We start from the raw sequence: 57,671 nt of genomic DNA, 5'->3' as shown, positions 1-57,671 counted from the left end.
CCACGCGAACCAGTTGCACCAGACGGACAACGGCGCAATCAGCTTGGAATACCTCACCCATGCCGCCGCGCCATAGACCGAGGCGCCGCCCGACTTGTTTGGGAACAGGCCGGCTATTTCTGCGTATGTGAAGGACTGTATGAGTCCCATGAGCATCGAGACGAACCAGACGAGAAAGGCAACCTTTCCCGCTACACCCGCGATGCCGCCGATGGAAAACAAGACAAGAGCCGGGACGCCGCTGGCGACCCAAAACGCTCCCCTCCAGTCGATGGCTCGGACGAGGTTCCCGGACGACGCGTTAAACGCGCTGCCCGTAGTATGCACTCCAGTATCTATGGCCATGATCGCTCCAGCTGAGCCTGCTCATTGATAAATATTCGTGCAGTGATCGATCCCCGGGCTAGGCGCACAAGCGGCGCCGCCGCGTGAAGCAAAAAAGCACGATCCCCCGTCGGGCCCGGCATTGGAGTGACGCAAGCAGATGGTTTTGCGACGCAAACCAATTTAAACCAGTAATTACCGCTATTAGCCCAACGTGACCATGTTACGGAGTGACGAATTACCCGCAAGTCAAAAAAGTCACCAAAAAGAAACCGCGTTGTTCATTTCGCAGGCACAAAAACCAGATTCCGTCGATATTAAACGCGGTTAGCCGCCATATCGCAGGTGCGAACCTACATTGGTATTTATTGGTCTAATCCGGTTGCATTTTGGTTGAGGGCAAGGCATTCTATTTGCCTATTGGGAATGGGCAATTTCCTCAGAAATCGGAATTGCAGGCGCGCGTGACTGAGATTGAAACGTGGACGGATCAGAGCCTGCGGTCGTTCGCGGCGATGGCACGCGTACAGATCGATGAGGCTGCACGCTTGTGGCTTCGCGCGGCGGAGATCGCGGAGGCTGCCCCGCTTTCGGCGCCCGTGCTCGCAGCAAGCCGTTCGAACGCCGGCGTCGCGCGTCTCATTCTCGACAATGCGAACGACGCCCGCCGCGCCTTTCGTAAAGCGGAGGAGGCTTGGCGGCTCGTTATCTCTAGCATCGCGACGCTCGACATTCCGATGACGGGCGCGACCTCGTTTCACTTCCGGCTCGCAACGAAGGTCCCGCACGCGCTGATCGAAGCGCGCCGCCGGAGATATCGTCAGCTCGCGGAAGCCGCGCTCGGCATCACGCGCTTCAATCGCCTCCTTGTTGACGACGGCGATCCCGCGTCCGAAATCGTGGCGCTTCACGCGCGCGACCTGATGGCAATACTCAAGGATATCCTGGGTCCGTGCTCACCCGAAGTTCGCCTGCTTGCGGCGCCCGCCGAGCAGGCAACTGACGCATCTGTCTTTTCCAGCTACGCGCCGAAAGCTGCGGATTTCGCGCATCGCCAGCGCACGCTTTCGGCGACGCTCTCCGAGGATTGTGCGGCTTTGGAAGCCGCCGTGACGCTTACCGCACTGCTCGGGCCCCAGACATTTTCCGCAGTCCGTCGTCTGCGGGAAACCAAAAAAGCCCGCTCTGAAATTGGAATGCCACATTAGCTTGAGCTGGAACCATGTCTGACACTTACGACTTCGAAGCGCCGCCCTGGATCGACGATGTCACGCGGCATCCGCTCGTCACACCGCGGGTGAAGGAGATCGCCACACGTCTGTTCGCCCGCTTCGCGTCGGGGGAATATCCGTTCGGAACGCGAATTCCAGCCGAACGGGATCTGGCCGATGCGTTCGGTGACAGCCGGGCGACGATACGCCAGGCGCTCGAGTTCTTGGCCACATATGGGATCGTTGCCCGCCGTCCGGGAAGCGGCACGTTCGTTTCATATCAACGAAAGCGCTCGTCTCACGACAGCAGAGATGAGCGCACGTCATCGTTTCTCGGCGTCGATCAACTCGCCGAGACCGCGTCGCCGTTCGCGATGAATATAGCGAGTTCAATCCTGGCGCCTGAGATGACGCGTCTCGCGACCATTTACATGTCGGCACGCGATGTCGCCGATCTTCAAAATCAGCTCGCTCGCCTCGAAGCGATCGTCACCGAATCCGACACGTTCGCGATGTTGGAAGAGGAGTTTATGATGGCCATCGCCCGCGGCACGCACAACTCGCTGATCACCACGATGTACGCAATTCTGCACGAGGTGCGCCGCCATCCGCAGTGGGCCGCGGCGCGCCAGCAGGCGCTGACACCGGCGAAGATCAAGAGCATCCAGCTGATGTTCAGATCGCTCTATGAAGCGATCGAGAGACGAAACGTCGAAACCGCCGTCGAGATCATCAAGATCTACGTCGCCAACGCCCACGAAGACATGATTTACGAATCGTGAGCCGTCATCCGGTCGAGCGTCTCGGCCGAAGCCGCAATGTGCTCGCGCTGGTCCCACATTAGGTTCATTGACCGCATGTGCTTGACGAGTACCGACCTGTGCTTCGACCACCAGTCTGCGACTGAGCCGTACTCCTGAATCCGCGCCTTGCCGTTGATGATCGCGACGACAGGCCAATCCCCGACGAGCGCATTATCGATCCCGAACAGATCCTTGCCCCACCATATGGCTTCGCCGAATGCGTGCTGACCGATGCCGCCGACTTTCATCGCCGAGAGAACGGAGAACGGCTCGAAGGTGCGCGCCCGCTGCACGGCTGATTTCCACAATTCCAGCGTGGAAGCGTATTCCCACGACACCGCGCTCCACGTTCCCGGAAAGCGGCGGCAGAATTCCTCGTAGAATTTGCCGGGCTCTTCGAAGTTCACATGGCCGTCGTTGAGGCGAGGATCGTCGAAGTCCGGAAACTGAAAGACGAACCCCTCCATGAATTCGACGCTCGTGCGCCGGATGAGCTCCGGATAGTTGTCGCACGTGCAGGACAGAAGACGGCCGCGAAATCCCCGCTTGAATGCTTCGATCGTAAGCGCATGGACAAACGGCTCATACGCCGTATCCCAACAGAGGATGTCTGGCTTCTTTGCCATCATCTCTTCGACGATTGGCCCGAAATCAGTGGTTTCCGGCTCGAACAAATGTTCGGCGACAAGCTCGATGCCGGCCGCTTCGAAGGCCGCTTTATAGGTCGCGATCGACGGCAGGCCGTGAAGGTCGCGCTGCGCGCACAACGCCGCGGTCTTGAGCCCGGGCTGCGTCCGCTTCAGCCAATCGACGCCCGTCACATTGTAGATTGGATGGACCTCGCTCGGCGCAACGATCGTTGGCACGTCCGGCGAAAGGTCGCTCGGCAAGAGTGTCGTGACGAGCATGCGATGCTTATTGATAAGCCGTCTGATGTCTCCCATGAGGTCGTTGCCGCCGATCATGAGGATGATCTTCACGCCGTCCTCAAGGATCAGCTTTCGCGCGCCCTGGAGTGCCCGGTCCGGCTCGTACTTGGTGTCGAACGGTATGAGTTCGAGCATGTATTTTCGGTTGCCGACCTTCAGGCCGCCGGCGGCGTTGATGCGCTCGACCCAAATAAGGCTGCCATTGATACCCGGAACCGCCCAGGCTTTGAGCGGCCCCTCGAGAGGAGCAAGGAACCCGATCTTCAAAACCGTTTGAGACCCGATCCCGAAGTCCCTCATTGCAACCGTCAGAGCCGATGCAACGGCGCTCCTGGGTCTAACGGCCATGGCCTGGCTTTACCGGGCTTGAAAACTGTCGAAACACTGGGTCAACTTCTTGGCGGGTTGCCGGAGCCGTGCGCTGTCGCGTCGGCTTTCACGGAATTTCACGAACGAACGGTTAGGCTAAGGCCGGAGCTAGAGCTTGTCGATAGGGCCGGATGCCCAACCCCCCGACCGCATCGTCATTGCCGTGAACAAGACGGCGGCCAAGAGAGCTGGGAGGGGCGCTCCGCTAGCGTGTCGCCCCGGTGGTGGCGATCGCCGAAGTCTCGACCGGCGGTGGCGACGGTTGATGCTCCGCTGCGACTTCCAGCTGACCGCCACGAACTTTCGTCAGGAAAGCATCGAGGCTTGGGCCCCAGATGTCCCAGCCCTGGCGATCGTCGGCAATGGAATGGCCATCGTTGCCGTAAGCGGGAAGGATATGCTCTTCCGCATTGCCGCCCGCGCCGTTCCAGGCCTGTGCCAGTTCCTGTGCGAGGGCCGGACCGAAATAGCTATCGTTCTCGGAATAAAACCAGATGCTCGGCTCGCGCGCCGTGCCGCCGTACGTGTGCGCCGCCGCGACCAGGTCCGGCTTGCCGCAAATGGCGTTGGACCGTCCGTAAGCATGACCGCCGCGGCCCCCCGCGAAATTCACGACGGCCTGCACCTGCGGAAGATTGCGCGCAGCGAGAGCCAACGAAGCCCATCCGCCGGTCGAGATCCCGGCAACAATCGTCGCCTTCTGGGCGATGAATGGCTGTTGGGTCATGTAATTGACGGTCGCGGCGATATCGTCGGCCGCGATGTTGCCGGACGCGTAATGGTTCGGTTGTTGGCAGGTGCCGATGGATTCCGAGAGAGCGCCGCCGGTGGCGCCGTGACCGCGACGCTGCGGAAGCACGACGACGTAACCGCGTTCGACGAACCAACGGGAGAGCCAGTAGTAAACCGGCATGGCGACGGCGAGGCGTGTCGCTTCGTCGGTGCCGTGATTGATGACGACGAGCGGATGTTTCTTATTGGGTTCCGACGCATCGTCGTCGGGGCGGAACACCGTCGCGCGCAGCGAGCGGCCTTCTTCGCCGCTTGGCAAGATCCAAAGCTGCTCGCGCATGCGCGAACCCTCGGGCCCGAAAGCTCCGAATTGCTGCTCGGCCGCTTTCGCTGATCCGCAGAGCGCGAGGGCGAGCATCATTACGGCCATCAAAATGTTTTGCGTATTCACAAGCTGGGCCGATCTGTCCGGCAAGCGGGACAGAAAAGTTCCCCTTACGAAAGTCATCAAAAGTTCCCCGCGCCACCGCGTCTTTGCAGTGGCATTGGAAAGCCGTATAGCGCTCGCGTCAAGAGCACCGGCGACACACCCCGGACTCATGCACCGAAGCCCGTATTTATTGATCATTTTTGATCCGGGCGTTGCTGACGCGGCGACGGACGGTCGCACAATCTCCGCATTTCACGCGCGCTGGAAAGCGATTGCGAGCGAGGCCGGTCTCATAAAAAGAAAGCGCCGGACATGGGCCCGGCGCTCGTGATCGCTATGCGCTAGACGCTGAGTTTACCACCAGCACACGCCGATGCAGTAGCCGTACCGCGGATAGGCATGGCGCCGGTAAGCCGGCTGATACGAGTTGTAATAATAGTGGCGGCGATACTGCTGGTGATGGCGATAATAATAGCGGTGGCGCCAGTACCGGTCGCGCCAATGCCGATGCCGCCAGCCCTGATGGTGCCCGTATCCATTACCCCAATGGCGATGATGCCAGCGGTGGTGCCTGTAACCGCAGTGGCGATACCCGTTACGCCACCAGCAGCGGTAACGCGCCTGCTGAACTGTCGCGGATTGCTCCGCCTTCAACGTGGAAATGTTGGTCGTAAGTACCGCGGCGCGCGCCTGCGGAGCATTGGCCACAAAAGCAATTGCCATCGCGCAGCTCAGCGCGATGAGCGAAAGCAATTTTCTCATATACTGATCCCCCTCCCAATCGTCAGAAAATAGCCACGCGGACCTTTGTGCCCGCTCCGTGGACAGATCGTTCTCGATACTGCACTTGGCATGTGTCCGTACAACCCCAATCCGCCCAGACTCATGCCAGTTAAAGCCGCTTGTCGCGACGGTGTGGCATGTTCGCGTCACCACGGAAGTTCAGTGTAGCGCTGGGAGGGCCGGGCCGGCACGTCCGGGGTGAAACAGATTAAGCGCTGCTGCAGTCAGCGAGCGGGCAGGTGCGCGTGTTTGGATCCGCAGGCGAGTTTCTTGAAATGACGGCTGTCGGACAGGCGGCTTCGCACCAGGATGCCGATTGCAGCGAGCGCTCCAACGAGGTCCAGCTGCTGGACGGCTGCTGTCGCCGACATCCAGATATAGCGATACCGAGCGCGCCGGTTCTCGCCGAGGTACCTTCGTTGAGCGAGTTTCGGTATGATCGAAATCGCCCGTTGCGGGAGCGACGCCTCGACGCCCGCGAGCTTGCGTTCAACCGCGCCGTAGGCAAAGGCGAGGTCGTCTACCACGCTTGGCTTCGGGCAGAGCGACTGCATGCCGGAATAAGTCGTGGGCATCGCATTGACCCACATCGGCTCGGCGCGACCGGCCCGTCGTTCGCGAGAGCAATACAAAGCCAAATCTCGCGAAAACGATTGTCTCAGATTTTTTCCGTTGGAGACCTGCCCCTCGTGGCGCCGGTACTGCACGAAAACGTCCGGAACGTTGGCGATCTGATACTTATCGATAAGACGCAGCCACAGATCGTAATCTTCGGCGTCTTGAAACGCGGCGCGATATCCGCCGCACGCGATGAGCGCGCTACGCCGTATGAGGACGCTCGGATGGCAAAGGACGCATCTGTTGCCCAGAAGATCACGGCGGACATCGATCGGCGACGTCGGGTACGTCGTTCGGGAGCCCGAACGGCGCCCATCTTCGTCGATATATTCCGCTTGGGTGCCGACGGCCGCAACATCGAGGTTCTGCCGTAGAAAGCTCAGCTGAGCGCTTAAGCGGCCCGGAAGCGAGATGTCATCCCCGTCCATGCGCGCGATGAAATCGCTTCGCGATGCTTCGATGCCCCTGTTGAGGGCCGCGACCAATCCCCCCGTATCCTGCATCAAGATCGTCGTCGGAACATCGCGAGGAATTCTCGTGAGAATATCCGCGGTGCCGTCCGTCGACCCATTATCGATAATGATTAGGCGGTTGATGTGTCGCCGGTCCGATAGGACGCTCGAGACAGCCGTCTCGACAAAGCCTGCGCAGTTCTTCACCGGCATTATGACGTCGATATTGGCGGCCATTGAGTTTCACTTTTGCGTTTGTCGCGCAACTAAGGGCGAATACTCGTTGCGAGCAATATGAGAATTGAACGGCGTGGACGATATCAACAGCTAGACGATAACACACAATCTTGCGCACAGGCGCGAGGGATTAAGTACTGTGCGCTCCAAGAGCGGTCACGAAATTGGCCCTGCGGTGCAGCGCTAGCGAGTCCGTTGCCTCAGTTCTCCGAGCAGCTGGATAACATCTGAACGATCAGGTTCGAGTTGATTTAAAAGTTCGGTGTGGGCGAGCGCCGACGCATCGTCGCCGGCTTCGATCTCGTATGTCGCAAGCCCCCATAAGATATCGCGATCGTAGGGGTGACGCGTGAGCGCGCTTTTCAATGCCTCCACTGCTTCTCGCGGCTTGCCGGTATCGTGAAGTGCGACCCCATAAACGTAGCTGAAGCGCGGATCTTCGGGAGCAAGCTCAGCGGCCTTCGCAAGGGCGGCGATCGCTTCGGGCAGGCGCTTTTGTCGAATGAGACTGAGGCCGAGGGCGTGCCACAGCCCGCCGGAACGGGGATTTCCGTCGAGCGATTTGCGTAACACCGCTTCAGCGCCACTTTCGTCGTCCTGCCCTCTCTTCAGCTCGGCCAACGAGATGACTGCCGGGACGAAGGTCGGATCGATTTCGATCGCCCGTGCGAACGCGGCGCGGGCCTCGCCTAGCTTGCCGCGATCGCGATAAAGTGTGCCGAGATTGGCTTGCGACTCTGGACGTTCTGCATTGAACAATTGGGCATCGATATATTCGGCGAGCGCCTTCTCGAATGACGCGCGATCATCGGCCGACAAATTCTGTTCCGCTTCGCCGGCAATGGCCCGAGCGGCATCCATGCGAACCAAGCGGGTCTCGTCCCTCAGCAAAGGCGCGAAAAGCGACCGGCGCATCTCGGGGGGAGCGCCGGCAATCACCGACACGGCCGCTGCTCGAATTTGGGGATCATCGATTTTCAAGGAGCTCGCCGCGAAGTCCAGCACCTGAGATGAGGGAAATCGTTGAAGCCTGGCAATCGCACTTGCGCGTGCGATAGGTGCCTCCGTGCCGGCTTTTGCAATTCCGATCAAGCCGAGTTGAGCGCCAGGAGCTCCCCAGTCGCCGCGATCGAAGGCTTCAGCGAAATCTTGGAATCCCGGCTTCGGCGAAGGATACCATGTCTTGACGGCATCCATGGCCCATTTGGCGCTTTTGTCCGTGTGGCATTGGTTGCACGCATTGGGCGTTCCGAGCAGCACCGTTCGATCAGGGCGAGGAATGCGGATGGAATGATCAGGGCGGCCATCGATGCCCATGTACGTCGTGGCCGGCATATGGCAGGCAGCACACTCAGCACCCTTTGAATTCGTCGCGTGGTGATGATGCGCACTGACGTCAAATCGTTCAGCGGCATGGCACTGCCCGCAGAGCGAATTTCCGGTTTGGCGTAGCTTGCCCGTGTGAGGATTATGACAGTCGGAGCAGGTGACGCCCGCCGAATGCATGCGACTCTCAAGAAACGATCCATAACTGTAGACTTCATCGCGCTGCTGGCCATCGACATGATAGAGACCGTCTTCCAGCAGCGACGGCCGGAAGGCGTCAAACAAGCGGCCAACACTTCCCGGATCATCCGAGAACTGTTGACGTCGCGAGTGACAGCCGGCGCAAACACGAATCTCATTAGCCGACGAACGAGGCACCGAGCGGTGAGCCTGCCCGGTCGCATCCATTGGCCACGTTACGCCTTTGCGTTCATCGAAGGTTCGCGCGAAGCCCTTGTCGCGCTGATCGGATTGCTCCCATCCGTTCGACGCCGTCGCCCATGCCACATGGTCTGAGCCAGGACCGTGGCAGGCTTCGCATCCCACGCTGATCTCGGACCAGGTCGTGCGAAAACTCCGGGTCGTCTGATCGTAGTTCTTCTTGATATTTGTCGAGTGACACCACGCACACTGATAATTCCAGTTTTGATCGATGCCGGTCCAATGCTGCGGATCTCCGGCCTTCAACTTGCGATCTGGATAGAGCTGAAACCAGCGCTGGCCGCCGTCTTCCTTCGAGCGCGCATCCCACGCAATGCCGAGCGCCTGAATCCGCCCTCCTGGAAGCTCGATGAGATACTGCTGTAGTGGCCAGACGCCAAACGTGTAGCTGATCTCGAAGTCGCCGAGCGCCCCGTCAGGCCCATCGGTCCGGACCCAAAACTTGCCGTCACTTTTGTAAAATTTGCTCGTGACGTTGCCATCGCTGAAGCTAATGCCGTCGAAGCGGCCAAGCACAGTCCGCTCCGTCGCCTCCTGCATAGCTACCGCATGATGCGAGCTAAGCCAGTCTTTGTGCTCTGCTGAATGACATTGCGCACATCGGTCTGATCCAACGAAATCGGGATGCGCAACCGGACCGGTTGTTTTCTGCTGCGCTTCTTGGGCATGTGACAGTGGTGTTTCCAGCCAGAAATTCACAGTCAGCGATAATGCGAGGCAAGCCAGGATTACCCATGAAGCTCTTGCAGAGCTGTGCCGCCGTATAGAAGACGCCGAGCGGTTCATATTGCGTCCGAGCATAAGGGTACTGCCACGCTTGGCTGCATCATTGCTGTCGGCTGATACGATAGTCAGCACACTGTATAGAACGTATTTACGATCTACATCCTCGTCGATTGCGGATGGTCGTGAACTTGGGCAGCTTCGGCTTTCGGTGTGCGGGCAGGTGCGCTGCGTCCTCAGTTGAAGGAGCGCCAAACATGCAAATCTCTCGGAAGATCGGAATTGGCCTTATCGCGCTGCTGTGTGCGCTGTCTGTGATCAGTTCTCGGGCATCGGCGCAGGAGAGCAAGCCTAATATCATGTTCATCATGGGCGACGACATCGGCTGGATGCAGCCGAGCATCTACCATGAAGGACTGATGGTCGGGGAAACGCCCAATATTGATCGCATCGGCCACGAGGGTGCAAAGTTTATGGATTACGTGGCCATGCAGAGTTGCACGTCGGGCCGCAATGCCTTCTTCACAGGCATGTACCCGTTGCGAACAGGCATGATCCCGCCGCAGCTGCCCGGCAGCCCATCTTATTTGCGGCCCGGAACTCCTGCACTCGCCAAGTTTCTGTATGATCTCGGCTATACAACGGGAGAGTTCGGGAAGAACCATCTCGGTGATCACACCGCGTCGCTACCGACCGCGCATGGCTTCCAGGAATATTGGGGCTATCTCTATCACCTTGATGCCATGCAAGGCGTGAGTTTCCCCGACATCAACAAGACAGCCACGATCCAGGCAGTCGCGCCGCCGTGCAAGAACACGCCGGTTCCGGGTCTCCCAGAGGTTCCGGGTGCGGTAGATCAGAAAACCACGCTTTGCTTGATGCCGCCGCGCCCTGTCATTTGGTGCCACTCATCCGATGGCACGGAAGCTAACCAGACGTGCAAGGACGAGGGTCCGCTTACGCTGGAACGTTCAAAGACGGTGGACGAAGAGATCTCCGCCAAGGTCGTCGATTTCCTCGATCGCAACGACCCGAAGAAGACCAACAAGCCATTCTTCGTTTGGTACAACCCGGCACGCATGCACGTCACGACGGTGCTGTCGGACAAGTACATGGCCATGGTTGGAGAGCCCGGTGGCAAGGATTGGGGCGTCAACGAAGCCGGCATGAAGCAGATGGACGACAACATCGGTGTCGTTTTGAAGAAGCTGGAGGACATGGGCCAGCTGGACAACACCATCGTCGTCTTCACGACCGACAACGGTGCTGAGGCGATCAGCTTCCCGGACGGCGGCGTCACCCCGTTCAAGGGGCAGAAAGGTGAGGCGTGGGAAGGCGGCTACCGCGCGCCGATGGTCGTCCGCTGGCCGGGCCATATCAAGCCCGGGACGATCAAGAACCAGCTTTTCGCGGCTCTCGATTGGGTGCCGACATTCGTTGACATCGCCGGCGGTCCAAAGGGCGATGAGCTAAAGACGAAGATCGAAGCGGGTGCATATCCGGGCATCGTCAAGACGACGCTCGATGGTTTCGATCAGCGCGCCTATCTCGAAGGTTCCTCGGATAAGTCGGCACGTGACTACTTCTTCTACTTCTCCGGCGCGACGCCGTCGGCGGTGCGCTACAAGAATTGGAAGATGTATTACACGATGTCTCAGCCAGGCCCGGCGGGTTGGATCATGCCGTTAATCCCATTCCACTTTACCTTGGTCCAGAACATCAAACGCGATCCGTTCGAGCAGGCAGTCGGCGTCGACCAGAAAACGGCCATGAGCCTGGGCGGTGCGCTGGCTGGACCCGTTACCGCCTTCCAATATGACTGGAACATGCTGCCCATCGGTCAGCAGCTTTGGGCGGAACATCTACAGAGCTACATCAAGTACCCGCCATTGCAGGCTCCAGAATCCTACAATCTCAGTCAGATCATGGATCAAATGAAGAAAGCCCAATCGATAAGTCACGCGGGCGAGTAGGTGTGAGGTGAAGTGTGATGGACGAAGCGGGCGCTTCTTGATGCTGCGCCCGCGCAGCCGCTAGCGGACCAGACGTCCTTGCGTCTTACGCAATGAGGCGTGCGGCAATAGCCGCAGCTTCCCGGCTGCAAACGTCACGAATGACCGCACGCGAGCGTTGCTTGAGGACGTCGGGCTATAAACGAGCTGCACTGGGATTTCGGTGTCCTCGAAACGGTCCAGGATCGGCAGCAAACGCTTCTCGTGCAATGCGTCCTCTGCCTGATAGGAGAGAACGCGCGTAATGCCGATACCCGCGGTCGCCGCTGCAACGGCTGCGTCGGCAGTATTGACGGACAAGCGGGAACGCACACGCACGGCTTTGCGGCCATTGCGGCGGCTCCTGAAAATCCAGCGCGTACCGCCAGGAAGATTGGCGAACGTTACGCAATCGTGCTGGGTGAGAGCCGGGGGTGCCGAGGGCATGCCGCAACGCTCCAAATAGGCCGGGGCCGCGCAGGTCACGAGGCGCAACGAACCCACGCGGGTCGCAAGAAGGGCGGAGTCCGGCAACTCGCCGATGCGAAGCGCAATATCAATTCCCTCATCGAGAAGGTTGACCACGCGATCGACCAGCAACAGGCGTGCATTGATGCGCGGATACTCAGCCAAGAACTGCGCGAGCAGCGGCACCACATACATGCGTCCGAAGAGTACGGGCGCCGTCAAGGCGAGATCGCCCGATAGCTCATCCGCCTGGCCGGCGATGCGTCTCTCCGCCATTGCGACCGTGTCGAGAATAGCGCGGCAGGTATCCAGGTATTCGCTGCCGGCTGGCGTCAGCACCATCTGCCGCGTCGACCGGTGAAGCAAAGTGCACCCGAGGTGCGCTTCGAGCTGAGAGATCATTCGGCTGAGGTTTGTGAGCGGTTCGCCGAGCGATCGCGCCGCAGCCGACAGACTGCCGGCTTCCGTCACCGCGACGAACGCGGCCATGGCACGTAGTCGATCCATGATAGTCTTCCGAAAAATGGAAACATCCTTACTGAACTTACCCACTAGCAGAAATAGCCCGGATGCGGGAATCTGTGCTGGCTGGCTCAGTAATTTCCGGCGGGAGGATTTTGCGCGATGACGACGAAGCTTTATGACCTCGAGCTTTCGGGCAACTGCTACAAAGTGCGCCTGCTCGCCAGCCTGCTCGGCGTTCCGCTGCAGATTGTGCCGGTTGATTTCCTTGCCGGCGAGCACAAGAAACCACCATTGCTCTCGCTTAATCCGTTCGGCGAGATTCCGATCTTCCAGGATGGAGACGTGGTGTTGCGCGACAGCCAGGCCATTCTCGTCTACCTCGCACGCAAGTGGGGCGGAGAGAGCTGGCTGCCGATCGATCCCGCTGGACTTGCACGCGTTTGTCAGTGGCTGATGACCGCCGAGAACGAAATCGCGCGCGGCCCGAACGACGCGCGCCTTCACGATAAATTCGGCTACGATCTGGACGTCGGCCTCGCTCGCAAGAAGGCGTATCGAGTCCTGGCCCTGTTGGAAGCGCACTTGTCGAACGAGCAGTGGTTGGCACTCAGTCGGCCAACTGTCGCCGATATCGCCTGCATGCCTTACGTCGCCTTGGGCCACGAGGGAGGCTTGCCGCTCGGCGACTTCCCCGCGATCCGCGGTTGGATCGACCGCATAAAGGCACTGCCTGGTTTTATAGGAATGCCTGCCATCTAATTTCTGCGCGAATTTGAATGGGTGTGAGGATGAACAGCCACGCGTCCGATATTGCGTTTACTCCGGCAGTGAAGGCCGAGCAGCTGAAGCGAGGCTCGCGCGAACAATACGAGGCGGTGGAGAGAGGCCGCGGCTGGCCAAGCAAAGTCACGCCTGATCTCGCTGCGTTTCTCGCAACCGCGCGCTCATTCTACCTCGGGACCGCAAGCGCAGCCGGCCAGCCCTACATCCAGCATCGCGGCGGACCGCCAGGATTTTTGAAAGTCATCGATGACCGAACGCTGGGGTTCGCGGACTTCTCCGGCAACCGCCAATATATTACAGCCGGGAACCTTGCGGAGAATCCACGCGCTTTCATCTTCGTCATGGACTACGCACGCCGTCGGAGGGTGAAGATCTGGGGAAGTGCGCGGATCATTGAAAATGATGATGCCTTGCTGGCCCAACTGCGCCCAGCTGAGGGGAATGCGATTGCTGAAAGGGTAATTCTGTTCACGATTGAGGCTTGGGACCGCAACTGCCCGCAGCACATCCCTCAGCTCATACCGATAGAGGAGGCAGCGGCTGTGGTGCAGCAGCTCCGTCAGCGCGTCGAAGAGCTCGAGAGCGAACTCGCGCGTACCGCTGGCAAGCGGAGCGATTAGGCCTTCGTTAGTCTCCAATGCGGGCCGGTAGCGATGGTTGTCCGTCACCGTCAATAAAATTGGCAACCGACGTCATGTAGTTGACGTCAGTCGTCAATGTCGCCGAGCCAATAGTGGCCTGAAGTAAACAGGACCCGCGTCAAATGAAGCGCGAGCCTGCTTTCTGCTATTGCTCTTTTGCGTTCGACTTGACTTCGCCACCATCAGAAACCAGTTTCGGGGCAATGAACGGTTCGACACAGGACATCCATCGGCTCTCACGCGGCGTGCGCCATGCCCGTCCGCGTGTCGGCGTGCGGTCCCGCGTGGGTCAGTTCGTGAAAGCGCTTTTGGCCGCGTTGATCTTGTTTGCTGGCGTTCCGATTTCGGCGTCGCACGCGACAACTCACTGCGACGGTCAGAAATCCCACATCGCAGAGAACGCGGTAAAGTCCGTTGATGTCCGGGCACAGAATAGCTCCGACACCAACACCTCACCACTTGGTGGGATAGAGGATCACCCTTGTAGTTGCCCGTGTCTCCTCCAAGCATTGCCGACGCGGTCTTGCCATAAGCCGGCTTATTTTGCCGGCACGCGCGTCAGCTATGCGGCTTACTTCGATACGCTTGGGGCGTCCTGCGAGCCGGATCCCCTTCAAAAGCCGCCCCGGTTTGGCATCAGCGCGTAAGCGCTTCGGCCTGCGTGATCGCGCGGGCAGATCCTCCATCCTCTGAAAAAATTGAAGCTTGGGCGTGCGCTCTGAAATCAGCGCGGCGTTCGGCATGGATTGTCACGTATGAAGCGACTTGGTCTCGTCGCCGGCGGTATTCTCGTCGGCATGTTCGTCGTCGGTGTGTTCTTTTCTCATAAGGGCGGTTCTCAGCTCGGTTTGAAGAATGTCATCGGATTGGAAACACAAGCTCAATCCGCGCATGCGGCGAAAGAGGATGACCACGGGCATGACCACTCGTCAGCGCACGAGCATGGTGGTGAGCCAGTGGGCGGCCCAGAGAACGACCATGGGAGCGGACACGAGAGCGGCCATGAGAAAGGAAGTGAAAAGCTCGCAATCGCCGCCGAACAAATCGCGCAATCCAAGATTTCTGTTCAACCGGCCGAATCCGGCGTTCTTCGCGCGCGCCTGCGCGTTCCGGGAACCATCATTCCCGACCGCAACCGTGTGGGCCGCGTGCCGTCCAAGGTCGTCGGCACGGTTGCCGAACTCAGAAAAGGCCTTGGTGATTTCGTGCAAGCAGGCGAGGTCATTGCGATCCTCGACAGCCGCGAGGTCGCCGATGCGAAAAGCGAATACATCGCGGCGATCGTAAATTTCAGACTGCAGGAGACACTCTACCAACGCGAAAAAACGCTTTGGGAGAAGCAGGTTTCGTCTGAACAGCGCGTTCTTCGCGCCGATGCGACCTTTCGAGAAACACAGGTCCGCCGCGACGTCGCGAAGCAAAAACTTTCCGCGCTGGGCGTCGGCGACGAGTCGATCGCGAAGCTGGCCGACGCCGGCCAGGAGACAGCCGGTCTCGAGCGCTACGAGATCAAAGCCCCCATTAGCGGCCGCATCGTCGAGCAGCTCGTCGATATCGGCACGCCGATGGGTGCGGAAGGCCAGGCTCACGAACTCTATGCCCTCGCTGACCTCTCGAAGGTCTGGGTGGAATTGACGGTATCGCCTCAGGATCTGCCTTCGATCAGAGAGGGTCAGCAGCTCGCCATCGAGGGTACGGGCAAGTCGGATGGCACCATCGTCTTCACGAGTCCCGTGCTCAATCAGGATACGCGTTCGGCACGCGTCATCGCGTCGGTCGACAATCGCGACGGCGCTTGGCGTCCCGGCTCGTTCGTAACCGCCGATATCGCCGTCTCCGAAACGAAAGCCGAGCTGGTGATCCCAAAAGCGGCACTACAGACGATCGAAGGCCGCACGCGCGTGTTCGTTCGAACGCCCGAAGGGTTCGAAGCCCGCGAAATTACGATCGGCGACGACGACGGAAAGGCGGTTGAGGTGCTGTCCGGTTTGAAAGCCGGCGAACTCATCGCTGTGGCGAACACTTTCTTGCTCAAGGCCGAGCTCGGGAAGTCCGAAGCAGCGCACGACCATTGAATAGGATCATGAAATGATCGCTCGACTGCTCTCCTTTTCGGTTCATCAGCGTTGGCTGGTCGTGATGCTGACGCTCGCGGCTGCGACTTACGGCATCTATTCGCTTGATAAGCTGCCTATCGACGCCGTTCCCGATATCACAAACAACCAGGTTCAAATCAATACGATCGCGCCGTCGCTCTCACCGGTCGATATCGAGAAGCAGATAGCCTTCTCCATCGAGACCGCGCTCGCTGGCATTTCCGGACTGGAATACACGCGGTCGCTGTCGCGAAACGGGTTCTCGCAGGTCACTGCCGTATTTTCGGAGAGAACGGATATCTATTTCGCGCGGCAGCAGGTTGGGGAACGCCTGAGAGAAGCGGAAAAGAATTTTCCTGACGGCATAACACCCAAGCTCGGACCCATCTCGACGGGACTTGGCGAGATCTACATGTGGACCGTGCGATACGCCCCGGCGGGGTCCGCGCGTGTCGACGATGGCAGGCCGGGTCCGCAAAGCGACGGCAGCTATCTGACCCCCGAGGGCCAGCGGCTTACGACCGACGTTGAGCGTGCCGCTTATTTGAGGACAGTGCAGGATTGGATCATTCGCCCGCAGATGATCACGGTGCCGGGCATTGCAGGCATCGATGTCATTGGGGGCTATGAGAAGCAGTACGTCGTAGAGCCCGATCCCGCACGCCTTACCGCCCTGAACCTTTCATTCGCTGATATCGCGCAGGCGCTCGAACAAAACAATGTCAATCGAGGCGCTGGCTATGTCGAGAGAAACGGTGAAGGTTTCGCGGTTCTCAGCACGGGACGCCTGACGACGCCCGAGCAGATAGCCAACGTGGTCATCGCGACCCGTGGTGGCGTCGCAATTCGCATAAAGGACGTGGCAACCGCCGGAATCGGTCGCGAGATCAGGACCGGCAGCGCCAGCGAAAACGGCCAGGAAGTGGTCGTGGGAACCGCGCTCATGCTGATCGGCGGGAACAGCCGCACGGTCGCAGCCGCCGTAGACGCCAGGATGCAAGACATTCGTCAAAGCCTTCCTCCTGGCGTCGAGGTACAAACCGTTCTCAACCGGACGCTGTTGGTCGACGCCACGGTCGCGACGGTGAGTAAGAATCTCGCCGAAGGCGCGCTCCTCGTCATCGTCGTCCTTTTCTTGATGCTCGGCAATTTCCGCGCCGCCCTGATCACCGCCTTGGTCATCCCGCTGGCGATGCTCCTGACAATAACGGGGATGGTGCAAACTAAGATCAGCGCCAATCTGATGAGCCTCGGAGCGCTCGATTTCGGTCTGATCGTCGATGGGGCGGTCATTATTGCCGAGAATACGCTGCGCAGAATAGCCGAGCATCAGCGCGATCTCGGCCGCAAACTCGCGCTCGAAGAGCGCCTGCAAGCGGTCATTCGCTCCGCCGAGGAAATGATCAAGCCATCCGTTTACGGGCAGGCGATCATAATCCTCGTCTATGTGCCGTTACTCACGTTCACCGGCATCGAAGGCAAGATGTTCGAGCCGATGGCTCTGACGGTCATCATCGCGCTCGTCGCAGCGTTTGCACTTTCGATGACCTTCGTTCCGGCAGCAATCGCCATTGCGCTATCGAAACGCGTCGAGGAAAAGGAAAACATTTTCGTTCGTATCCTCAAACGTATTTACGAGCCATTGCTGCGCAGAGCTATGGCGAAACCTCTCTTCTTTGTCGTAGGTGCATTGGGACTTCTGGTATTTGCCGGTTCGCTGTTTGCGAAGCTGGGACAGGAATTCATCCCGACCCTCGACGAACGGAACTTGGCGATGCACGCGATCCGCATCCCGAGTACATCGCTTTCGCAGTCTCAACAGATGCAACTCGAGCTGGAGAAGGTCGTCAGCAAGGTCGACGAGGTCGCATTCGTTTATTCGAAGACGGGCACGGCGGAAGTCGCGTCCGATCCCATGCCGCCGAACGTTTCCGACACCTTCATCATCCTGAAACCGGCGAAGGAGTGGCCGGATCCGGCGCTCGGCAAAGATGCGCTCGTTGCAAAGATCCTTGCGGCGATCGAAAAGCAGCCCGGAAACAATCTCGTATTCTCGCAACCCATCCAGATGCGGTTTAACGAGCTTTTGGCCGGCGCGCGAGGCGACCTGGCCGTAAAGGTCTTCGGCGAAGAGTTCGAGCCGATGCTCCGAACCGCCAATCAGGTGGCGTCCATCTTGCGAAACACCGAGGGCGCGACGGATATCAGCGTAGAGCAGGTGTCGGGCCTGCCGTTCCTCGCAATCGAGATCAATCAGGAAGAAATCGCGCGGCTCGGCCTGAGTGTCATGGCTGTGCAAGACGTGATTGGCGCTGCAATCGGCGGTCGCGAAGCCGGTGTCGTCTTCGAAGGTGACCGCCGGTATCCGATAATCGTCCGCTTGCCCGACGGCATGCGCGAGGATTTGGAGAAGCTGAAGCATTTGCCGGTGTCGCTGCCGCCCGACAGCTCTGGCAAGACATCCTCCGTACTTCTCGAACAGGTGGCGAGCTTCGCCTTCACGGAAGGTCCCAACCAGATCAGCCGCGAGAACGGAAAAAGGCGCGTCGTCGTGACGGCCAACATTCGCGGTCGCGACATCGCTTCAGTCGTAGCGGACGCACAAGGGAAGGTTGCGAACGAAATCAAACTTCCGCCGGGGCACTATATTTCCTGGGGAGGTCAGTTCGAGAACCTGGCCGCCGCACAGAAGCGAATGATGCTCGTCGTGCCGGCGTGCTTCTTCTTGATCTTCTTGCTGTTGTATTCGGCGCTCGGATCTGCGCGAGATGCGCTGTTGGTGTTTTCCGCCGTGCCGCTTGCCCTGACTGGCGGCATCATAGCCTTGTGGTTGCGCGACATGCCGTTCTCGGTGTCGGCGGCTGTTGGCTTTATCGCACTTTCCGGTGTCGCGGTCCTCAACGGGCTCGTGATGATGACGAGCATAAATCAGCTCGTCGAGCAGGGGGTTGAACGCCGCAAGGCGATTTTCGACGGCGCGGTGACACGGCTCCGGCCTGTTGTCATGACGGCGCTCGTTGCTTCCCTCGGTTTTGTGCCCATGGCGCTTTCCACGGGCACCGGTGCGGAAGTTCAAAAGCCGCTCGCAACCGTGGTTATCGGCGGCCTCGCGAGCGCGACCATCCTTACGTTGCTCATTCTACCGGCGCTTTGCGCCAGGTTTGGAAATACATCGACAGCGAAGGATGAACGCGACAACCGGGCGCAAACGTTCGCGGCTTCTTCGGGAGCGGCATCCACATGAGATGCAAAAGGCATAATTCATCACGGGCAAGGGCGGGGGGAGTGCTGACCCGATACATTTCGGCCTTCCTGCTGGCTCTGATTTTGCCGGCCGTGGTCATCGCGGCGCCGCTTCGTTATTGCGCGGGACAGAACGGCCATCGAGCCATCGAAATTGCGCACGCGAAAGTACTCACCCATGCCGGACCGGATGCGAAACACAGTATCGCGCCGGAAGACGTTCGGCACACGCCTCATGTCAGCGGTTCGGACTGTGAAGATAAGCTGCTGCTTCCGCTGGTCGCCAAATCGAAACCGCGCTGCGTACCCCGGCCAAGCGTAGAGCCAGTTCTCGGACGAGATTTCCATATCGATCTCAGAGCCAGCACGCAGTGGCTGGCACACCTCACATCGCGCCTCGTGGTTGTCCATCTGAGGAAGCCCGATCCACGCCTGGATACCCTCAGGACTGTGGTGTTGCTGAATTAGACGTCAGCACGAGGAGCAGCAAAAGGCTCGTCTCGCACGAAGCTTCGCGATTCTGCGCCTGAAACCCGCCGCTCACCGAATTTCGCTCGGCGATTGAATTGTGCGCCTCACGCGCTTCACGCCGATTGAGTGAACCATCTCAAATCGAGGACATCGTCAGATGTATACGACGAAGCCAATCCCGCCCGCCGCACTCCTGATAGGAGCCGTCGCAGCAGTCTTTATCTCAATCGGCAGTGCCTTTTCGTTCGCCGCGGAGAGTGCAGTAACGAGCGACACGACACGTTCGTATGGCGAGCTTGTTGTCGCCGACGCGCACCCGTATCGGCATTGTCACAATATATTTACGCGAACGTACTGCCACAAGGCGGATCGCCTTCCACAGAATTGGCCGCCGAACACCGACACACCTCACCGTTCCGGATCCGACGCCGATACTCGGAAAGACTGTACGACCGGCGCAAAAGGCTGCGGCTCGAACTCTCAATACGGGAAGGGATAAGCGGAGGCTGGACGCTGAGGTGCCTGCGGCGCCTCAGCGTCGGGTCGCCAAACACATCCTATCGCAGGCCGATGACTGATGATGAACAAGGCACAAATTTCAGCGGCTCGCTTTAACGCACGACGATCCGCATTCGAACCTAAGGAACGAACATTGTTCGAGGCAAACATCGATGAAAAGTGGAACTCGCGCCTCGATGACGCGAGAAAGGTGGTCGCAGCGCAAATTGTGGAATCGGTCAAGACCAAGTGGGGAACGGCCGTTGCGCTCGAGGCAGCAACGGGGATTTGCCAGACGGAAATTTCTCGCATTCGTCATGGAAAATTCGATCGATTCTCGCTTGAGCGATTGGTTCGTCTGCTTCGGATCGTCGATCCCGATGTGGAGGTGGAACTGAAGCTGAAGGTCGTACCCAGAGGGGATGGCTGATACTGTGGATAGCGCCTCAGACTCCCTGTTCTTCCCCGCAAGCGATGAACATCAATCGGCGAAGAACTGCAGAAAGGCCGCGAGCGTGGCCTGAGACGCCTCTTCCGGAACGAAGTGTCCGCAATCGAGCGCTTCGCCCTGGAGGAGGCCGCGAGTCTTCTCCCGCCAGCATGCGAGCACGTCGAATTGGCGCCCCACTGTTCCGCGGCTTCCCCACAACACGAGCATGGGTGCCACGATCCGATGCGACGCGACGTCGTCTGAGTGGTCGTGCTCCAGATCGATGGTCGCCGCTGCGCGATAGTCCTCGCACGCAGCATGGACAGCGCCCGGCGCCGTGAATGCCTCTATGTAGGCAGACATGGCCTCATCGGTAATCGCCCCGTCGCTTTTGCACCAGCTGCTCAAGGTTCTGCGCAGGTAGAATTCAGCTTCCGCGCCGATGAGGCGTTCGGGCAGATCAAAGGGTTGAATCAGAAAAAACCAATGGTAGTAGGCTTCGGCGAAGTCGCGGTTCGAGTTCGCGTACATGGTTGCCGTCGGAGCAATGTCGAGGACAGCAAGGCGGAGGACCCGCTCGGGATGATCGAGCGCGAGGCGGTGAGCGACGCGACCGCCGCGGTCGTGCCCGGCGAGATAAAAGCGCTCGAAGCCGAGTGCAGACATCGCGCGCACCTGGTCTATGGCCATCGCGCGTTTCGAATAATTGAGATGGTTCGGTCCCTCTACAGGCCTGCTCGAGGCGCCATAGCCTCTGAGATCAGTGGCAACGACGGTGAAGTGCTCTGCCAGAGGTTCAGCGATCTTGTGCCAGCAAACGTGCGTCTGCGGATATCCATGCAGCAATAGAAGCGGCGGTCCTGTGCCCTTGGAGCGCGCGAATATTTTCACGTCGTCACCGACATCGATCAGTTCTGATTTGAACCCGTCAAACATGGCTGCTCGATAATGTTCCGGCCGACACGGCAACATTAGTCCATGAGCCACGCATGACCCAGCCCTATTTGCCGCTCGTCCGACCGGCAACCCACCGCGAGGGCCGCGGCTCGTCGCTTGTAACAGCCACGACTTGCGATGCGCCTTCGGCGTCTTCGATCAATATTTCTGCCGGGCCTCCTGTCCGAAAGACGACAACGGCGCCGATCCTTCGGGCAACACGATCTCGCCCCGCGCACGACGCTCTTTCAAATAGGTGAAGCTCTGCATCGTCTGGGCAAAAAGGTGTTCACCTGCCTTCAGAGAAGCGCGCATTGGCTTGTCCCCGGTCGCGTAACGCTGCAACGGAGCGACAACCGTGTCATAGTCGGCCGCGAAAAATAACGGAAACGAATAGCGCTCTTCCGAAACTTTTCTAACGCGATGCGAGGTTGCGGTGAACTCGCCATTCGTCCAGATCTCCATCATATCGCCGACGTTGACGACGTAGGCGCCGGGAAGGGGAGGAGCGTCGATCCATTCGCCGGCGCCGTTCATGACTTCAAGTCCGGGGCTTGTCGATCTCAACAGCGTGAAGCACTCGTAATCGGTATGAGCTCCGATTCCGGGGCGATCTTCCGCGCTCGTGTCGAAAGGATAATGGATCAACCGCAACTGGCTTGGCGGCTTGGTGACGTATTGATCGAAGAACGTCGGCTCTTCGCCGATTGCCATCGAGAAGCCCCGCAATAGGACGCGGCCCAAAGCGAAGACCGCCCTGTAGTAGTCGTCGACCGCGGTGGCGAATCCCGGCAGCTCCGGCCATTGGTTGGGTCCTAGAAGCGGATTTCCCGAAACAAAATCCGGATCGTCGGCCGGCAAATCCATCGAGAGATCGTAAGCCTCTTTCTTGTCTTTCGTTCCAGAGGCGAAGACCTCTTCGCCCTCCGGAACGTAGCCGCGATGACAACGCGAGTTGCCGATGTAGACCTTCATTTTCTCGTCGTGCGGCAACGCAAAGAAGCGCTTGGTCGCATCGAGAACACCGTCAAAAAGCGACTCGTCGATGCCGCCGCCCGTGATGTAGACGAAGCCGACTTCGCGAGCCGCCTTGCCAAGCTCTTCGGCAACCGCCTTCTGCTCGGCAATCGTACCGATGCGGAGCTTGGTGATATCGACGATGGGGATACTCGAGAAGTTTTCCGATGTGCTCATGTCGTGCCTCGTAAATCCGTGGGATGAGAAACCTGATCGTCGTGTTCCTGCTCTGATGAATTTTGTTATTGAGCATCGACTTCGAGGTCGACGATCTTCCAGTTTCGCACTGTCGCTTTGCCGGCCTCGGTGATGTCCGCAATCGCAATACTTTCGCTGTCGATCGAAAACGAGGGTGCGAGATCCGCCTTGACGCGGAAAGGCAGGCTGGATCGATCGATCAACCACGCGCCGTCACGCACGCGGCCCAGTGAAATTTCGCAATCGAGCAGTGTCCGCGCTTCTTCAGGCGAGCAGCCCATCACGAGATCGACAAGCGAACCTCCGCGGGGAAGCGCAAACGCGCGGTTTCGCGCGTACATGAAAACATCGCCGACCTGGACAAGAAATCCTTCGAGGCCCTTCTGGTCTTGCATTCGTGCTGCGAAGTGCGGACGAGTGCGCGGCGATGTTTGATGCCAGTGCTCGATGTAGGGAATGTCTCGACCGCGCTCGACGAGGACGCCGTCGGAGAAACTCAGGTAGCCGGCATCCGCGGTGTCGCTCGCGCACTGATAATCCATCATGCGGCGCCATTCGAAGGCGTCGCCGTCGCTCCCAAACCGGCCTGCGAAGCCCTCCTGACGCGCCAGCCATTTGAAATGATCGGGCTGCAAGTCATCCAGACAAGCGACGTCGTTAAACGATGGCGCATCGTGCGGTTGTCGCAGATCGGCGAATAGGCTCGGACCTTGCAGCCATGCGACGAACGTTGTCGTATCTTTGCGACCATCCGGCCACGCGATCAGCGAGCGCTCCCACAAACCGATCGTATCTTTGACTTCAACCATCAGCGCCTCACGAAAGAGAAGGCAGCATGACATCGGTACGGGATCGTCAGAAGCCGCTGCATATCGATGCGAGCCATAGAAAAAATCTATGGCTCGATGTGCCCCGCGCTATATCCCGGACCCTCGGGCTTCAAATTCGAGTCTGTCATGTCGAGAAGTGCGCGCGCCGGCGCACTGAGCTTTGCGTCGCGCGTGATCAGGAAAACATGATATGTCGGCAAAATAGCTGGATCGAGCATCGGCCAAAGTTCACCAGCTTCGACAGCCTCAGCCGCAACCGCCGTCGGTAGAAAGCCGATCCCGATGCCGATTTGAATAAGACGCTTCACCTCGTACAGCGTCTCCGCAGACGCGCCTGCGCGTTCACCGAGCCCATACCGTCTGCGAAAGCCGGTAAGCTCCGCGGGCTCATCCTTTCCCGTTAAAACAAAAGTTTCATCGGCCGCAATTTCGGGTTCCGATATCCCTTTGCCGAATGCCGGATGTCCCCGGCCACAGTAAAGCTGCTGCCATTCGCGCATGAGCGGGCGATAACAAAGCTCGGGACTAGCGACAGCGTCGCAAGCAATCCCGATATCCGCGCTGCCGTCCTTGACCGACAGCACCACATCGCGCCACGGCGCAATATCGAGACGAATCTCAACGTCAGGATTGATTTGATGGAAGGCGACCATCGCCTGGTCGAATTCGGGCGCGACGAGATCTGAAATTACACGCACGGTTACGAGCCCCTGCAAGTTTGCCGAAGTCCTCGCCACTTCGCCGGGGAGGCCCGATATCAAAACCTCGATTTCCTCGGCGGACTTGAGGAAGGAGCGCGCCGCGGGCGTCAACGCGACACCTCTTGCCGTTCTGACAAAAAGCTTGGCCCCGACGTGATCTTCGAGGCGTTTGAGGCCAGCACTTATGGTCGGTTGCTGCTTGTTGAGTGCGCGTGCTGCCGTGCTGATACCGCCGGACCGCACGATGCCGAGGAACAATTTGACCAGGTTCCAATCGAGATTGCGGGCGAAGAGCTGACCGTTCTTTGATACGCGTAGTCCGTCGGCCATGTAGGACAGCTTATCCTGTGCGTTAGCGTCTTCCACGCAAAGTGACGAGAGCAAACGCTCGAATGAATGCTCCAGCTTTTGGCAATTGATGGGTCGCGTCAAGCTCATTGCTTGTGCAAAGAACGCCTGAATTTCATGCACAAAGCCGATGTCATCCGCGCCATCGGAAGCACGCGCAAATCAATTTGGAAGTGGCTCGAGATCGCGGGGCGAACAGCGAAACAGAGAGCGACGTCTACGGCAAAAATCACCATCGTTGAACAGTGTCGGCGGCGCTAGTCGATCGCCGGGAAATGGCTTCCGAGCGGCTCGTCGCAGTTGACCATGTGAAAGGAAGAGGGTCAGCTTGCAGTAATGCTGGATATGTTGACCGGCGGAGAAATCGGCTGGAACTGGTGCTAGCGTCCGGTCATTGGAGATCCGTCGAAGGCTTCGTCATTAGCGCCACCGCAAATCGACATAAGAGAATTCAAGCCGAACACTCGAATGTCCAATAATGGGCCACGCCGGCCGAAAGACGGCCCGAAGTTTGTGGCAGACTAACTAACATTCGAAGCGCGCCAACGTGCCCGCTAGCGTTAACGCCGAATACCGTCTAGGCGTGCGAAGTTGCGACATTCTTGGCAACGTGCGCCTGCCACTCGGATAGAGCCCGGCAGGCTTCCTCCATTCGAAAAGTCTTCCTGATCATGACCTTCCCGTCGGTTCATCCCGCGCTCGGCCGCGCAATTGTCACGCGCGGCTACTCGGCGCCGACCGCCGTACAACTCGCCGTTCTCGAGGCCAACACGGTGGGGCGCGATTTGCTGGTCTCGGCACAGACCGGCTCCGGGAAAACGGTCGCCTTCGGACTTGCTGTCGCCCCGACGTTGCTCGGAGAAGCGGAACGTTTGCCCCAAGCTGCCGAGCCCTTGGCCCTGATCATCGCCCCTACGCGTGAGCTTGCCATGCAGGTGCAGCGCGAACTCGACTGGCTCTATGCGGACACCGGGGCGCGTATCGTGGCCTGCGTCGGCGGCATGGACGCGCGCGCTGAAGCCCGCCAACTCGGCTTCGGCGTCCATATCGTGGTCGGCACGCCCGGACGCCTGCGCGACCATTTAGAACGGCGGCGGCTTGACCTGACGAAACTCGCAGCCGTTGTGCTCGACGAGGCCGATGAGATGCTCGATCTCGGATTCCGTGAGGACCTGGAATTCATTCTCGATGCGACTCCGGAAAGCCGCCAGACGCTCCTGTTCTCGGCCACCATGCCGCGAGAGATTGAAGCGCTGGCACGGCGCTACCAGCGCGACGCCGTTCGCATCGAGACGGCAAAGCGCAACGAGCAACACTCCGATATCGAATATCGCGCCATTCGCGTTGTGCCGGGCGACGTCGAAAATGCCGTCGTCAACGTGCTGCGGTTTCATGAAGCCGGCGCCGCTCTGGTGTTCTGTTCGACGCGCGAAGCTGTAAAGCGGACGCACGCCCGCCTCGTAGAGCGCGGCTTTTCTGCCGTGGCCCTTTCGGGAGAGTTGACGCAGAACGAACGCACGCATGCGCTGCAAGCACTGCGCGATGGCCGCGCCCGCGTCCTCGTCGCGACGGACGTGGCGGCGCGTGGGCTCGACTTGCCGGCTCTCGCGCTCGTCATTCACGCCGATCTGCCCAACGATGCCGAGACGCTTCTTCACCGCTCGGGTCGCACGGGCCGGGCCGGCAACAAGGGCCTGTGCACGTTGATCGTTCCCTTCAACCGCCGGCGAAAGGCCGAAGCTCTGCTGGCGGGCGCCAAGCTCAAGGTCACGTGGGGTCCGGCGCCGACTGTTGAGGAGATCCGCGCGCGCGATCAGGAGCGCTTCCTGGCCAGTTCTATCTTCACCGATCCCGCGACGGACGAGGATCAGAAGCTTGCGCAATCCCTTCAGGCCAACCGCACGGCAGAAGAGATTGCTCTCGCCCTGGTTCGCATCCACCGTGCTCAGCTTCCCGCGCCGGAAGATCTTGCTGAGGATGCTGGGCCGCCGCGCCGCGATGACCGCGCGCGAGCACCCCGGGAGCGGGGCGAGCATCGGCAAGAACGCAGTCATGCGCCGCATAATCGAGACGAGCGCTCGAGCACGCGCCTAGGAGACAGCCGCTCCACGCGCCCCGTTCGCGATCAGGGCCGTGAGATGGTGTGGTTCCGGGTCGATATCGGCCGCGAGCGCAAAGCCGAACCTCGCTGGCTGCTGCCGCTTCTCTGCCGCGCCGGCAATGTGACGAAGGCCGAGATCGGTTCCATCAAGATCTTCGACCGTGACACGCGCTTTCAGGTCGCCGCCGAATTTGCAGACAAGTTCGCGGATGCCGCGAGTTCAATGAAGCCCAACGAGGGGCGGATCTCGCGCATTGGCGCCTCCATGGATGACGGCGCTGGTTTGCGGGACAATCCGGCCCCTGCTGCCGGACCGCGGAAAGACGACGGGGCCAACGCCGCAAACTCGTCCGGTCCTCAAACGGATCACCGCGCGAAGGCTCCATGGCGAGATCGAAACAAGGAGAAGGCCGGAGCGCATCCGCATCGAAAACGTGACGCATCGAAAGCTCATCCCAAGGGCCCTGAAGCTCACCCCGGTTCGTCAAAATCAAAGGGCGCAAAAAAGCCGGGTTCGAAGCCCTTTCATAAAAAGAAGCACCGCCCGGCCTCGTAGACTTGGGAAACGATATCCCGACGTGAACAAGTCTACTCATGGTTTGAACACGCGAAGGAAGGGCCGCGAAACGTCAGAGAGGTCGAGGAACATCGATTTGGCCGCGCGGACATTCCAAGGATTCTCGATCCCAATTGGCTAGCCGGGCGGCTGCCTCGTATGTTGTTTCGAGGAAGCCTAGAAGCAATTGATCGGGATCGGACGCACTTTTCACCACACTGTACGGCAGGATGAACTCACCCGCCTTCGCATCAAAGAAGGCTTGATCGGGCGCGACCCGGTAAGATGAAAAGCCGTTCGGTGCTGGATAGGCATAGGAATAGAATGCGGGGTAGTCGACCGGACCGCCCCCTGGCCAAAATCCGGCAGAGCTGACTTCGTGCGAATAGGCTTCCCGCGTTACGGCATCAGGCAGCCCAGGAACGCCACCCGGATGGAGCGGCGCGCGGCGTCCCGAAAATCGCGTTACTGCCAGATCGAAACTGCCCCAAAATAAATGGACCGGGCTGACCTTGCCCAGGAAGCCCGTACGAAAACACTTCAGCACGCGATCAACCTGGACGAGCGCGCGCCAAAATCGGTGCACCGCATCCGCGTCGTAGGACCTTTGTGCAGTGTCTATCTCGAATGGAACCGCGTCAGGGACTTCGTTTGGTCTGCCGTTGATTTTGGTCGTGACTCCGAGCCCATCCGTCAATTCGCCGAAGCGCGTGTAGAAATCAGCCACGCTCATCGGCTGCAGTACGAAAGCTCCTCTCGAGCCGTCGGTGGCTGTGCCGATCAGGCTATGATCTATGAAGTCGAAGTCGAACTGCACACCCCGATTGCCCACAGGGATCAAGGATGTCGTCAGGCCGCAGGACGTGACATAGAACGTCGCGTGCCAGGAATGGTTGACCCATGGAGTGCGCGCGAGGCGATACTTGCCCACAATCTGGGTCCATAAATGCAAAGTGGCGCAGGAATCTTTCCATGGTGCATAAGGAATGTCGGGCCACGCATCTGTCATGTCTCGTCACCTTTGGCGACCGTTGACGCCGATCCCAGAGTATCCGCTTAGCATCGATAAGCGGAGTTTCGAGAGAAGACCCGTTTGCAGATGTCCCGCGATAACGATGTCAATTGGGATCGCGTGACATGGGGCGCCGGGCCGCTTGGCTCAAGATCGCGTTGATCCGATAGCTGCTGTCCGAGGCTCGGGGCCAGAAACTGACCTAACGCAACTAGATCACATGTCATCCTGACGCTCGGCCGGCGTGAGCGCCCGCACTCTTCCTTCTTGCGACGTCTCGTTGCTTCGTCCTCTTGATCTGAAAGGCAAGCACGTGCACCCATCCCTCTAACCAGGTGGAACGGAAAGCGACGGGCGAATTCAATTCAGCTATCGAAGTTTATCTGACGAGAAAGAAATACATTCCCAGCAGGAGTACCGCCATGAACGCTAGGAACGTTCTCGCGATCCGGAGCGCAGATTGATAGAAGCGCACATGCTCGTCAAACTCTTGGGTGTCGGGAACATGCCCCGAGGCTCCACGTTGCTCACCCTCGCGTTGCAAAATGCCCAGAGCAGAATCAGCCATGAAATCATCTCCCAAAAAAATTGGTCTGAATTTTTCGTGCCATTCGCGCAGGTGAATGCTTGGAGTTCACAGGGCGGAGTAAGCAAGTCCAGACTTTGGAAATATGATTTTCGGCAGTGCAGTGAGGGATGTCTTCGCCCCGTCGCTCATACCGAGATTGCCAGTTTCCGGGCCGGCGTTCAATGCGCTCCGTAGAGGCTCAAACGAAAACTTTTTGCCCGCATATCCTTCTGACACCGGCTACGGCCGCTCGAATACAGGGCGGACATCAAGGCGCGAAAGCGCCCGTCGTTGATGCTCTGGGTCGAAAACATTGGAGCCTACGCGATGAACTTCCTCGCGGGCCTGCAATCCTTTTTCGACCCAGTAGAATCGAAGCCCTCTTCCAAAGTCGCGCTATTCTTCATTTGCGCCGAGTAGCGGTGTCACGCGGGGAAGCAAAGCCAGGCGCCTAAGCAGGTTTTGGGTGTCGTCACTTTGCACGCCGTCTGCGTGGAGTGACACGTCGTCGTTCCTGAGCCGTCTTCGCACTTCGTGTGGACGGGACCCTTGCCCACGCGGCCCTGCCCATAGATGATGTTTGCAAGGCCGTGCGTCGAGAAGAGCTCGGCGATATCATGGGTCACAGCTTCGCCGACCGCTCCGACCTTGACGCAATCAGCCTGAGCCGTTGCCGACAGCGCGCAGAAGGCCGCCGCAGCGGCCAAACCTAGTTTTAAAGAACGCATTTGCCCCTCCAAAAAGGATTTATCCCGCCTGGAAGCTAGTTGAGCGTGTGGCCCTCCACAACAGAACTGGCCTGCCGCAAGCCGGGCTAACCCGCAAGAAACCGGAAAGCGTGCCGCATTTGCCACCATGCGCTGGTTGGCAGACATATCGCCTCCGCGACTAAAACGGCCTTTCGCGTTTATCACGATGTCCGCTTTCTGAAGCGCTCGTTCAGGCTTTCCTTTTGCTAGAAACGACATCCGCAGCACGCCAACTACGTTGAGGATGATTCACGCCGGGTGTGCTTGCCGTCAGGTGTCGCGGGCTCCTAGGCAGTCGGAGCGACGGTAGGTGGTGACGTACCGACATCCTCCTTGTGCGGATTGGCGGGTGCTAGCGTTCGGACCAGCACATAGAAGACCGGCGTGAAGATGCTTCAACGTCGATCTGAAGTCAGCGGACCGGTGCTGAAAGCTTCGGCGTCGAAGTTGCTCCGCGCAAAGTCCTGAGGCCACATCCGGCTTCTATTGAGGGAAGGGTCTGCATCGGAAGTCCCGCTAAGCCCCCATGACGCGGACAACGCGCGAGAGATCTAAGCCTCAAGCCCGGCTTGCGTTGAGATCAGCGTCAGCCAAGGGTGTAGGTCGAGACGATCCCAAAAACGAACAGTGAGATGAAGACAAGTACGGCAAGCGCGCTGAAGATCGCACCCGTCCTGTTTGGTCGCGGTGAATAGTAGTCCCCGGAATGCGAATAGTAATTCATGGGCACCTCACGCTCAGCAATGACTTGTTCGAATCTAAGCGGCCGACAAGTCGTTCTTTTCAAATCCCGAATGGACAATCCGCATACCGGCTGGATCGAAACTCCGCCAGCACCGGCATGCGCTCGCCTGCGGACACCCGATGCGCGCACCAACGCCCGCTGATGAGAACACATCACCAATCATCAACCAACACCGCACCGGACGTGTACAGATGATTCGACCGCGCTGCTACCTCGGCATCAGCGAAGGCTAGGCCGTTTGGCCAACTCGCATGTTGTATACTTCTAAAGTATTGATTTATGCGTTGGCGAGACCGGCACGTCATAAGCCGGTTCCAGTAAAGTCTGGGGGGATCAATGTTGCGTACGCGTACGGCGCTTTCGCGCCGGGCTGTGGGTATGCTTGTCGTTTTTTCTTCGACTTCATCCGTATTTGCCGTGAGCACGGCCGCGCTGGCAGAAGAAGAGAAGCCCGCGCAATTGCCGGCGGTGACAGTCGACGTTGGCAATCACGGCGAAGAGTCGAAAGCCAAAAAGGGATCCGGCAAAACGTCGGTGACGAAGGCAGCCTCCATCAAAGCGCGGCCGAAAGAAGCCGTACCCACTGGATCACACAAAATTTCGGACGGCGCTTCGCCGCCGTCCTCCAATAATCTCGGAACGGCGAATGACTCGGTCGGCGGGAGCCCCGCTCGCGGTTTGGAGCAAGTGCCAGCACTCGGCAAAACCGGAACGCCACTCGGGAACCTACCGGCGAGTGTTCAAATCATTCCCAAAAAGTTGTTGAACGAGCAGGGCGCAACCACGCTGCAGCAGGCCGTCACCAACGCTAGTGGTATCAATGCTGGGGGGCAGGACTCGCTTGGGTACTTCGATCACTTTCTCATTCGCGGCCTCAATGCTCAGGTCTATAGCGATGGTTTCTCGGACGGCGATCAACTCGGCGGACTTTCCCATTCGCTGAACGGAGTGCAGGGCATAGAGATTCAGGAGGGCCCAGGTTCCGCGCTCTTCGGAAGCGGCCCGCCGGGCGGCACGATCAATATCCTTCATTACAAACCATCGTCAGAGTTTCATTATGGCGACAGCTTGCAGGTCGGGTCTTTTGGCACCATCACCGACAACTTCTTTGTCACCGGCCCTTCGACTCTTCCGGGTCTAGACTATCGGGTCGACGCGACGGTTTCCCATTCGGACGGGTTCCGCGATCTCGAAAGTCAAGACTACGAGATCAGGCCGGACTTCATCTGGCATTTTGGTGATCATACGTTTGAGTTCGCACTCGATGCCCGTCATCTCGATCAGACGCCCGATTCCTACGGGCTAATCTATTTCAAGGGGCAGCCAATCACGGGGGTTCCCATCGATGCAAAATACTCGACGCCGTTTGCCGATGCCACGCAGGATTTCCTTCGCCCGACGTTCGCGGACTCCTGGAACGTCAACGATTTCCTGACGGTGAATAACCGATTTTCCTATCTTTATCGCACTCTCGACGCCGTTCGGAACGGCGACAGCACACGCACCTTTGTTTGCACGAACCCCGCTACGCAGAAAGACCCTGTAACCGGGAAAGCGTGCATACCTGATCAAGTGGTCGGGCGGCAGCTTCGCCAGCAAAGCGACACCGACAATGACCTCGACTATCAATTTGAGCCGGTCTGGAAGTTTTCGACAGGCGCTGTCAGTCATACGTTGCTGACTGGATTCGAGGTCCAGCATGAAACCCTTTCTACGAGCCGGTCGACAGCCGATCTACCGAACATCGCCGATGCATTCGCGCCGGTACCTCCGGAAACATCTCTGAACGGTCTTACGTTCAAGTGCGATGCATCGCATTCGTGCGATGATGATCACCTCGCCGCGACCTATCTCAGCCTCTATGCCACCGATCAGATCGATGTCACCGATCGGTGGAAAATCCGCGCCGGTGTTCGCAAAGATTGGTGGGACACGACGCTTGATCCGCAGATCACCGTGCCGGGCCGCTTCACGAGCGAAGGGACGCCCCTCGTCGCGGGTGTGACACAAGAAAGGGACGACGCTCCGGTGAGTTGGAATGTCGGCACGCTGTACAAACTGTTCCCGGGTGTGTCGCCGTATTTCGGTGTTTCGGAAAGCCATCTCACGAACTTCAATTCCGAGAATACGCAGAACGGCATCGGCGCTCCGGAATCGGCGTTTCAGTACGAGGCGGGAATCAAGTTCTCAATGTTCGATGGCATGGTCGTCCTGAATACCGCCGCCTTCACCGTTTCTCGAGACAACGTCGCAACGGCCACAACGATTAATGGTGTCGAAGGTGTCGTGTTCGACAGTCAGCGGACCAAAGGCGTAGAAGCGTCCGTTGACGCCAAGATCACAGACCAATGGCACGTTCTTGCTAATATGACGGCTCAGGATGCGGTGATCACCGCGAATCCTCAGGCCATAACGTCAGTCGGTAATCATCCTCAAGGTGTTCCGCCCTACATGGCCAATCTTTGGACCACGTACCAATTCTCCATCGCTGGCGTGCGAGGTTTCCAAGTCGGCGCCGGCCTGAACTACCGAGACGTGACATTCAGTGACATCACGAACAAAAACTCTGTGCCTTCCTACGTCATCGGCAATGCGATGCTCGGCTACGAGGCGCAGACCTGGGGCGTGACTCTCGACGTCGATAACATCACCGACGAACGGTATTTCGTTGCTGCAAACGGCGCCGGGGCGTTTGTCGGCAATCCGCTAAGCGCCTTCGTCAATATCCACTTTAAGGAATGAGCGACCGTCACTTGCAAATGAGTAGCAAGTGCATTTAAGTAGCTGATATTAATTGACTTTATTCGTTTGCGCACCTATGCACCGCCTATCGGGGAGTAGCTACCGCTCGATGAGCGGGATCGCGTCAACAGGCTCGCGCAGCGCGCGTGGTGCGGTCAGCCGAAATTATCGGCCCGGCAAGACCGTGGTGGAACTCGCTCCGTGCGGACGGGCGATTGAGCACCCGGTCTGCTCGTCCGTAGGGCTGATTTCTTATGTCCCCTTTCGCAATCACCGTGCTCGCCTTGAGCATGTCCATAGACGCGTTCGCTGTTTCGGTTGGCCGTGGCGCAGCACTCAATCGACCGCGGTTCTCAGAAGCTTTGCGTACGGGTGTTGTCTTCGGCGTTGTCGAGGCAATTACGCCAGTCATCGGTTGGGCCGCCGGCGTCGCCGCTAGTAGCTTTGTCGAGGCCGTCGATCATTGGATCGCTTTCGGACTGCTCGCCGGCGTTGGTCTTCATATGCTTTTTGCCGCTGTCTGGAAGAATGCTGACCAAGGACAGCCCGGCAGTTCGTTCGCGGTGTTGATGGCGACAGCGGTCGGCACGAGCCTCGATGCAATGGCCGTCGGCGTTTCGCTCGCATTTCTTGAAGTTGATATTTTCACGATCGCCATTGCGATTGGTTTGGCGACGTTCCAGCGCCTCCTACAGTCTGGTGCTCGAGGACGACGTATGGTGCGACCGCGGCTTTGCGTCGATATTCGAGCAGGCCTGGCGAGAGATGGAGGACGCTGATGGGGGTATTCCTCGGTTCGATATCTTGTACGTTTCGTACCGGGAAGTACGCCACGGTGCTCCAAAGGAAATAGTTTCTAAGAATGTGTTCCGGCCGGAATGCGGACTTTGGTACTTGTCCGGCTATGTGCTTTCAAAGAAGGGGGCTCAATCGCTGCTGGACCTTCTTCCGTGCCCGGGTCCGATCGACCTATGGATTAATCACAAGTTCCGAGAGCTGGATGTCAGGGCATTGCGGCGCTCAGTGATTAACCAACGCCGAGATCTGCACTCGACTAATTCGTACTCGATCCTGCCAGCACTAGGCTGGATCGGTGTTCTTGATAGCGGCGAAGCAGCGCTGTTTCAGGGCCGCCCGGCCCACTCTCCAGTTTTCGCGTTTGGAGCGCCGGGGTCAGGGCTCTCATCCCTTGCAATAGCCCTATCGATGCTTGGCTATCGCTGTTGCAGTGATTTTGACAGTATCCCGGATAGTGAATTTGAGAGCCTGCTCGCAGGTCGCAACGATCGCGTCTTCAATGCTTACGTCAACATAGGTTCGCTGGAATCGCAGATACGCGTGCTTACTCAACGCTACCCAAGCGCAAAGTACATTATGACCGGTGGCGTAGATAAGTCCACCCGGCGCCATGCCATGCTAGCAGCGTTAGAAGGGGCCGATTTTCTACACCTGAATCACGAGCGTGCAAGCAGTTGGCGCGACCTATGTGAGCATTTGAAGATTGCGCCGCCGAACGCTCGGTACCCGTCGGTTAATGACATCGGACTTCGGACGCGTCATCGTGTGCCGCCAACAAGCGAAATGGCCGCCCCTGCAAAGCGGCTTCGGCATGACCTGTCGCCCTGGATAGTGAAGCCGCGCACGGGTTGGACCGGCATTAGCGCGGGATCGGCCGAGAGACAGAAATTGTTAGGTGGTTTGCGGGTGTGTTTCGAAGACGATCTTGCTCAAATCTGGTCTGAGCGATGGTTGCTGCGAAATGATACCTTCCCCGGAAATCTCGGACTTTTTCGTCCAGACAACGTGACACTAGTCCCGAGCGGCGGGCTCTCACTCGGTGTCATCGAGGAGCCACTTGGCGTTCGGAATCTCAGCGCTGCGGCGATCTCAAGTCGCGCCAACTTTTTATTCGGGCGTTTCGAAGCGACGCTGCAAGCCGCGAATGTCCCAGGCCTCGTCACCGGTTTCTTTCTCCACCGTGACTCACCCCGACAGGAGATCGATGTTGAAATCTTGGGGAACCGACCAGACCAGCTTCTGGTCAACGTGTTCTACAACCCAGGTACCGTAGGCGCTAAGTTTGACTACGGCTACCGGGGAACCCCCATCGTTATCGAATTGGGATTTGATGCGTCGAAGGCACTGCATCAATATACGATCGAATGGGATCAATGTGAGATCAGGTGGTTTGTTGACCGGAAACTGATTCACCGTCGCGCCACCTGGGATCCGACCCCAATCCCGCAATTACCCATGACGCTGCATCTGAATACTTGGCCAACGAGTTCACGCGAGCTGGCGGGACGGCTGGCTCTCCGCGCGCTGCCTGCATCGGCGATCGTGCGCCGCGTAGCAGTAGATGCGAACCATGCGGACGCTGGCTCACAGTGGGCTGTCGAGGGCCACCATTCAAGACATCCGCCGTCGTTTGCAGCAGATGAACTGATCTGAGCCCGCAAACCAGATCGCGAAGAAGATCGGCATCTGACTACCGAATGTACTCGGTAATCGGACAGCGTTGACGATGGCGGACGCTGAGGATGATGTCGCCAATGTCCGCTTCTGGGATCTTACAGCTATGCCGGCAATGCCGAGAAAGCGGAACTCCCATCATCAAAATCTTATGGCGTTCTGATGAGCAAACACCACGTCAGCAAGGCCTCTAAGAGCGGACATCTGGCAAATGACGCTACGGGTCACTTGCCGGAAGTCTGACACCAATGATCAAGCCAGAACTAATGAAACTTATGTGCCATCTCCGCCTTTAGCAGATCAACGGACTATCCCAGATGTTGCCTAGTAGCTTTTTGAGTTGGGTGAAACGTGTAGGTCCAAGTTCTACGCTCCATCCACGCTCGATCTCGCGGAGTACATCATCGAACCTTTGAGTATGCGGCGCGCCCACGGACTATTCGCGCGCCGCCCTCGTCTGTGGAATCGGACCGGGCAATATATTGCCGTCAACATTTCGGAAATTCAAAACCTCTGCGAGAGGCCCGCAAAGAAACCTAGGCGAGGTCCATACTGCGGAGCGAACACGCCGATACCAGAGCCATTTCTGATCTGGTAAACTTGGTCGAAGACGTTGACGACGTCGAAGCGAACAGTCGTTGGCTTCGCAAACCAGTTCGTAAACTCGTGCGAGACACCGAGATTGACCTGAGTATATGCCGGAACGCTGGCGCCATTCGGGACAGTGCCCTCGGTAGTATCGAGATCTGTCCTGAGGCCGCTGCCGTAAATCATATCCGCGCTGAAGCGCGTTCCTTCCCAAAGATAAGATACGCCCGCCGAAACGGTGATGAATTGCGTGTGGTCGGTGTAGATGAAGTGATGGGCGATGTAATCAAGGTCATCCGCACTGAACAGGTACTGGTTCGATACAATATTCTTGCCCTTCTGGTCAGCGACCGCGACGTTGCCATAAGCGGTGAAATTGTCCCATTTATAATTCGCTTTGAATTCGATGCCTCGGTTGATCCCTGTTTCGTAATTGAAGGCATCGAGCACGAGCGCCGCCCCGAACTGGCCGTCGTCAAGCAGATCACGCGCGATCTTGTAATAGGCATCGACGCCGATATCCAAACCCGGGAAGATCCTCTGCGTTATTCCCGCGTCGAAGTAGTGGGAGCGTTCCGGCTGAACGAGACCGCAAATCGTGTCGTTCACGCCAGCGACCTTACCCCCGCAAGTCTCCGATTGCTGAACGGTTCCATCGAACGCCGCGACGTTGGTCGGTCCCGCAGCAACTTGCGGCGGCGGCGTGAAGTAGCGGGCATAACCCGCGTGCAATGTCGTTCCGTCGAACGGACGATACTCCAAGCTGACGCGCGGGCTCCATTGGTTGGCGTCGACATATTCGTACATTTGGTCGAAGCGCAGGCCGACATTCAGCGTGAGTTGGTTCGTCAGTCGGATTTCGTCCTGCGCATAAATTCCGATCAGCCAGCCGAGCTTCGATGTTTCATCGGACACGGCTTTGAGGCTCGTCAAGTCGTCTTCCACAACCGAGGAGTCACTGATCGCCTTGGTTTGTTCGCCACTTACGCTGAAGCCTGCTCTAAGCGTGTTGAAGGCATTGAGCCGATATGAACCGTCGCCTTGAATGCCGTTGAGGAAGCTTCGGCGCTGCACGTCGGAGGCGATGCCATTGAAGATGAGATCGCCCACGTCATCGGGATGGAAATGGAGATCGCTATATCGTGAAAAGTAGGCGATCTGGTAGTCGCCATTCTCGATTTTCCTCTGCAGCGCGATGACGTCATAGTAATTCTGTTCGAACTGATGCTCGTTGAGCAATGACGAGTCGAAGTAGCTCGGTAAGCCGGCGATGGTCGTGAACGCCGGTGAAAGGCCCGGCGTGTTCGGAATTTGAAAATTCTGAACCGACACTCCGGAGATCCAGCTCAGTCGAGTGGAGTCGTCGAGCAACGCCGAGACGTAGCCGAAGCCCCGGCCAAGATCCGTATGATCGTGTATCGCATCCCAGCTCGATGTCGGGTTCTCGATGCCCTCGTCATTCGTGAGATAGCGCCCGGTGAAGAAATAATCGACGGGTCCCGAGCTGCCGCCATATTCGAGGCCCTGCGTGAAAGTTCCGCGGCTTCCGCCATAGGAACTGATTGTACCGCCCGGCTCCTGCGCGCCGGCTCGCGTTGTGATGTCGATTAGCCCTGACGTGTGCAGTCCGTATTCCGCCGGTAGCGCTCCGGTGACAAGCGACAGTCGACTGATGAAGCTTGTTTCGAGCACGTCGCCAAATCCCGATACGCCATCCGGAAGCAATATGCCGTTGATTCGATACTGCAGGTTCGCGTGCTCATTGCGCACGTGGATCTGACCGCTTGCGGCGGAGTCCTGCGTCACGCCTGGAGCCTGCAAAAGAGCCTTGGAGAGCGGCGTTTCCGTCCCTTGCGGGAGCGCTTGGATTGCATCCTCGCCAAGCGAATAGGAGTTCGTTCCGACTTGCGTGAAAATCTCCTTCCGCGCCTCGTTGAACGCGTCGTTCTTGATTGCCAAGGGGCTCGTAGGACCCTCTGCCGATGGAGGTGCGGCGGATGATGCTGTCCCGGGAGTTCCAGCGGATGAGGATGCTGCTGTTACAGTCGATTTAGTTCCGGGTACGGATGTGGCGAATGCTGATGGCCCAGCAGTCGCCTTGCGGGCTGCTTTCTTGGCGTGCTTGGGAACCTTAGTGCTGGGTTCGGTCACCACGACAGGTGGCAGCTGTTGGACGGCAGGCGGCGTTGGCGCTGCCGGGGGAGTTTGCGTCGGCTGCTCCGATGCATCTGGGACAATTGGGGCAGGCTGATTAGAGTTTGGTGCTTGAGCCATCGCTGGCAAAACCTCTGTCAAGCCCAACGCTGCTCCGACCGCATACAAAAACGCATGTGCTCTCCAGCCTGGGATTGGCCGGCGATACACCCGATTGAGAGAAACTGAATCCATAAAGGGTACTCCGTTCTGATACGCGAACACCTTCCGGCGACGGCGAGGACTAATGGGAAGAGCAACCACTTTTCTTGCAGACGAGGAGACCCTGATGACGGCAGTCTTGCTCCGCCTTCATCATCGCCTCATCCGCGCTGTTGGCGGGTCCGCCCCCTACGATGTGCCAAGCGTTCTTTACCCCTCCATAGCCAGAAGCCAGGCAGGTCCATCGTTCGCTTGAGGCAACTTTCCGGCCGTCCCGCGCGACAGCGCCAGGGACGAGGATCGTCAAAACGAAAAGCAACGCCAATGCCGGAACTGAGGCACTGATGCGCCCCGGACTTTCGTGTCCAACGCAAGCGTTCCACTTGTGCATCTCTTATCTCCACATCGAAAAGTGAGGCGCGTTGCACTCCAAGCTCGGTTCGCAAGCCGCGAGTTGGCACACGCGAAAGCGTGGCGACGCCTCATCGTTTGGCTAAGGTCGACGAAGGTGAGGTGTGCTCAGTCGCCTCGTCGCAAGACGTTCTCTCGGTTCAAGATCGAACGAGTAGCAACGGCAGAGCGGGCGGTCTCAGGGGACCGGCGGAGCCCGCGCGCGAAACTGTGCGGTTACTGCATAAGAAAGTGATTTCGTATGTGCTTGAGGTGCGATGGGACGGAAACGGAATGGGGGTACGACGAACGCAGGCAGTGTGAAAAGGGCGAGCGATGCTGCGATGGCCATGGACTTGCAAATTGAGCAATGACTTTCGTCATCGTCATTACGGTCCGGCAGAGTGCACGAGGACTTGAGGGACAGTTCGCACTGCGTAACGGCTTCCGCCGCGAAGTTATGGTGTTCCAGTCTGTGATTGTGAACGTGGCCGAAGGACAACGCAAATTGAAGCGCAAGCGAGAAGAGCGCTAGCCAGCGAACCCGACTGTCATGTCTCAGCTGTCTCACTCTCACGACCCCAACCGCTTCATCACAGCGCCGCAGTTCGGATATTATAACATACTCTCAGGCCAGGGCTGTCACCCTGCTGCCACTACTATTGAAGCATTGTTTTCGCGCAAAGGTGATGAAGACGAGTTCGATATATTGCTCGGATTTCCTCCGCGACGACGCGCAGCGCACGGACATCAGCGCCCGAGCGCAACAAGCCGCTCCGTTCGGCGGGAAGCGGCACTGGCCATCGCGCGCCGAAAGACATTCCATCCTCTCTACTTATTGCTGACGACTTCCGTGCACGACGCGATCATCACAAGGATGCACCTCATGGTTCCTTGCAAATTGGAGGATGCTGGGGTGGGGCGGAGGGATGATCCTTTTCATATTGCGCAAGGAGTGGTTCGAGCGCTTCCCGCCGCCAAAATTGCGGCGATTGTATTTGGTCGAGGCAGTAGGTGTTCCAATACGTGCCATCCCGAGATGGCCTGGCAGATCCCGACTTTGCAACGGCTTCTATGTCGGCAGCCTCGGGGTAGATGTAGAGCGTGGTGGGGGCATTTTTCACCAAGGCGATGATGGAGTGCGCGTCCCCGGGCGACCAACTTGTGCAGCCGTCGCTGCGCCCGCCAGCATAGTTTATGAGCTCACCATATGAGACGTACCCAGCCCCGTTTGCATAAGAGCTGTGTGGCTTCTTTCGAAGACATACTTTTTTCAGCGCAAGCGCCGCGTGTCCGCCGATTTCACGCAGTCTCGCATTGGCCGTTTCGCCTTCGCCGTGGAATGTGAGAAACGTGCGCTCAAGGATCCTGTCTTGACCAGCGGCCGACCGATAGTAACCCTTGAAGGAAGTCTTCGTATCACCAGTTATGTAGTCCCCGCCGGCGGTCAATTTCGAGTCTATCGCGTTGCTGAAATTTTTTGCGCAGAGTTTTCCATTTGAAAAATCAACAACGCCCTGCAAATCGCGCCCGCCGCCGTGTCCCGCCGGGATCGCACGAAAGGATCGTGCGGCTTCGCAGATAATATAGAAGCGCTTTCCCAGACGTCCGTCACTCAATGCGTGAGGCCGAGTGGCGTCCATGGCGAAGTAGCAGGGATTTCTGATTTCGCCTTCTGCCGACTTGCGAAAATAGAGCGCGCGCGCCCGTTCGAAGACTGCCCCTGCAATTTGATCTTCGCCTTCACCCACGTGTTTCTTCAACCACGCCGGAATCGGTGGTGGCGGACCGGCCGCCAATAGGACTTGGCCCGCGCATAAAAAAACGATGCCCTTGAAAATCGGCGATGCCAAACGCACGGCCAATCTCCCGAACTGAAATGATACGCCTCGTTGCGTGGTCGCATACGACCTGCAAAGCGCTCAATTCTTGACGATTTCGAGCGGGCCGTGATCGTCGCAATGGTCCCCGTGGGGATGATGGAGATGACCATTGACCAAGTAGTCGACATGATCGCCCTGCGGAACAGCTTCGTGTCCGCAACCTTTTCCATGGACGTGGCTCTTGTCGTGTCCGCCACATTGATGGTTCGGCGTGCAACGATCGGGATTTTTTTCTGTAACCTCGATCACGTGTTCGTCCACGTGATCCCCGTGGGGATGATCTAGATGGGCATCGTGGAGATAGTCGGTGTGACCGTTATGCCGAACGGCTACGTGACCGCAACCGGGTCCGTGGACATGGGAATGAGGGAGGTTACTGTTGGTCATGGTAAGCTCTCCATCTAAAAATTGATCTACTCCGATTTCGGCGTTCTCGCCGACATTGCGTTCCAGCCAGCCAAAAAATGTGCATGCGCGGCGCGCCAGACCGGCCAACATAATTCCGATTGCGGCCGATATCTTCAAAAGCTCGAGCCTTCCGCAGCACGAAGGCTTCGTAAAATATATTATAACGATCAAATGGCCGTGCAACGACGATATTCAATTCTTGTTGGATCACCGGACGGCGGATGCCATTACAAACTCGTGAGTTTTCAAAGAGTACCGCGTAGTTGACGTTCCCGACCTGAGCCGAGCGTTGCCGTGAGCGAAAGTTGGACAAAATCCATGCCCCCCTTTTCGGAATTCGGCTGTAGTGCGTGCAACCACTGCTCGCCAGCTGATGGCGCTCGATTGGTCCCCAATTTTTCCTCTTTGCGATGACGGAAGCGATGATCGCTAATGTCCGCCTTGGGCCAATAGCTGACAATGGGCTTTGTGTCCGCCCGCGATCAAAATTGCAGGCGGAGACCGACACTGCCCTTGAGGTAATAGCTGTCACCGAAGTCATGGAACGGACTGTTGCCAGAGACTTCGCTATAGAGAGCGAGCTCCTCGCGCCAGATTATACTCGCACCCAGACCGAGTTCCGCCCACAGCCGTTCGCTGGCATTGATGATGGCCGTGCCCGAGACGAGGGTACGGATGCCATTTAGCCATTCGTAGCTGACATTGGCGATTCCGTAGATGTGGCTGCGGCCACCTTCCCAGGCTCTCTGATGATCGAGCGCGACGCCCCAACGTGTCTTCAGGCTATCGTTCCCGTCGGCCGACACGACAGCATCCGACGGATCGGTGAAACGATCAAAGTGGACGTTGGAATAGACCATCTGGAATTGCGGCGTAACGCCAAGGTTATTGCCGACCGACATCCGCTTGCCTGCCTCGATACTGAACGCCTCCCCGTGGCCGCCATTGTCGCGCGAGAGCCTGCCGAGATAGGCGGAAGTGAGGTCGCTGTCATAGCGGATGACCTGCGCCTGACTGTCGACGTAGAAGCCATCGAGGCCATACCAGGTCAACGTCGCGCCAAGGCCGTAGCCGTCGGACTTCACCGCCCCATCGCCGAAAACCGATCGGATCTGGCTGTCGGCCTCGCCGTAGAAGGCGTTGACGCCCGCCACCAAACGGCCGCCCTTATCAGGGTCGGCCAGTACCCTATCCGCGCCCACCTGTATCCTCCAAGCATCAATGCTCTGGTCCAGGCCCGTCGTCGAGGCTGCAGCGTCGTTGAAGTGACCGTGCGTGCCTTCCGTGCGGCCCCAAATTCCGTTGCCGACGGGATCGGCGCCGGGAGCCCAGTTGCGGTTGCCGACACGTTGCTGAAGCGTCGGCAGAGTGTTGAGCGATTGCAGATTTGCGCCATAGGCTTCGTACACCGGCACGCCGGGCTGATAGAGCGGCAGGCTGGGATTGCCCGTTTCTAGCAAGGCGGACCGCAGATACCAGTCGCCGTCCGTGGGAGTGGAGACGCCGCCTTGGTAGAGACGATAGGCATAGGCCCCGGCGGTCACCGCCTGTTCGCCGTGGAATACATAGTTGCCGACGAGCAGGAAACTGCCATTCGACGCCCCGTCGACCTCGACGATCTTGATTCCCTCCACTGTCTGCCCGCCGAGGCCGCCACGGTTGATGATCCCGACCTGCGTGGTGCCTGAAGTCGTGCCGTTGACCACGAGGCGGCTGGTCGGCGAACTGTCGCCACCCAGAACGGTCGCAATTTCGACGTGGCCGCCTGTGCTGACATAGTTGCCCTGGACGGTGAGCGTGCCCATGGCATTGCCATAACCCGGCGCGACGACGCCGGTATTGACGACATTACCGACGCTGCCGGTGCCCACGAGCCGACCAGCCGTGTCCACCAACGTGTTGCCGCCGAGAACGCCATTCACGGCGAGCGTGCCGGCCGACACGGTCGATGCGCCGGTGAAGGCGGAGCTGTCTCCGGTCAGCGTCAGTTGACCAAGGCCCAGCTTGTTGAAGCTCGATGTACCGGAAAAATAGGTGCTGATGGCGATGTCGTGCGCGTTGGTATCGAACCAGGCGCCTCCGGCTCCCACGGTCAGTGTCCCGAAGCCGTTTAGGAAATTGGCTTCATCACGCGTCGCACGCAGGATGCCGCCGTTGAGGTCGAGGATAGCAGTGGGGCCGGCCCCCTTGATCACCGAGCCGGTCTCAAGAACGCCGCGCCCGCTGGCATCGCCGTCGAGATGCAGCGTTCCACTGCCCGTGCTGCCGTTGGCGATGCGAACATCGCTACCCACGCTGACGAAGCCGCCTTTTCCAACGGTCATCGTGCCGGTGCCATCGCGACCAACATCAATACGGTCGGTCGCAGTCAAGCTTGAGACGTCGCCAGTGCTGCTCGAGACATTGACCGTGCCCGTGCCGCCGTTCATGTGGCCGATATAGATAGATGCAGCGCCGCCTCCAGCTCTACTCGTGGCCACCGCGGCGCCGTCCGAGACCGTGAGTGTGCCGTTGTCCGAAAATCCCACGTAGATATTGTTCGCAGCGTTCCAGGTCGAGGCATTGCCGTTGACGTCACGGCCGGAGACGGTGACCGTGCCTTCGCTACCGCTCCCGTAGCCGATAAGGCCCTGCCCACTATTCACCACCCCGCCATCTTCGATGAGGAGCGTGCCGGAGCCGTCCGCGCCGATATAGACCTGATTGGTATTATTCCAGCTCGAGGCATTGCCGTTGCCGTCATGGCCCGAGACGGTGACCGTTCCAGTGCCTCCGCTGCTGTTGCCGATGAGGGCCAATGCACTGTTCACCAGACCACCATCATTGATGTTGAGCGCTCCGGTGCCGTTGTCGCCAATGTAGACCTGCCCGGTACTGGTCCAGGTCGAGGCATGGCCGTTGACGTCGCGGCCCGAGACAGTGACGTCGCCCTGGCTGCCGGTATCGGCGCCGATATAGGCGCCAGTATTGCTCACCACCCCGCCATTTTCGATGAAGAGCGTGCCCGTTCCGGACTGCCCGACGACAAGGTCACCGTTGTTGGTCCAGGTCGACGCGTTACCGCTACCGTCATGGCCCGAGACAGTGACTTCCCCCTGCTCGGAGGGGCCGTTACCAATTAAGCCAGTGTCATTGGTCACCGTGCCGCCATCCTGGATGACAAGCGTGCCGTTGCCTCCAGTGCCAATGAAGAGGTCGCTGCCGACTGACCAGTTCGGCGTTTGAACAGAACCCGGAGACACGTTATTGCCCGTTACCGATTGCGCGCACGCCGGTCGCGGGCCGGCGCAGGCAAGCGCGACAATTGCCGTCGTCAGAAACAAGCGTCGACGGCACCTGACGGCAATGGTGCCGCCCTTTGGATCTAGTTTCGCCATTGGCACTTCCCCCACCAAGCTCACGTTGACTGGAGACGGGCGATTGTCCGCGTGGCTCCGCCATGCGCGTGCAACGCGCGTCCGACAACGCCGAGTCCAATGCAACTCGAATCATTGCGGTTACCGCAAACTGTCGCGAACGATGATTAAGTTTCGGTTTGAGCATACCGCTGGCATTCAATCGACGCACAATCATGATTTATGCCGACCACAATATTTTGTGTGCGCGTCCTGACGGCTGTCTGCAGCGAGGCGTGTCGAATAAGACGACGTCCGCTAAGGGTCATTAGCGGTCGTCGGCGTGGCCTAAAATGCTTCCGCTTTGCCGTTGAAAGCAGACATCTCAGCCGGGTGTATGCTGACCTTGTCGACCATCAAGCCAATGTCGCCTAATGGGATCGACCGTCGATCGATCTTTAGCCGTTCGCATTCTGTCGCGATGGTCTGAAAGCCGCCGTCAGCCTGGTGGCGCTACGGGCCACAAGAGACTTTGCTGCAGTGTTCGCGACGCCCGCTGCTAATCCGCGTGCCATAGCGCGGCGGAACCGGGATTTGCGTCGAGTGATTTGCGTAACACGGCTTCAGAAGCACGTTCGTCGCCCTGACCTCTAGCGATCGCGGCAAGCCAGACGATTGCTGCCTTCACCAGGGCTATCGAGATTGACCCCACCTTCGTCCCGGCCGCCATCTCAGTTGGCCGAGCTGTCGATCATAAGGGTAATGCCACGCTTCGCAGCATCATTGCCGCCGATCAAGATTATAGTCAGTATACTGTATAGAATCTATTTACGATTTGCTTCCTCGTCGATTGCGCAGGAAGTCGATCTTGGGCAGCTTCCGCTTTCGTTGTGCGCTGCTGGGTGGGCTGCGTCCTCAATTGATTTGAAGGAGCGCTAACCATGCAAATCCCTGGGAAAATTCGGCTTGGCCTTCTCACACTACTCGGCGCTCTGTCAGCGGTTTGCTCGCAGGCTTTGGCTGGCGTTCGCATCGAGGGGCAAGTCCAAGCGGGCGGAGGTCCAATCTCAAACTCCACCGTCACCCTATGGTCCGCGAGTGCGGGCGAACCCAAACAACTAGCTGAAGCAAAAACGGGCAGTGATGGTCAATTTCAGCTGGGCACCGATGCAACCCCGGGCACGGATACCATTCTGTATTTGGTTGCCAAAGGTGGCGTAGCCACGATCAACAAGGGCAGCGGCGATAATCCGGCCATCGTCCTACTGACGGTGCTGGGTAACAGGCCCCCGGCCAAGGTTGTCATTAACGAAATGACCACCGTAGCCTCGGTTTGGACCCACGCGCAGTTCCTCGACGGCACGGCGATCACGGGTCATCCACTCGGGCTGCGTATCGCTGCGGGCAACGTGCCCAACTTTGTCGATCTCGCGACCGGCGGCTGGGGAGAGGCGATCCAGGGTCCGCTCAACAGCGGTCAGACACCGACGATGGCCAACTTTGCCACGTTGGCCGACGTGATTTCCGGCTGCGTCGTGCAGGTGCAGGCCGCTGCTTGTAATTCTCTCTTCGCGGCCTCTACGTCGCCGACCGGAACCGTTCCTACCGACACGCTAGCGGCAGCGGAGTCGGTTGCGCGCTATCCGTGGTACCAGCCCAACCGCCTCTACGACCTGCTCGGTCAGTTCTATCAAGTATCGACGGTCAACCACATGCTCACGGTGCCGTACATGCCGTACCTCAACTGGGCGCCAAGCGCCTGGGTGTTGCCGCTCAAGTTCGACGGCGGCGGGTACCGCGCCGGCGGCAAGGCCATGTTCGACAGCGAGGGCAACCTCTGGGTTGGCGACAACTTTACCATTGGTTGGCAGGGGCAGGACTCGCTGTGGCAGGGTCATGCGACCAAGTTCGCACCCAATGGTAAGCCGCTTTCGCCGATCACGACGGGCTTCACCGGCGGCGGTATGGAAGGGGGCACCTTCGGTGCGGCAGTCGATGCCAACGACAACGCCTGGTTCACGAACTATGGCAGCAAGGCGATCGCGGTATTCGACAAGAATGGCAAGCCGCTGACCCCGCCGGAGGGGATTACCTTCAATGGCCAACTCGGGCTGATACAGGGAATCATCGTCACGCCTAGCGGAGACGTGTGGGTCCTCGGCGTCGAGAAGAATCAGCTCATCCATTTCCCCAAAGGTGATTTGACGAAGGGCCGCATTGTTTGCGAGGGCGACAAAGAGGAGCCGTGCAAATCCTTCAGAGCGCCATTTCACCTCGGCATCGACCAGCAGGACCGGATTTGGGTTTCCAATAGTGGTGTCGAACACGTCACGCGCTTCCCCGCATCTGATCCGAGCAAGGTCGAGAACTTCAAGACCGGGATCAACAATAGCGGTCTCGGCATCGACAGCCAGGGCAACGTCTGGGTCACTAATCGCTTCGGCACTGGGCTACTCGGCATGGCCCATCTGATCGACATGGGGGTACGCTTAAAGCTTGAGGGTGTTACGGCGGCCTCTGACTATTTGACCACAATCATGTCCAAGCAGAAGGGCGGAGCCTTCGGGGGCAGCGTCACGCTGCTGCGGCCGGACGGCACCCAATTTCCCGGCTCACCGTTCAAGGGCGGCGGGCTCCCGGGCCCTTGGGCGGCCGCCGTGGACGGCAACGACAACGTCTGGATTTCCAACTTCGCCATGCCGAGCAGCCCAATCGTGCAGCTGTGCGGCGCGCGCACCGAGAATTGTCCGCCCGGTTTCAAGACCGGCGATCAGATTTCGCCGCCCGGCGGCTACGCGGGAGGCGGCCTGCAGATGTTGACCGATATCGCGGTCGATCCGGCAGGCAACGTCTGGGCCATGAATAACTGGCAGAACATCGATAGCTGTATTGGTACTCCGCCAGAGGCAATTTCAACTCGCTGCGGTGGTCAGGGAGTCGTCATCTTCTACGGGATGGCAAAGCCTGTCCGCGCACCGCAGATCGGGCCAGCACGACAACCGTAATCAAACCAAGGAGGCGGTCGGGTGATCGACCCCCGATGAAAGTTCCAGCATCGTTCTGGGCTTTTTGTTGTGAAGGCAGGATCGCTGATGTCCGCTCAGGGTCAGAATCGACGGGCGGTAACCATCGGACGGAAGAACTCGGCCGAAAGCGGTCCTGAGTGCAGCGGGTTAGGCTGAGGGAGGCGCATGCTGGTTTGTCTCTCAACTAAGGAGGCAGACCATAGAATACCTTACTACTGCACCCGTTGCCACTGAACCTGCAGCCAAGCGCACCCGCGTTCCCTGGAACAAGGGCAAGCTAGTCGGCGCCAAGCCGCCACTGCGCCCAGGCCACGTCTGGTCGATCCGAACGAAGCTACAGATCGGGGGCAAGAATCGAGACCTCGCTCTCTTCAACCTCGATCGACAGCAAGCTGCGCGGCTGCGACGTCGTCGCTGTTCGGGTCGACGATGTCGCGCCAAGCGGTTACGCCATGGATCGCGCGACCATCCGCCAGAAGAAGACTGGCAGGCCGGTTCGGTTCGAACTCACCGATCAGACGCGGCAAGCGATTGACGACTACCTGAGGCTGACTGGCCGTAAGGCAGGACAGTTCCTATTCGCCGGCCGGGGCAATTCGGATCGCGGACTCACCACGCGTCAGTACGCTCGGCTCGTGCTGGAATGGGTCGCCAGCATCGGTCTCGATCCGGCGAAGTTCGGCACGCATTCATTGCGACGTACCAAAGCCGTGCTGATCTACCGGCGGACGGGTAACCTTAGAGCCGTGCAACTCTTGCTCGGTCACTCGAAGATCGAAAGCACTGTGCGCTATCTCGGCATTGAGGTCGATGACGCCATCGAAATCGCGGAGAAGATCGATATCTGAGGGGTGGCGATACCCCGCTAAGCAGACGTGGTTGGTGGCGGTCTCGCGCTCGGAAATCGAAAGGCTACTGGCCGAAAGTCCTTCCGCGTAGGCTTTGCATCGCTCGCAAAATGAATCCCTCGATGATCTTGCGACTTGCCGCAGGAGCGCTCAACCATGAGCTCTTGGAAGCGAACACCGTTCGAGAACTATCATGCCTCGCCAAAAGTTCGCGCAGCGCGAACTGGAAATTGGTTTGCTATCGACCGGTCGATGATCGATCATCCGATCGTCGGGGCTGGCCAAGTCGTTAAGGCCGCCGATCCGAGCCGGGGATCATTCTCCAGGTTCGAAGCGTGGCAATACCTGATCTCACACGCCCAATACATCCCCCGGTCCGTCGACAATAAGGGGCACGCTGTTGTGCTTCAGCGGGGACAGCTAATGGCTGCACGATCGAAGCTTGCGAAAGATTGGAACTGGCCGGAGAAAATAGTCCGCGGATTTCTCTCTAAGCTCGAAAAGCAAGCGATGATCAAAAAATCTAGCATTCCTCATTCCGGCCAACGGCGGGGCCAAGGAATAAGCATCATAACCATCTGCAATTACGACCACTATCAGGGGCCAGGCGTGGACCCGAGGCCAATCAAAGGGCCCACCACCGGCCACCCAAGGGCCACCGCAACACGGTTCAAAATTATTTTGTCGGGTTCATGTGGGCCAAGCGAGACGGATTCGTGTGATCCAGGGCCCCGATCTCTGACCCACTGCACAGAAATCGATGATCGCTGAGCGCCAATTCATGCGACGAAGCGCGAAACCGGCCTTCGCAGCGTTAGGTGCGGAACGCACCGAATCTGGTTGCAGTAGAATCGTTTGCGCGGCGAATATTAGCAATGCCGGGCGTTTATTCCGTAACTCGAACGACATGACAGGCGTGCCCTGCATGTCTTGTCGTCCGTTCATTGATGGAGGGGGCCGTCAACCATGCAAGTCCGTCCAGATTGAAATCCGGACGGGCAGCATTTGCCATCAGAACGACGCTTCTCAGTATCCGCGGATTGGATTCCAATAGTCGCACTTCTGATCCGCCGAGTAGTTAGCTGCGGGGTATACCGACGACGCTGGAATATTCTGCGAGTAGAAGTTCGGTGCTGCCGAAGTGAAAGCGGGCCAAGGGGAATTTCCCAAACCATTGGGTACCTATTCATTGAGAAGGACAAAGGCGGTGTTGATCTACCGGCGCGCCGGAAATCATGGACCGGCGGCGGCAAGGGACGTATTGCCTGCGGTGTCATTCCGAAGTGACAGAAAAGGGTGCGCAAAGCGAAGCATGGACAGGGCGATCCCGATACGCGCTGCGGTGTTGGGGCAAGCGGCGGAAAAGCAAGCTCAGTGCCGCTTGTTACACGGAAGGAAAGGCTCATTAAAAAGTTATGCCGCGCGGACTGTGGGAAGACCAAGGAGCCGCAGCAAGAAATCGCATGCCACTTCTGGATCGGAGATCGTTCAGTCTGGCGATTCGAATTGATTATGCGCGGTGTTGGTCGGGTCCCGACTGCGCGAATGGCTCCTTGGTGGCGCAGGCGTTCAGCGCCAAGCTCCGGTTCCGCTTGTGATCGCGCATTAGCGGCACGCCTGCTCGCAAGAATTGACGACCGTCATGGCAAAGCTCGCTTGTTCGCCGCTGTTGACAGATCGATTTCTCATCTGAAGCTGGGTGACCGAAAGGGTGAGTTCTATGGATCAGCACGTCACGAATTTGGGGCGAAGCGGACAAACTGATAGCAGGCACGATCTTGAGGTCGCGGAGGTCAATTTATTGACCCCCTTGACCCTTCGGAAGGTCACCATTCGCAACCGCATCGCCGTGGCGCCGATGTGCCAATATTCAGCCCAGGATGGATTCGCCAATGACTGGCACCTCGTGCATTTGGGCAGTCGGGCTGTCGGTGGGGCCGGGCTTGTCATGGTCGAAGCGACCGCCGTCTTGCCCGAGGGTCGCATCACGCCAGGCGACGTCGGGCTTTGGAGCGACGAACGCATCGAGCCGCTGGCGCGAATTGCAAGATTTCTGAAGTCTCAGAGCGCCGTGCCAGCCATTCAACTTGCCCACGCCGGTCGCAAGGCAAGTTGCGAGCCGCCGTGGAAGGGCGGGCGCGCGCTCCAACCCGATGAAGGCGGCTGGGCGGTTGTTGGCCCGAGTGCTCTTCCCTTCGATGAGAAGAGCCCTGTTCCCATCCCGCTCGACCAGCGCGGAATTGACGATGTGATTGCCGCCTTCGAGGCGGCTGCCCGCCGCGCCCTCAAGGCCGGCTTTGAAGTCATCGAAATCCATTCGGCTCATGGCTATCTGCTGCACGAATTTCTGTCCCCCATCAGCAATCACAGGACGGACGAGTATGGAGGTAGCCGCGAGAACCGGATGCGTCTGCTCTTGCAAATCACCGAGCGATTGCGAAACATAATCCCCGATGAGCTTCCTCTCTTCGTGCGAATCTCTGCAACGGATTGGGTGGCGGGTGGATGGGACATCGATGATTCCGTTGCACTCTCCAAGAAGCTCGCGGCGATGGGTGTCGATCTCGTTGACGTCTCTTCGGGCGGAACTACGGCGACGGCACCAGTCCCGCTGCACCGCGGTTACCAGGTGCCATTCGCCCGCCGCATTCGCCACGAGGCCGAAGTCAACACCGGAGCTGTGGGGCTGATCACCGACGCGGAATTCGCCGACGAAATCGTAACCGGAGGAGATGCTGATCTCGTTCTCATAGCTCGTGAGTTCTTGCGCGAACCCTATTGGGCACTTATCGCCGAGCAAAAGCTCGACAATCCGCCGGAATGGCCAATCCAATATGGCTATGCGATACGCCGCCGAATCTAACGGGTGAAGACGTAAAGCTTGAGTGAGTTGCCATCGATCGATGACGCTTGCGTTTCGTCGTTTGATCTATATCGGACTGGTATGGCCCACGCTCGTTGCTTTCAGCGTGCGCCTCGCGGTCGTGCTTCGTCGCTTCGAGGCAGCATCCTTGTGGTCGCGATCATCAATATCAGAATGATGGATGCCTCGCGCGCGGATCGCGGCCTTGCATTGGCCGCGACCGTTGCGTTGCAAATTTTCACGTTCGCCATCGACTTCAACGCGTACCGGCCGTGGCCTTCGGACGAGCAGCAGCGCTATCACGAAGAGATTTGCCCGCGAGGCGTGTCATATTGTGCGGATCAATGACGAATTTATTGGCCGCACCGGCGCCAAAAGTTTCGTAAGCTTTTGGAGCATCGTCGAGCGAGATCACTTCGGTATTGAGCATGCTCGTCAGCGTTGGCATGCGCCCCCAAATGATCGCCATCATTAACTCGCGGTTGTAGCGCATGACGGGGCATTGGCCAGCTGTCATCTTGGGCGACTTAACCCAAGCTTTGGGAAGGTCCAGCGCCATTTTGCCTTGCTTGTTGAGGCTGTTGGGAGCTCCCGGATCCATATTCGTGTAAACGCCAGGCACGCCCATTGCACCTGCTGGCTTCACGACTTCCATCAGCGTATTGATGACGGATTCGACCTCGTTTTTCTTGCTGCCGTCCGGTCCGTTACCGTGACACTCCAGGCCAACGCAATCGACGGCGCCGTCAACCCATCGTTTGCCGAGGATTGATTCGATCTGATCCGGAATTGGCGTGGCGCTGGAGGTATCGACGATTTCGTATCCGGCGTTCTTCACAAGATCGAGACGCGCTTTGTTTTCATCGCCGACAATGATGCAGGAGGCACCCAGAAGCTGTGCGCTTGCAGCCGCACAGCGCCCAACGGGACCGGCGCCGGCGATGTAGACGGTGGATCCCGTCCTTATGTTTGCCTCAACGCAGCCGTGATACCCGGTCGGAAGAATATCGGAGAGCAATGTGAGATCCCGGATTTTCTCGATGGCCTCATCCTTGTCAGGGAATCGCAGAAGCTGGAAATCCGCCCACGGGACAAGCATGTATTCTGCTTGTCCGCCTTGCCAGCCGCCGAGGTTGAAACCGTAAGCGCCGCAAAAGCCAAGATCTTCATTGGCCCTCAAGCAGACGTCGGTATGGCGATCCCGGCAGCTATCGCAGGTGCCGCAGGCCACATTGAAAGGAACTGAGCAGATATCGCCCTTCTTGATGTGCTGGACATGCGAACCGACCTCGACGACCTCGCCCGTATTCTCGTGTCCCATCAGCATTCCGGCGGGCGCTTCAAAACGACCGTTGTAAATATGAAGATCGCTGCCGCAAATGTTCGTTGTGACAAGTTTAAGAATGGCTGCGTGCTCAATCTTTCGTCCCTTGGGATCTGCGAGCTTCGGATAACCTGCGTCGCGGACTTCCATTTTGCCCGGACCCATAAAAGTGACTGCGCGATTGTTAGCCATCGGTGGATTCCCATCGCTTGCGTTGAAACATTTCTAGGTCCGCAAGTTGGGCGGTACGGCGTACTTTCGAAATGACAGCCGTCATTTTTGCCGGGCCTTGGCAGGCTTAGATGTTTTGCCGGTTGACGGCCGCTCAATCGCGTCTCTGACTTGAAGTTGCACATTTCGGAGAAAGCATGGGTAAGCCTCTCCATATTGCTACGGTGGCCGAACACCGTGCTTTCCGCCGCATGTTTTCTAAAAATCGAATGACCATTGGCGTCTTCTTTCCAATCGAAGCTTTCGAGGGTGATGTGCCCGCTATGAGCGGACAGGAACGCCTTGCGCAGCAAGCCGAGAAACTGGGATTCAGCGCATTATGGACGCGCGATGTTCCGCTTCGCGATCCGACCTTCGGGGATGTCGGACAAATCTATGATGCGTGGGTTTGGCTCGGCTGGATCGCGGCGCAGACATCGATGATTGGATTAGCCACCGGCTCGATTGTACTTCCGCTTCGTCATCCAATTCACACTGCCAAGGCTGCGGCGTCCATCGATCAGCTGAGCAACGGAAGATTCGTGATGGCCGTCGCTTCTGGAGATCGTCCGGTCGAGTTTCCGGCGTTCGGCGTCGATTGGAACAAACGCGACGTATTGTTTAGAGAAAATTTCCGAGTGCTGCGCGAACTCCTCAAGGAGGAATTTCCGCGCATCGAGTCGGTCTACGGCACGATGCTGGGAACTGCAGATCTGGTCCCGAAACCAACGGGTAGGCTTCCGCTTCTGGTTACAGGCTCAAGCCGTCAAAGCCTCGATTGGATTGCAGCCAATGCGGACGGATGGATCACTTACCCGCGTTCTCCCGAATTGCAAAAAGTACATGTCGCGCGATGGCATGCAACGGTAGCGGCGCTTGCGCCGGGAACGTTCAAGCCATTTGCGCAATCCCTTTATGTCGATCTCTCTGAGGATCCGAATGCTCCGCCACGTCCTATTCACCTTGGATTTAGCGGTGGCCGCAAAATCGTACTGCGATTCCTTGATGCCTTGCAGGTCGCAGGTGTCAATCACGTCGCTTTGAACTTGAAATACAGCAAGCGCTCGGCGGGCGAGGTTTTGGACGAGATCGGACGAGAAATCATTCCTGTTTTGCAAATGAGCCGGGGCCCCGCGGCGGTAAGCATGTAATCGCTTCTAACGCGTCGTTCCGCGAACCGACTTTATCCGTCCCTCGCGCAGCAGGGCCGTCACGCCCTCGGCGCTGGAGGGCATCGCGTAATAGAATCCCTGAGCGTACCGACATCCGGCGCTGATCAGGAAACCCGCCTGAGCATGGTTTTCTATACCTTCGGCTACGACATCTATATCGAGGTCACGAGCCAATTGAATGATCGACCGAGCGACCACAGCATGGCGCGCATCGAATGGTGCATGGGCCACGAACTCTTTTGGAATTTTGAGGCGGTCCACCTGATGCGTCACGAGATAAGACAGGGAAGAGTAGCCAGTCCCAAAGTCGTCGATCGCGATTCTTAATCCGAGGTCTCGAAATTCCCGCAGGGTATTGGCAGCACGATGGTCGACAGCAACCGTCTCTACGAGTTCAATTTCTATTTCGCTTGGATTGATCTCCCACCGGGTCAGGCAGTCCTGCACGAACCGCACGAAAGACCTCTGCTGAAGCTGAAGCGAGGAAACGTTTAGGGAAATGGTGCGGGAGGTGTTCGCTTGCTGCCACAGCTTCCACTGTCTGCAGGCTTCGTTGAATACCCACTCTCCAACGGGCACGATGAGAGATGTCGTCTCTGCCAGCCCAATGAATCTCGGCGAGAGCCGTGCGAAGCGCGACCGCATGAGCGGTCATTGGATCGCGAGAGGATGCCGCGGGTTGTCGACGACATTGGCTAGCTCGGTGCAGTCCACCCAACGCGCTCCGCTTCCTCGCGCGCGCTCCATGACCTGACGCTACTCCATCGTGCTCCTCAAGAATGATGCTGCTTGCGTCGAGCTAGGCATCGCGCCGGAAGGCGTCAACGATCTTCTCTTTGATGGCGTCGGGCTTGGCTTCCGGCTTCAGTTGAATCTGATTGTGGACCCCCTTCACGCCCTTGATCTTGCGCACGACATCCTCTGCGACTTGGCGCTGAGAATGGCCTGGCACCAAGCCCTCCAGGGTCACGTGTCCATCTTTTACGACGACCTTTATGCCCTCCGCGGAAGCGGAGAGCTCAGTCTGAATGGCACCCAGAGCATCGTGCGCGATATCGGGGTCAGGCCGTTCGTCGATCTTTGGCAGGCGCACCACAAGATCGTTGGCAATTCCGCCGACTCCGGTGACGCATTTGACCGTTCGTTCCGCCTCATACTTATCCGCGTAGCTACGCACGTAACCCGCCAGAGTTACGACGCCGCCTCTGACGGCGACGGCGATGTCCTCTGAATTGAGGTCTGGATGCGACCTGAGTTCTTGTTCGATCTCGCGCTTGATTTCGTCGTCCGATCGCATGTCATCACCTCGAGTTACGTTTGAGCGCAAGCCGGCGCAGCGGAGCGCGCGACTTGAGAGCTACAGAAACGCACACCGCGTATCCTTGATAACCGTCATTTTCCGAACGGCCGCCGCCTGCTCGCGGACGAACCTCAACGAGATAAAAAACGCGAAAAATATAACTGTTAAGCTGCGGGTTCACATCGAGTTTGGCTTTGCGAATCTCTTTGGAGCACTCTCAGGCGACGATGGATCGGATCGCTGCAACCCCCCCGGGGATATCGTGTGTCGCTCGGAATGGTACCAACCAAATCATCAAGACTGGGCCAGAGGTGGACCTAGGCCCGCCAGCCGTGAACGAAATGCCGTGAAGGAAATGCGGAGATGTAAACAGGATTTCATTAACCTCAAACTCCTCCGATGGTTCCCCCCAAACCCACCTGGTTACGCAGTTTTACGATACGAAGTTTTACGAGGTTGGCCATTCGCCGGATATCCGCGATGCTCTCCCTACTGAGCCATAACTTAGCTACTGCAGGAGGTCGTTGTGAATGGTCGCGCACTCGAACTCCAGCGCTCCAAAGCCGTATTTAAAGGCGATAACATCGAGGATTACTGCGAGCACCACAAGTGGGACGCATTAGAATCATTAGAATCAATAGCAACTGTTACCTCCTACGGATTTCACCAAGAGATTTCGAGCGGCGATGAAACCGGCTACTGGTATCGGGTCGTCGAGGGTGCTGCAAAGCGTTGTGCGACGCAGCCCGATGGCCGTCGTCAGATTGTCAATCTCCTGCTTCCTGGAGACTTCTTCGGTCTGGTTGTTGCCAGCGGGAGCGACTTGACAGTCGAAGCGCTCGTCGATGAAACGCAGATTGCTCGATATCCGCGCCGACGGGTTGAAGCGCTCGCAGATGTCGATCCCGCGGTTGCTCGCCTCTTGCGGGAGATAGCATTCGGGGCGATATCGCGGCTTGAGGCTCAATTGCTCATCGTAGGGAGGGTCACAGCCCTGGAGAAAGTAGCAGCCTTCCTCCTTGAGATGGGTGAGCGTCTTCCATTTGAAACGGACGATAGGATCGCTCTTCCAATTTCCCGCTCGGACATTGCCGAGTTTCTCGCTATCTCCGCCGAGACCGTAAGCCGGTCCTTGTCAGGATTGAAGCAGCGCGGGCTCATCAGATTTTCAGGTACGCGCCAAGTAAGAATCGTCGACCGTGAGGCGATCGAGGATGGGGGCCGCACATGTCGAATGAGCAGGTCGTGATCGAGCAGACTGTTGTGCCGGCAATGACCGCTGTCGATGAAATCTTATCGGCGTGGCCTTCTAGGCTCCGATTGGCTGTCAGCCAAGCGAAGCCAAAACCGACATGCGTATCGCCACAGCCAGGCGTCGTGTGCCTAGTCGATCGAGCAAGCGTGCCCGGTGTACTTCGACGGTCCGGACGCTGATCCCGAGATCATAGGCAATGGTTTTGTTCGCATGACCAGCGGCAAGACCATCGAGGACCTGCCTTTCGCGAGGGGTTAAAGCAGCGATCCTGCGCGCCGCGCGAACGCCCTCGCGAGCAGCGTTCGCGTACAAGTTTGCTGAGAATGCGCTTTCGATTGCTTCGAGTACGCGGCGGTCATTGAAAGGTTTCTCGATGAAATCGACGACGCCGCTCTTGAGCGCATTGACGGCCGTTGGAACGTCGCATTGGGTCGTCATTAGGATCACGGGAGCACGAACATCGAGTGCGACGAGGCGGCGATGGAGCTCCAGACCGTCCATGCCGGGCATGTGCAAATCGAGCAGGACGCAGCCGCCTGCAAGTTTCGCGGCAGCTTCTATGACAGCAAGGGGTGAGTCGTATGTTGAAGCCCCATATCCGGCTGCTCGCAGAAGATACTGAAGTGAACGCCGTAGCGAGACATCGTCGTCAACAATGTGAACCATACGCTTAACAGGCTGCATTGGCTTTTCCTCGGGAAACAGCAGGACGCGCGAAGCGAAAAGTCCTCCGCCCCTCTGATCGAGGCTCGCTTACCAATATGCCGCCATGCGCTTCTATGATCGATTGAGAAATGGAGAGGCAAATCCCCATGCCCTCTCTCTTTATGGATATGAAGGTTATGGATATGAAGGGCTCAAAGAGATCGCCGGCTATCTCCGGAGCGAGCCGCTGCTGCTCGGTAATGACGCCGTATTCTCCGAGATGGATGGCCGCTGACATTATGCCAAGTTTGACACCGATTTCTCCGGCAGCGTTCCGCTCCAAGCTCTTTATTTGGTCAGCCAAGCATCCTTTGGAAACAGCCGCCATGATCTCAGCGCGAGCGCGGGAATTCTGGCGATTAGAAGTGTGCGCAGCTTCGATCGATCGCTGGTCCGGTTTTTTTCGCATCGAAACATGAACGAGTTCGAGATCGAGCATGGAGCGAAGCGCTGCGGTGACGCCATCCGCGATTTGACGTTGATCGTAATCTTTCGAGATGGCGGGCGACGTCGAGATCGAGACACAGTTCCGAATGCAGCGCCTAAGTTCCCGTACGTCAGTAGGTGCTT

At 58.4% G+C, this 57,671-nt stretch carries 40 protein-coding genes and 1 pseudogene (1 of these 41 running past the window's edge); 18 read left to right on the top strand and 23 right to left on the bottom strand.

Annotated elements, in window-relative coordinates:
- A protein-coding gene (locus tag AACL53_RS13185; RefSeq protein ID WP_339084981.1) for an APC family permease crosses the window boundary here: on the bottom strand, nucleotides 1–345 show its start. The gene continues 1,449 nt to the left of window position 1, outside the view; the window shows 345 of its 1,794 coding nt (coding positions 1–345); the start codon lies at nucleotides 343–345; the stop codon falls past the left edge of the window.
- Between the two features lie 443 nt (nucleotides 346–788).
- Here AACL53_RS13185 and AACL53_RS13180 point away from each other — a divergent pair, with 443 nt between their 5' ends.
- Entirely contained in the window at nucleotides 789–1,532 is a 744-nt protein-coding gene (locus AACL53_RS13180) for a hypothetical protein (RefSeq protein ID WP_339084980.1), read from the top strand.
- Nucleotides 1,533–1,546: 14 nt separating this feature from the next.
- Nucleotides 1,547–2,317, top strand: a complete 771-nt coding sequence (locus AACL53_RS13175; RefSeq protein WP_339084978.1) for a FadR/GntR family transcriptional regulator — start codon at nucleotides 1,547–1,549, stop codon at nucleotides 2,315–2,317.
- Here the strand turns inward: AACL53_RS13175 and AACL53_RS13170 are convergent.
- From AACL53_RS13170 to AACL53_RS13150, 5 genes are all read right to left on the bottom strand, one after another.
- Nucleotides 2,305–3,615 (bottom strand): ABC transporter substrate-binding protein, encoded by a 1,311-nt coding sequence (locus AACL53_RS13170; RefSeq protein WP_339084977.1) that lies wholly within the window; start codon nucleotides 3,613–3,615, stop codon nucleotides 2,305–2,307. The two genes, AACL53_RS13175 and AACL53_RS13170, sit on opposite strands and share 13 nt — an antisense overlap.
- 226 nt (nucleotides 3,616–3,841) lie before the next feature.
- A complete protein-coding gene (locus AACL53_RS13165; protein ID WP_339084976.1) occupies nucleotides 3,842–4,876 on the bottom strand; it encodes a CocE/NonD family hydrolase in 1,035 nt (344 codons plus the stop codon).
- 276 nt (nucleotides 4,877–5,152) lie between these two features.
- The gene (locus AACL53_RS13160) at nucleotides 5,153–5,560 is read right to left on the bottom strand and encodes a hypothetical protein (protein WP_339084975.1); all 408 of its coding nucleotides are present in this window, start codon (nucleotides 5,558–5,560) and stop codon (nucleotides 5,153–5,155) included.
- 245 nt (nucleotides 5,561–5,805) lie between these two features.
- Nucleotides 5,806–6,888: a glycosyltransferase gene (locus AACL53_RS13155; RefSeq protein WP_339084974.1), complete on the bottom strand. Its 1,083-nt coding sequence runs from the start codon at nucleotides 6,886–6,888 to the stop codon at nucleotides 5,806–5,808.
- Nucleotides 6,889–7,071: 183 nt separating this feature from the next.
- The gene (locus AACL53_RS13150) at nucleotides 7,072–9,195 is read right to left on the bottom strand and encodes a tetratricopeptide repeat protein (RefSeq protein ID WP_339084973.1); all 2,124 of its coding nucleotides are present in this window, start codon (nucleotides 9,193–9,195) and stop codon (nucleotides 7,072–7,074) included.
- Between the two features lie 440 nt (nucleotides 9,196–9,635).
- On the opposite strand from AACL53_RS13150, the gene AACL53_RS13145 reads away from it, so the two are divergent.
- The gene (locus AACL53_RS13145; protein ID WP_339084972.1) at nucleotides 9,636–11,351 is read left to right on the top strand and encodes an arylsulfatase; all 1,716 of its coding nucleotides are present in this window, start codon (nucleotides 9,636–9,638) and stop codon (nucleotides 11,349–11,351) included.
- A 60-nt stretch (nucleotides 11,352–11,411) separates the two neighbouring features.
- Here the strand turns inward: AACL53_RS13145 and AACL53_RS13140 are convergent, their stop codons facing one another.
- A complete protein-coding gene (locus tag AACL53_RS13140) occupies nucleotides 11,412–12,344 on the bottom strand; it encodes a LysR substrate-binding domain-containing protein (RefSeq protein WP_339084971.1) in 933 nt (310 codons plus the stop codon).
- Nucleotides 12,345–12,461: 117 nt separating this feature from the next.
- Here AACL53_RS13140 and AACL53_RS13135 point away from each other — a divergent pair, with 117 nt between their 5' ends.
- The 6 genes from AACL53_RS13135 to AACL53_RS13110 all read left to right on the top strand — a co-directional run bounded on the left by AACL53_RS13135 (nucleotide 12,462) and on the right by AACL53_RS13110 (nucleotide 20,464).
- Nucleotides 12,462–13,061: a glutathione S-transferase family protein gene (locus AACL53_RS13135; RefSeq protein WP_339084970.1), complete on the top strand. Its 600-nt coding sequence runs from the start codon at nucleotides 12,462–12,464 to the stop codon at nucleotides 13,059–13,061.
- Between the two features lie 29 nt (nucleotides 13,062–13,090).
- Nucleotides 13,091–13,705, top strand: a complete 615-nt coding sequence (locus tag AACL53_RS13130; RefSeq protein WP_339084969.1) for a pyridoxamine 5'-phosphate oxidase family protein — start codon at nucleotides 13,091–13,093, stop codon at nucleotides 13,703–13,705.
- Between the two features lie 776 nt (nucleotides 13,706–14,481).
- Nucleotides 14,482–15,801, top strand: a complete 1,320-nt coding sequence (locus AACL53_RS13125) for an efflux RND transporter periplasmic adaptor subunit (protein WP_339084968.1) — start codon at nucleotides 14,482–14,484, stop codon at nucleotides 15,799–15,801.
- Nucleotides 15,802–15,814: 13 nt separating this feature from the next.
- On the top strand, nucleotides 15,815–19,066 hold the full coding sequence (locus AACL53_RS13120; RefSeq protein ID WP_339084967.1) for an efflux RND transporter permease subunit: 3,252 nt from the start codon (nucleotides 15,815–15,817) through the stop codon (nucleotides 19,064–19,066).
- 41 nt (nucleotides 19,067–19,107) lie between these two features.
- On the top strand, nucleotides 19,108–19,533 hold the full coding sequence (locus AACL53_RS13115) for a hypothetical protein (protein ID WP_339084966.1): 426 nt from the start codon (nucleotides 19,108–19,110) through the stop codon (nucleotides 19,531–19,533).
- Between the two features lie 655 nt (nucleotides 19,534–20,188).
- On the top strand, nucleotides 20,189–20,464 hold the full coding sequence (locus tag AACL53_RS13110) for an XRE family transcriptional regulator (protein WP_339084965.1): 276 nt from the start codon (nucleotides 20,189–20,191) through the stop codon (nucleotides 20,462–20,464).
- 51 nt (nucleotides 20,465–20,515) lie between these two features.
- Here the strand turns inward: AACL53_RS13110 and AACL53_RS13105 are convergent, their stop codons facing one another.
- From AACL53_RS13105 to AACL53_RS13090, 4 genes are all read right to left on the bottom strand, one after another.
- Complete coding sequence (locus AACL53_RS13105; RefSeq protein ID WP_339084964.1) at nucleotides 20,516–21,400, bottom strand: alpha/beta fold hydrolase; 885 nt, start codon at nucleotides 21,398–21,400, stop codon at nucleotides 20,516–20,518.
- 159 nt (nucleotides 21,401–21,559) lie between these two features.
- Nucleotides 21,560–22,594, bottom strand: coding sequence for an isopenicillin N synthase family oxygenase (locus AACL53_RS13100; protein ID WP_339084963.1), 1,035 nt, complete (start codon nucleotides 22,592–22,594; stop codon nucleotides 21,560–21,562).
- Nucleotides 22,595–22,659: 65 nt separating this feature from the next.
- On the bottom strand, nucleotides 22,660–23,424 hold the full coding sequence (locus AACL53_RS13095) for a hypothetical protein (protein ID WP_339084962.1): 765 nt from the start codon (nucleotides 23,422–23,424) through the stop codon (nucleotides 22,660–22,662).
- Nucleotides 23,425–23,510: 86 nt separating this feature from the next.
- Nucleotides 23,511–24,476 (bottom strand): LysR family transcriptional regulator, encoded by a 966-nt coding sequence (locus AACL53_RS13090; RefSeq protein WP_339084961.1) that lies wholly within the window; start codon nucleotides 24,474–24,476, stop codon nucleotides 23,511–23,513.
- A gap of 689 nt (nucleotides 24,477–25,165) precedes the next feature.
- On the opposite strand from AACL53_RS13090, the gene AACL53_RS13085 reads away from it, so the two are divergent.
- Complete coding sequence (locus AACL53_RS13085; protein ID WP_339084959.1) at nucleotides 25,166–27,151, top strand: DEAD/DEAH box helicase; 1,986 nt, start codon at nucleotides 25,166–25,168, stop codon at nucleotides 27,149–27,151.
- Between the two features lie 73 nt (nucleotides 27,152–27,224).
- On the opposite strand, the gene AACL53_RS13080 is transcribed toward AACL53_RS13085, so the two are convergent.
- The 3 genes from AACL53_RS13080 to AACL53_RS13070 all read right to left on the bottom strand — a co-directional run bounded on the left by AACL53_RS13080 (nucleotide 27,225) and on the right by AACL53_RS13070 (nucleotide 29,459).
- Nucleotides 27,225–28,160, bottom strand: coding sequence for a DUF5996 family protein (locus AACL53_RS13080; RefSeq protein WP_339084958.1), 936 nt, complete (start codon nucleotides 28,158–28,160; stop codon nucleotides 27,225–27,227).
- Nucleotides 28,161–28,542: 382 nt separating this feature from the next.
- Entirely contained in the window at nucleotides 28,543–28,731 is a 189-nt protein-coding gene (locus tag AACL53_RS13075) for a hypothetical protein (protein ID WP_339084957.1), read from the bottom strand.
- A gap of 425 nt (nucleotides 28,732–29,156) precedes the next feature.
- Entirely contained in the window at nucleotides 29,157–29,459 is a 303-nt protein-coding gene (locus AACL53_RS13070; protein WP_339084956.1) for a hypothetical protein, read from the bottom strand.
- A gap of 1,102 nt (nucleotides 29,460–30,561) precedes the next feature.
- Here AACL53_RS13070 and AACL53_RS13065 point away from each other — a divergent pair.
- From AACL53_RS13065 to AACL53_RS13055, 3 genes are all read left to right on the top strand, one after another.
- A complete protein-coding gene (locus AACL53_RS13065; protein ID WP_339084955.1) occupies nucleotides 30,562–32,967 on the top strand; it encodes a TonB-dependent siderophore receptor in 2,406 nt (801 codons plus the stop codon).
- Nucleotides 32,968–33,221: 254 nt separating this feature from the next.
- On the top strand, nucleotides 33,222–33,746 hold the full coding sequence (locus tag AACL53_RS13060; protein WP_339084954.1) for a manganese efflux pump MntP family protein: 525 nt from the start codon (nucleotides 33,222–33,224) through the stop codon (nucleotides 33,744–33,746).
- On the top strand, nucleotides 33,733–35,418 hold the full coding sequence (locus tag AACL53_RS13055) for a family 16 glycosylhydrolase (protein ID WP_339084953.1): 1,686 nt from the start codon (nucleotides 33,733–33,735) through the stop codon (nucleotides 35,416–35,418). Before AACL53_RS13060 ends, AACL53_RS13055 begins: the two co-directional genes overlap by 14 nt.
- A 525-nt stretch (nucleotides 35,419–35,943) precedes the next feature.
- Here AACL53_RS13055 and AACL53_RS13050 read toward each other — a convergent pair.
- The 4 genes from AACL53_RS13050 to AACL53_RS13035 all read right to left on the bottom strand — a co-directional run bounded on the left by AACL53_RS13050 (nucleotide 35,944) and on the right by AACL53_RS13035 (nucleotide 44,440).
- A complete protein-coding gene (locus AACL53_RS13050; protein ID WP_339084952.1) occupies nucleotides 35,944–37,986 on the bottom strand; it encodes a TonB-dependent receptor domain-containing protein in 2,043 nt (680 codons plus the stop codon).
- A 1,670-nt stretch (nucleotides 37,987–39,656) separates the two neighbouring features.
- The gene (locus AACL53_RS13045; RefSeq protein ID WP_339086937.1) at nucleotides 39,657–40,601 is read right to left on the bottom strand and encodes a hypothetical protein; all 945 of its coding nucleotides are present in this window, start codon (nucleotides 40,599–40,601) and stop codon (nucleotides 39,657–39,659) included.
- 93 nt (nucleotides 40,602–40,694) lie between these two features.
- Nucleotides 40,695–41,180 (bottom strand): hypothetical protein, encoded by a 486-nt coding sequence (locus tag AACL53_RS13040; protein WP_339084951.1) that lies wholly within the window; start codon nucleotides 41,178–41,180, stop codon nucleotides 40,695–40,697.
- Nucleotides 41,181–41,545: 365 nt separating this feature from the next.
- Nucleotides 41,546–44,440: an autotransporter outer membrane beta-barrel domain-containing protein gene (locus tag AACL53_RS13035; RefSeq protein ID WP_339084950.1), complete on the bottom strand. Its 2,895-nt coding sequence runs from the start codon at nucleotides 44,438–44,440 to the stop codon at nucleotides 41,546–41,548.
- Nucleotides 44,441–45,597: 1,157 nt separating this feature from the next.
- Between AACL53_RS13035 and AACL53_RS13030 the strand changes: the two genes are divergently transcribed.
- The 3 genes and pseudogenes from AACL53_RS13030 (at nucleotide 45,598) to AACL53_RS13020 (ending at nucleotide 51,135) form a co-directional block, all read left to right on the top strand.
- On the top strand, nucleotides 45,598–47,403 hold the full coding sequence (locus AACL53_RS13030) for a hypothetical protein (RefSeq protein WP_339084949.1): 1,806 nt from the start codon (nucleotides 45,598–45,600) through the stop codon (nucleotides 47,401–47,403).
- 220 nt (nucleotides 47,404–47,623) lie between these two features.
- Nucleotides 47,624–48,272, top strand: a pseudogene (locus tag AACL53_RS13025) (tyrosine-type recombinase/integrase).
- A gap of 1,801 nt (nucleotides 48,273–50,073) precedes the next feature.
- Entirely contained in the window at nucleotides 50,074–51,135 is a 1,062-nt protein-coding gene (locus AACL53_RS13020; RefSeq protein WP_339084948.1) for an NADH:flavin oxidoreductase/NADH oxidase, read from the top strand.
- 256 nt (nucleotides 51,136–51,391) lie between these two features.
- Here the strand turns inward: AACL53_RS13020 and AACL53_RS13015 are convergent, their stop codons facing one another.
- Entirely contained in the window at nucleotides 51,392–52,651 is a 1,260-nt protein-coding gene (locus tag AACL53_RS13015) for a glutathione-independent formaldehyde dehydrogenase (RefSeq protein WP_339084946.1), read from the bottom strand.
- Between the two features lie 176 nt (nucleotides 52,652–52,827).
- On the opposite strand from AACL53_RS13015, the gene AACL53_RS13010 reads away from it, so the two are divergent.
- The gene (locus tag AACL53_RS13010; protein ID WP_339084945.1) at nucleotides 52,828–53,820 is read left to right on the top strand and encodes an LLM class oxidoreductase; all 993 of its coding nucleotides are present in this window, start codon (nucleotides 52,828–52,830) and stop codon (nucleotides 53,818–53,820) included.
- 6 nt (nucleotides 53,821–53,826) lie between these two features.
- Here the strand turns inward: AACL53_RS13010 and AACL53_RS13005 are convergent, their stop codons facing one another.
- Entirely contained in the window at nucleotides 53,827–54,486 is a 660-nt protein-coding gene (locus AACL53_RS13005; protein WP_339084943.1) for an EAL domain-containing protein, read from the bottom strand.
- Between the two features lie 154 nt (nucleotides 54,487–54,640).
- Nucleotides 54,641–55,138, bottom strand: a complete 498-nt coding sequence (locus AACL53_RS13000) for a BON domain-containing protein (protein WP_339084941.1) — start codon at nucleotides 55,136–55,138, stop codon at nucleotides 54,641–54,643.
- A gap of 529 nt (nucleotides 55,139–55,667) precedes the next feature.
- Here AACL53_RS13000 and AACL53_RS12995 point away from each other — a divergent pair.
- Entirely contained in the window at nucleotides 55,668–56,390 is a 723-nt protein-coding gene (locus AACL53_RS12995) for a helix-turn-helix domain-containing protein (protein WP_339084939.1), read from the top strand.
- 78 nt (nucleotides 56,391–56,468) lie between these two features.
- Here the strand turns inward: AACL53_RS12995 and AACL53_RS12990 are convergent, their stop codons facing one another.
- Nucleotides 56,469–57,080 (bottom strand): response regulator transcription factor, encoded by a 612-nt coding sequence (locus AACL53_RS12990; RefSeq protein WP_339084938.1) that lies wholly within the window; start codon nucleotides 57,078–57,080, stop codon nucleotides 56,469–56,471.
- Nucleotides 57,067–57,540: a hypothetical protein gene (locus AACL53_RS12985; RefSeq protein ID WP_339087030.1), complete on the bottom strand. Its 474-nt coding sequence runs from the start codon at nucleotides 57,538–57,540 to the stop codon at nucleotides 57,067–57,069. The genes AACL53_RS12990 and AACL53_RS12985 overlap by 14 nt, the downstream gene beginning before the upstream one ends.
- Nucleotides 57,541–57,671: the final 131 nt, after the last annotated feature.

The organism is Hyphomicrobium sp. ghe19, assembly GCF_902712875.1.
Lineage (GTDB): Bacteria > Pseudomonadota > Alphaproteobacteria > Rhizobiales > Hyphomicrobiaceae > Hyphomicrobium_B.
The sequence above is the reverse complement of the archived record's forward strand: the minus strand, read 5'-3'. Positions and strand labels throughout refer to the sequence as shown.

What these genes read in the sequence shown, in the direction of transcription:
- AACL53_RS13135 (WP_339084970.1), top strand. Translation starts at nt 12,462, where the DNA reads ATGACGACGAAGCTTTATGACCTCGAGCTTTCGGGCAACTGCTACAAA.
- AACL53_RS13015 (WP_339084946.1), bottom strand. Translation starts at nt 52,651, where the DNA reads ATGGCTAACAATCGCGCAGTCACTTTTATGGGTCCGGGCAAAATGGAA.
- AACL53_RS13100 (WP_339084963.1), bottom strand. Translation starts at nt 22,594, where the DNA reads ATGAGCACATCGGAAAACTTCTCGAGTATCCCCATCGTCGATATCACC.
- AACL53_RS13035 (WP_339084950.1), bottom strand. Translation starts at nt 44,440, where the DNA reads ATGGCGAAACTAGATCCAAAGGGCGGCACCATTGCCGTCAGGTGCCGT.
- AACL53_RS13000 (WP_339084941.1), bottom strand. Translation starts at nt 55,138, where the DNA reads ATGCGATCGGACGACGAAATCAAGCGCGAGATCGAACAAGAACTCAGG.
- AACL53_RS13055 (WP_339084953.1), top strand. Translation starts at nt 33,733, where the DNA reads ATGGAGGACGCTGATGGGGGTATTCCTCGGTTCGATATCTTGTACGTT.
- AACL53_RS13140 (WP_339084971.1), bottom strand. Translation starts at nt 12,344, where the DNA reads ATGGATCGACTACGTGCCATGGCCGCGTTCGTCGCGGTGACGGAAGCC.
- AACL53_RS13105 (WP_339084964.1), bottom strand. Translation starts at nt 21,400, where the DNA reads ATGTTTGACGGGTTCAAATCAGAACTGATCGATGTCGGTGACGACGTG.
- AACL53_RS13150 (WP_339084973.1), bottom strand. Translation starts at nt 9,195, where the DNA reads ATGCAGGAGGCGACGGAGCGGACTGTGCTTGGCCGCTTCGACGGCATT.
- AACL53_RS13090 (WP_339084961.1), bottom strand. Translation starts at nt 24,476, where the DNA reads ATGGCCGACGGACTACGCGTATCAAAGAACGGTCAGCTCTTCGCCCGC.
- AACL53_RS13060 (WP_339084954.1), top strand. Translation starts at nt 33,222, where the DNA reads ATGTCCCCTTTCGCAATCACCGTGCTCGCCTTGAGCATGTCCATAGAC.
- AACL53_RS13155 (WP_339084974.1), bottom strand. Translation starts at nt 6,888, where the DNA reads ATGGCCGCCAATATCGACGTCATAATGCCGGTGAAGAACTGCGCAGGC.
- AACL53_RS12990 (WP_339084938.1), bottom strand. Translation starts at nt 57,080, where the DNA reads ATGCAGCCTGTTAAGCGTATGGTTCACATTGTTGACGACGATGTCTCG.
- AACL53_RS13065 (WP_339084955.1), top strand. Translation starts at nt 30,562, where the DNA reads ATGTTGCGTACGCGTACGGCGCTTTCGCGCCGGGCTGTGGGTATGCTT.
- AACL53_RS13085 (WP_339084959.1), top strand. Translation starts at nt 25,166, where the DNA reads ATGACCTTCCCGTCGGTTCATCCCGCGCTCGGCCGCGCAATTGTCACG.
- AACL53_RS13095 (WP_339084962.1), bottom strand. Translation starts at nt 23,424, where the DNA reads ATGGTTGAAGTCAAAGATACGATCGGTTTGTGGGAGCGCTCGCTGATC.
- AACL53_RS13005 (WP_339084943.1), bottom strand. Translation starts at nt 54,486, where the DNA reads ATGCGGTCGCGCTTCGCACGGCTCTCGCCGAGATTCATTGGGCTGGCA.
- AACL53_RS13145 (WP_339084972.1), top strand. Translation starts at nt 9,636, where the DNA reads ATGCAAATCTCTCGGAAGATCGGAATTGGCCTTATCGCGCTGCTGTGT.
- AACL53_RS13010 (WP_339084945.1), top strand. Translation starts at nt 52,828, where the DNA reads ATGGGTAAGCCTCTCCATATTGCTACGGTGGCCGAACACCGTGCTTTC.
- AACL53_RS13120 (WP_339084967.1), top strand. Translation starts at nt 15,815, where the DNA reads ATGATCGCTCGACTGCTCTCCTTTTCGGTTCATCAGCGTTGGCTGGTC.
- AACL53_RS13175 (WP_339084978.1), top strand. Translation starts at nt 1,547, where the DNA reads ATGTCTGACACTTACGACTTCGAAGCGCCGCCCTGGATCGACGATGTC.
- AACL53_RS13160 (WP_339084975.1), bottom strand. Translation starts at nt 5,560, where the DNA reads ATGAGAAAATTGCTTTCGCTCATCGCGCTGAGCTGCGCGATGGCAATT.
- AACL53_RS12985 (WP_339087030.1), bottom strand. Translation starts at nt 57,540, where the DNA reads ATGCTCGATCTCGAACTCGTTCATGTTTCGATGCGAAAAAAACCGGAC.
- AACL53_RS13170 (WP_339084977.1), bottom strand. Translation starts at nt 3,615, where the DNA reads ATGGCCGTTAGACCCAGGAGCGCCGTTGCATCGGCTCTGACGGTTGCA.
- AACL53_RS13165 (WP_339084976.1), bottom strand. Translation starts at nt 4,876, where the DNA reads ATGACTTTCGTAAGGGGAACTTTTCTGTCCCGCTTGCCGGACAGATCG.
- AACL53_RS13075 (WP_339084957.1), bottom strand. Translation starts at nt 28,731, where the DNA reads ATGGCTGATTCTGCTCTGGGCATTTTGCAACGCGAGGGTGAGCAACGT.
- AACL53_RS13080 (WP_339084958.1), bottom strand. Translation starts at nt 28,160, where the DNA reads ATGACAGATGCGTGGCCCGACATTCCTTATGCACCATGGAAAGATTCC.
- AACL53_RS13125 (WP_339084968.1), top strand. Translation starts at nt 14,482, where the DNA reads ATGAAGCGACTTGGTCTCGTCGCCGGCGGTATTCTCGTCGGCATGTTC.
- AACL53_RS13070 (WP_339084956.1), bottom strand. Translation starts at nt 29,459, where the DNA reads ATGCGTTCTTTAAAACTAGGTTTGGCCGCTGCGGCGGCCTTCTGCGCG.
- AACL53_RS13130 (WP_339084969.1), top strand. Translation starts at nt 13,091, where the DNA reads ATGAACAGCCACGCGTCCGATATTGCGTTTACTCCGGCAGTGAAGGCC.